Origin of the sequence: Pseudoselenomonas ruminis (genome assembly GCF_008271295.1) — a bacterium.
GTDB classification, from domain to species: Bacteria; Bacillota; Negativicutes; order Selenomonadales; family Selenomonadaceae; genus Selenomonas_A; species Selenomonas_A ruminis.
This window is the reverse complement of the sequence record NZ_VTOY01000004.1, coordinates 57,672-115,342: the sequence shown is the minus strand read 5'-3', so window position 1 is coordinate 115,342 and position 57,671 is coordinate 57,672. Positions and strand designations below refer to the sequence as shown.

Here is a 57,671-nt window from a genome sequence, read left to right as displayed (position 1 = left end):
TGGGAGATACCGCGCAATGTACACTACGCGGCAATCGATTTTGAACGGGATGATTTGGGGAAGATCCTGCTTCGCAGCGGCTTCCACCCGTATGAATCTTCGTTCTTTTCGCTGCTAGGGGTATCGTATTATCTGACGCCGACAGCTTTTCGCGAATTTGTGCGCAGTATTAGCATCCTGGCATCGCCGGGAAGCCAGTTTGTATTGGATTTTCCGGATGAGTCGACGTTCCAGCCGGATTCGGCATCGCGTGTGCGCCGGCTGGCAGAGCTTACCGAACGTCTTGGAGAGCCAATGCGTCACGGTTTTTCCCTCGATGAGATGCGGGAGATACTCACGGCCGAAGGCTTTGTCATCCGCATCCATGAAGCACCGGCGGACATACAGCGCCATTTCTTTGCCGGGCGAACAGACCAGCAGCAGGCGATGGAAAATATTCATTTCCTATTGGCGGAAAAGAAACGGAATTGAAATTAGAGCAGGAAAGGAACAGCGGGATTATGAGTTATCAATCGTTTAATACAGCTTTGATACATGGTGGTATCTATGGTGATTCCCAAACAGGTTCGGTCAATGTGCCGATATATCAGACTTCGACTTTTGAGCAGGATGGGCTCGGGGAGCTGCGCGAAGGCAAATGGGAGTATTCCCGTACCGGAAATCCCACGCGGGCAGCTTTGGAGGCCTTGATTGCAGAGCTGGAGGGCGGTGCGGCTGGCTTTGCTTTCGCTTCGGGGATGGCGGCTATTACCGCCGTGTTGAGCCTGTTGCAGAGTGATGCCAAGGTAATTCTTTCCCGCAATGTCTATGGGGGAACGTTCCGCGTGCTCGATAAGGTATTCAGCCGCTTCAATCTTCATTATGCCATCGAGGATACGACCAATTTGGTCGGTTTGGAAAAACAGTTTACCCCCGATGTAAAGGCGATAATCATTGAGAGTCCGGCGAATCCCTTATTGACGATAACAGATATCCGGGCGGTGGCGGCCAGGGCACATCGTCACGGCGTTTTGGTTATTGTGGATAATACGTTTATGACGCCGTATTTGCAGCGGCCCTTGGAGTTGGGCGCAGACATTGTCGTGCACAGCGCGACGAAGTATCTGGGCGGACACAGTGATTTGGTGGCAGGCTTAGCGGTGGTAAAGACAAAAGAATTGGCCGATAAGCTGGGCTTTATTCAAAATTCTACCGGTGCTGTACTGGGACCGCAGGATTCGTTCTTATTGGTGCGTGGCATCAAGACGCTGGGGGTCCGGCTGGATCGCCATGTGGAAAACGCCGAGTTTTTGGCTGATTGGCTGCAAGAGAGTGAGGCAGTAAAGACCGTGCATTATCCGGGGCTGCCCAGTCATCCAGGTTTTGAACTCAACCGGCAGCAGGCGAAAAACGGCGGTGCCATGATATCTTTTGAACTGACCGAGGCTTATGACATCCGGAAATTCTTTAAGTCCCTGAAGCTTATCGCCCTGGCAGAAAGCCTCGGTGGCGTGGAAAGCCTTGTTTGCCATCCGGCATCGATGACTCATGCGGCAATACCGAAAGAGATACGCGACCGCATTGGCATAACGGAGAATTTAATCCGGCTCTCGGTGGGAATTGAGGATAAAAATGATTTGCTGGCTGACCTCAGACAGGCGATAGAATCCAGCAGGATTGCGTGATAGAAAGGAGCATCTGTTTATGCATTATTACCATTCCATGCAGGAGCTCATCGGGCATACGCCGCTCGTTGAGCTGACACATTTTGATTTGCCGGCGGGCGTCCGGCTGTTTGCTAAACTAGAACTTTGGAATCCGGGAGGCAGTGCCAAGGACCGCATTGGAAAATCGATGATTGAAGATGCGGAACAGAAGGGGATTTTGCAGCCCGGCGGTACGATTATCGAAGGTACGGCTGGCAATACTGGGTTAGGCATTGCGTTTGCCGCACTCAACAAAGGGTATCGCGTTATCTTTGTGGTGCCGGAGAAGTTTTCCGCTGAGAAGCAGATATTGATGAAGGCTTTGGGAGCAGAGCTGGTGCATACGCCGCGTGAAGGCGGGATGCAGGCGGCAGCAGCCAAGGCGGAGCAGTTACGGGAAATGATACCAGGAGCTGTTACCATGAAGCAGTTTGAAAATCCGGCTAACCCGCGGGCACATTACGAGACTACGGGCCCCGAGATTTTTGCTGACCTTGATGGTGCGGTGGATTTCTTGATATCAGGCGCTGGCAGTGGCGGTACTTTTTCGGGAATCATGCGTTATTTGAAAGAACAAAATCCGGCAATACAGGGAGTCCTGGCGGACCCGTATGGCTCGATTATCGGAGGGGGTGAACATGGTGACTACGAGATTGAAGGCATTGGCAACGACTTTATTGCCAGTACGATGGAGACATCGTTTGTCGACAAGGTTTATAAGATTGCGGATGAAGAAGCATTTGCTGGGGTGCGTTATCTCGCTGCCCGGGAGGGTATATTTGCCGGCTCTTCGACGGGCGCGGCCCTGGCCGCAGCCTTGAAGCTTGCACATTCCGGCATTACCGGCAATATCGTGCTGGTTGCCGCGGACCGGGCAGAACGGTATTTCAGTAAACATATTTTGACGCAGCCGGAAGATGTTTCGGAAGAGCTGAGTGAAAATAATTCCATAAAGAGATTATACGCATAAAACAGTTGATGATAGAAAATCAAGGCTGGGCGGCAGGGAAAATTCTGCTGCCTGGCTTTTTTTATAGAAAGCGGGGTGATTATATGTCGTATCGTATTGCGTTGGCCTCTAGTGATGGGCGCCATATCGACCGTCATTTCGGTCACAGTGATGGCTTTGTCATCGTGGAGGTAGAGCCCGGAGGGAAATTCGTGGAGCAGGAACGTCGTCAGGCGCAGGCGCCATGCCAGCATGGTTTTCATGAGGAAGGAGCAATGCAGGCGGCGGTAAGAGCCTTGCGCGATTGCCGCTATGTAGTGGCTGAGGCCATTGGACCAGGGGCGCAGAAAGCCTTGGAACAGCAGGATATCCTGCCTTTGGAGATTGAAGGCACAACCGTGGCTGATGCGGTCCAAAAAATCTACGTTTATGAGAAAAATAAGCAGCGGGCAAGTGTCCGCGCTTGAGGAAGGAAAGGGCGTATCGCTATGGATGCAAAACGAGTAAAAGAAATTCACCCATGCTTTGGCGCAAAACAGAATCGAGGACGTATCCATCTGCCGGTATGTCCCGGTTGTAATCTTGCCTGCCGGTTCTGTGACCGGAAGCTGAATGATGTCGAAAACCGGCCGGGGGTGACAGCGAAAGTCATTGAACCGGAAGAAGCGGCTGGCTATGTAGAAAAAGCTTTGCAGTTTTGTCCGGAGCTCAGTGTGGTGGGGATTGCGGGACCCGGTGACACGCTGGCCTCGGATCAGGCGCTGGAGACGTTCCGGTTGATTGGCGACAGGTTCCCGCAGCTGTTGAAGTGCATGAGCACCAATGGCTTGTTGTTAGCGGAGCGGGCTGAGGAGGTAATCGATGTCGGCATTGATACGCTGACGGTTACGGTCAATGGCGTTGACCCGTCAATTGTGGCCAAAATCATAAATGGGCTGATCTACCATGGACGGCGTTATGAAGGGGAGGAGGCAGGCAAGATCCTTATCCACAACCAGCTGGAAGGTATCCGCAAGGTGGCTGCTGCTGGCGTGGTGGTTAAGGTAAACACGGTGCTGGTGAATGAAATCAATCGGTTCCACATTGGCGAAATTGCTAAAACGGTCAAGGCGGCCGGGGCGTCTATTTATAATATCATTCCCCTGATTCCGCAGCATGACCTCAAAGACTGCGAAGCGCCAAGTTGTGTGGATTTGGCAGTGGCGCGGAAAGAGGCCGGAGAATACATTGATGTATTCCGGCATTGCCAGCATTGCCGGGCGGATGCTGTCGGAGTCCCGGGGAAAAGCAATTTCAGCCGGCAGGTCTATCAGGGGATACCGATGGTCAAGGAAACCTTTTCTCACGGCTGAGAAAGATGCAGAAGCAGTTATCGAAAAAAGGAGAGATAGTTTATGGCAAATGAAAGCTTACGTCAGATTGCAATCTACGGCAAAGGGGGAATTGGTAAATCCACGACCACGCAGAATCTCACGGCAGGTCTTACGGAACTTGGCAAACATGTCATGGTGGTGGGCTGTGACCCCAAGGCGGATTCGACCCGCCTGCTGTTAGGTGGCCTGGCCCAGAAGACTGTTCTGGATACCTTGCGCGATGAAGGCGAAGATGTAGAGCTTGACAGCATTTTGAAAGAGGGCTTTGGTGGAACGCGCTGTGTGGAGTCAGGTGGTCCGGAGCCGGGCGTTGGCTGTGCGGGCCGTGGCATCATCACTTCGATTGGGCTGTTAGAGCGGCTCGGCGCCTATACCGATGATTTGGATTATGTATTTTATGATGTCCTGGGCGATGTTGTCTGCGGTGGTTTTGCTATGCCGATTCGCGAAGGTAAGGCCAAGGAAATCTACATTGTTGCCAGCGGTGAGATGATGTCACTGTATGCGGCCAATAACATCTCAAAGGGAATTGCGCGTTATGCGAAAAAGGGCGGCGTGCGCTTAGGCGGTATCATCTGCAATAGCCGTAATGTCGACCGCGAGATAGAACTTTTGCGTGCCTTCGCCAAAGAGCTGGGGACGCAGCTCATTCACTTCGTGCCGCGGGACAACATCGTCCAGCATGCGGAAATCAATAAAAAGACGGTGATTGAGTATAAGCCGGATGCCCATCAGGCAGATGAATACCGCCAGCTGGCCCAAAGCATTGAGGATAATGAAAACTTCGTGATTCCGACACCGATGACGCAGGAGCGCTTGGAAGAAATCCTGCTCGAATACGGCTTGATGGATAATGTGGAAGACGATTATCGCATTTGAAGGGAGGACGTCCTATGCCAAAGAAAATAAATCTGGATATGGCCTCCGTAGAACCGCGGGAACAGCGCCTGGGCACGATTATTGCCTGGGATGGCAATTCGGAGGAATTACATGAGCAGTCGGCGTATGAACTGCGCGGCCAAAAGGAGCGGGGCAAGAAAGGCTGCGGCGGCAACTGCCGTCTTTGCGAATTGAGCGGACCGTTTACTCAAGGTGCTGTTTGCAGTGAGCAGATGGTAGAATGCCAGGCTGGCAACGTGCGCGATGCGGTGCTGATTCAGCATTCGCCTATAGGCTGCGGTGGCGGCCAGGTAGAATATAATGCCATTTATCGCAATGGCCTGGCTATGCGCGGGTATAAGGTGGAAAACATCCGCATCATCAACACCAATTTGAAGGAAAGTGATATGGTGTTCGGTGCTGCCGATAAACTGCGCCGGTCTATTGATGATGCCTGGGAACGGTATAAACCGCAGGCAATCTTTGTGGCATCTTCCTGTGCTACGGGAATTATCGGTGAGGATATCGAAAGCATAACCGATGAAAAAGAAGCGGAACTGGGGATTCCAGTAGTGCCCTTGGCTTGTGAAGGCTTCCGTTCCAAGCATTGGAGTACGGGATTTGATGCTACCCAGCATGGGATTTTGCGGCAGATTGTCCGCCGCAATCCCCAGAAAAAACAGGAAGACCTGGTCAATGTCATCAACTTGTGGGGCTCGGATGTATTTACTCCGCTGCTCAAGAATTTAAATCTGCGGGTAAATTATGTGGTGGATCTGGCTTCGGTGGAAGAGTTGGCACAGATGTCAGAAGCCGCGGCGACGGTGGGGTTCTGCTATACGCTGTCGTCGTATTTGGCCACGGCACTTGAACAGCATTTTGGCGTGCCAGAGGTCAAGGCGCCGATGCCGTATGGTTTTGCTGGTACCGATGCCTGGCTGCGGGAATTGGCGCGGGTCACGCATCGGGAAGCGTTGGTCGAACCCTTTATTCAGGCGGAACACGAACGGGTTAAGCCGCGGGTGGAGGAGCTGAAGAAAAAACTGCAGGGCGTCAAAGGCTTTGTGGCTACAGGTTCGGCGTATGCGCATGGGTTGATTCAAGTCATGCGGGAGCTGGGGATTGAAGTGGATGGTTCGCTGACATTCCATCATGATCCGGTCTACGACAGCGGCGATACGAAGGAAGATTCGTTGGGGTATCTGAACCAGCACTATGGGAAGGTCAGCAACTTCCATGTTTCGAACCGCCAGCAGTATCAGCTCTACGCATTTTTGCAGCAGGTCAAACCGGATTTTCTGCTTATCCGCCACAATGGGCTGGCACCGCTGGCGTCGCGGTTGGGAATTCCGGCTGCGCCGCTGGGGGATGAGCATATTGCTGTTGGCTATGATGGCATGATAAATCTTGGCGAAACGATTTTGGAGATTTTGGCCCACAAAAAGTTCCACGATGATATCCGGAAGCATGTAAAACTGCCCTATAAACAGTGGTGGCTGAAACAGAAGGATGCCTATATCCTGGCTAAACATCCGGAATTGATTGATGATGATGCGGCCGAAGAATATAGTACGGAGGAAAGAGTGGAGGTTGGTGCTCATGCCTAAGACAAAGAAGGATAAATGCAAACAGACAAATTCCATCAATCAGGTGCGTTATGGCTGCGCGTTGGGGGCACTCCATTCGGTTACCGCAATTCCGGGAGCTATGCCGATTACCCATTGCGGACCTGGCTGTGTGGATAAACAATATATGAGCCTGGCCTTTTATAATGGCTATCAAGGAGGCGGTTATGCCGGTGGCGCCGTAACGCCGAGCTCGAATTTGCAGGAAAAAGATGTCGTGTTTGGCGGGGCCAAGCATCTTGACCAGCTCATAGCGGCCTCGTTGAAGATCATGGAAGCAGATTTGTTCGTGGTGCTCAATGGCTGTATCCCGGAAATCGTCGGTGATGATATTGGTGCCGTGGTAGCCCGTTACCAGAAAAAGGGGGTTCCGATTGTTTCGGCAGAGACAGGCGGCTTCAAAGGGAATAATTTTACTGGCCATGAAATTGTTACCGAAGCCATCATCGAACAGTATGTGGATAAATTTGCGCCGGATAAGACGACCAAGAAAAAAGGCTTGATCAATGTCTGGGCAGAGCTTCCTTTCCAGAATACGTTTTGGCGTGGAGACCTGGCTGAACTGAAACGCATCCTCGAAGGTGCAGGCTGGCAGGTGAATATCCTGTTTGGTTATGGCTCGGCTGGGGTGAAAGAATGGCTTACCATACCTAATGCGGAATTTAACCTGGTGGTTGGTCCGTGGCTGGGATTGAAAACGGCAAAATTATTGGAGAAGAAATACAATCAGCCGTACCTTCATTTGCCGATTTTGCCAATAGGTGCCAAGCAGGTGGGGGACTTCCTGCGCTCCATTGCGGCCTTTGCCAAAGAAAATGAGGTAAAGACGGAGGCATTTATTAAACGGGAGGAAAAAGAGTACTATTATTACCTGGAATATTTCACCGATTTTTATGCGGAATATTGGTGGGGCCTGCCAGCTTCCTATGCCGTTGCCAGTGATGCGACCTATAATCTTGCCCTCAATAAATTTTTGGTCAATCAGCTGGGGCTTATTCCTGCGAAACAGATTATCACCGATAATACACCGGAAAAATATCGGGAGGCAATCCGCGAAGAATACAAGCATTTGGCCGATGATGTAGCGGCAGAGGTGGAATTTATCGAAGATGGGTATCTCGTTACCCAGACAATTAAGCAGGGAGAATATGGCCATAAGCCGCCGATTATTTTTGGGACAACCTGGGAACGTGATATCACGAAAGAACTCAACGGACATATCGTTGAAGTCAGTTATCCGGTTTCCTATGATGTGGTTATCAACAAGACTTATATTGGTTATCGTGGAGCGCTTACGCTATTGGAGAAAATATTTACGACAGCCATCAGCAAATCGGCGTAAGCGCAGTGGGATAACACAAAAAAGCCAGCAACTGAAGTTGCTGGCTTAAATTTCAATGGTCGGGATGACAGGATTCGAACCTGCGGCCTCTTCGTCCCGAACGAAGCGCGCTACCAAACTGTGCCACATCCCGTGAGTACATGAAATATTATACGCATAAAACACGCACCTGTCAACACTAATTTGAATTTTTTTTAGAAAAAAGTTTATGGTTGCATAAAACGAGTGTATTTGTTAAACTATTATCGTTAATTGTATAAGATGATTCACTAGGGGCGCAGGCTTGTCCTGCTGAGAGACTTATGTCGACCCTTGGAACCTGTTGGGTTAAGACCTGCGTAGGGAAGTGAGAGGTAAAAATGCCGCTTAGCTATGCTGGGCGGCTTTTATATTTAGGAGGTAACGATATGGCAACACAGATGCAGATGGCTCGTGAAGGCAAGATTACTGACGCAATGAAACAGGTGGCATTGGATGAGCACCTCTCGCCAGAGGTGATACGTGCCGGGGTAGCAAAGGGCGTTATCGCGATTCCGTGCAATATCAATCACAAGGGCTTAAAGCCGCGAGGGGTGGGCGAGGGCCTGCGGGTAAAAGTAAATGCCAATATCGGCACTTCGAGCACGTATCCGGAGGTGGCTCCTGAGCTAGACAAACTTGCTGAGGCGGTCAAATGCGGCGCGGATGCTGTCATGGACCTTTCGACGGGCAATAATATTGACAAGTCAAGAAAGGAAATCATCGAACATTCTCCGGTTATGGTAGGGACAGTTCCGCTTTATCAGGCTACGGTCCGCGCTATCAAAGAGCATGGGGCAGTAGTAGAAATGACCGAAGAAGATATTCTGGAGACGATTGAAAAACAGGCCAAAGATGGTGCCGATTTTATGACGCTTCACTGTGGCGTGACGCTGGCCGCCGTAGAGCGCATGCGCAAACAGGGACGCATAATGGATATCGTCAGCCGTGGCGGTTCCTTCATCGCTGGTTGGATGCTGCACAATGAGCGAGAAAATCCTTTGTACGAGCATTTTGATAAAATACTGGATATTTGCGAAACGTATGATGTGACACTGAGCCTCGGCGACGGTATGCGCCCCGGCTGTACGGCCGATGCTACCGATCGGGGGCAGCTGACGGAACTCATCACGCTGGGTGAGCTCGTCGACCGTGCTTGGCGGCGCGGCGTACAGGTCATGGTCGAAGGACCGGGGCATGTGCCGTATGACCAGATAGCCGCCAATATGAAATTGGAAAAACGCCTGTGCCGCAACGCTCCCTTCTATGTATTGGGACCGCTCGTAACCGATGTGGCACCGGGGTATGACCACATAACTGCAGCAATTGGTGGCACGCTGGCTGCCGTCAGCGGTGCCGACTTCCTCTGCTATGTGACGCCGGCTGAGCATTTGGCATTGCCGACTATTGAGGATGTCCATACCGGCGTGATTACCTCACGGATTGCGGCGCATGCCGCAGACATGGTGCGCGGTGTACCGGGGGCAGTGGAATGGGACCGGAAGATGGCTGAGGCCCGCAAGATTCTTGACTGGGATGCACAGCTGGAGTTGGCTATCGACCCGGAATTGGCCCGCAAGAAGCGCGGGGAACGGAACAAGGCCGGTGAGGAAGCCTGCTCGATGTGCGGCGATTATTGTGCCGTGAAGATTATCAGTAAGTATTTTGACAAACCGCAGTGCCCGTGCAACGATTAAAAGACTAGGATTATTTGCGAAAAAACAATTGAAAAAATTCTGTCTAAAAGCAGGAATCATCAGGAAAAATACCGAATACTAAGGTATAAACAATAAAACAAACTCGCAGGGAGGTTTTATTATGGGGAAAATCAAAAAAATCCTGGTTCCGGTTGATGGTTCCGTAAATGGATGCAAGGCAGTAGATGAGGCAATTTTCTTTGCCGAGAAATGCCAGGCGGATCTGGACTTTGTCTATGTAGCCAGCAATATTAATAAGGATATTCCCAGCCATATCGTATTTGACCGCATCTGGGAAAAGATTCCGGATGATCTCCGTGCTGCGAAACATGTAGAAACCGGCAATATCCCGAAGGCTATCATCCGCGTGGCCGGACAGGAACACAGCGATATGATTATCATGGGCAGCCGCGGTCTCGGACTCTTCAAGGGCGCGTTGATTGGCAGTGTCAGTCAGAAGGTTATTGAGGAGTCGCCGATTCCCGTTATGGTCATCAAATAAGTATTTCGGCAGCTGCCAGTGGTTTTCCGCTGGCAGTTTTTGCTAGGACAAAGCGAGGTGCTTATCATGCTGGTAAAAGAAATCATGACCAAAGAGGTCATTACCGTTCATCCGGAGGCATCCATCCGGGAACTGGCAGAGCTTTTGATAACCAACCGGATATCGGGCGTTCCGGTAGTTGATGCGGCAGGAGAGCTGCGCGGTATTGTCAGCGAAGGCGATTTGCTGCGCAAAGAAGCTGCGCCCGATGCCCCTGATGAACTTTGCATATTAGGTGCGGTAATCTATTATAATGGCCTTGCGGAATATCGGGATGCGTTCCGGAAATTTGCCGCCCTTACGGCCGAGCAGATTATGACGGAAAAGGTTATGACCGTCAAGGGGGACGATGAAGTCGGGACGGTGGCCAAGCTCATGCTGAATAAGCATATCAAACGACTTCCTGTTGTAGATGATACAGGACATTTGGTTGGCATTGTCAGCCGGGCGGATATTGTGAAAATGTTTTTGTAAGCAAAGGGGGCTGTACCGGATATGGGACAGCCCCCTTTGCTTATGTCTCGGGATGTTTTTGCGCAAGCCAGCGCGAGTTCTTTTTGTTTTCCAGTTGGCGCAGGCGGTGTTCGTAAATGTCTTCGATGACCAATTTACAGATGACGATGAAGGGAACGGCCAGGAACATGCCAGGCGCACCGAGCAGTTCGCCCCCGAGAATAATGCCGAGAATGATGGCGATGGGATGGAGGTTCAAAGATTTTCCGATCATTGTCGGATAAATAAAATTGTGATTGACTTGCGTGAGCAGCAAGTAAAAGCCAGCCGTCTGTAACGCAATGAATGGGTCGACTGTTGCTGTGAGCAGGATTCCAAAGGCAGAAGCAACGGTTGGGCCGAGTACCGGAATGAACTCGCAGATGCCCGATACCATAGCAAAGACGGAGGCATAGGGGAGATTGCGCAGGGAGAAGTAGAGGAAAACGATAACGGCGGTAATGCAGCAAATGACAAGCTGACTGCAGATATAGATGCGCAACGCGCTCAGGATGCGGTTGAACAGGTTGAGGACGCGGCCGGTATCCTTTTGCGGGAACCGGGTGGCAAGGTACTGCTTGATTTCCTCGCCGTCTTTCAGCAGATAGAAGGTCACAAACAGGATGATGACCATATCGATGAATTTGTTAAACAGCGAAAGCAAAACGGTCAGTGAGGATTTTAAGGCATCGACACTGGTGGATTTCAGCTCTGCCCAAACGTTGTCGAGTTCGGCATTGAGAAATTCCGATTCCTGAAGCAGCGGGATGTTCTGGACTTTTTCCGTCAGCTGCGGGAAGTCGGTAATAAAACGGGAAAACGTCGGAACGAAGCTGCTCGATACCAATGCCAGCAGCAGAAACGTGAGACTGACAAAAGCTACGAGTACAATTCCAGCGGCCAGGGAGCGGGGCAGTTTTTTGTTCAGATAATTTACCGGCGGCAGCAGTAAAAGCTGCAGCAACAGGGAAATAAAGATGATAAAGGCAAGCTGCGGCATATACCAGAATGTAGATAACAGAATGGTAAAGGTAATCCCCAGCAGGATGGACGTGCGGTAATCGCGTAGTTGCATAATGGCATCCTTTCGTGCAGTTCTTATTTCTTTTTCCATTATAACAGGCTTATAAAAAAAGAAAACCCTCCGGCAAGGAGGGTTATGAGAACTGGATTATTTGATTTGGTTGAGGCGGGCGGCAAGTGTCGCTGCTGGTTCATCCCCGTCGACACAGGTCATGATGGGCTGGTCACCGAGCATAACCGTGTTGCCGTTTGCATAAGCAGTGCTGCGGTTGTGGCCATTGTGATAAGCGGCGCAGAGATTTCCCATGACAAAATAGGAGCGCTCATGCGAACTCATGCCGCCAGCGGCTGCCGGCGTGGTAAATACCTTGGTGTTGACTTTTACGGTGCCGTCTTTGTTGGTGACATGTCCGCCACTGTAAGTAGTCAGCTTTTTCGCATAGACATCGCGGCGGTCATCGTTGGCCGGATGGTCGGAGAGAAAGGCCTGAAGACCGGATGGATTACTCTGGGAAAGATCCATTACGCGCTGCCAGACAGCGGCCGTAGCTCCTGGATTGTAATTGGTGTGGGTGATGTAGTCAAAGGCCAGTGCATCGGCTTCGCGTTCCATTGGTTTCGTGATGTGACGATTGTTGATGACGGTGGCCATGATTGCCCCGGCGTTCGTTCCGGTGGCTGAGCCAAGAATTGCCATGTTAAGGGAACGGCGGGCACCTTTGGCCGGATGGTCTTTTTGACCATGGCCGAGCTCGTGCCCTAAGACGACAGCGATTTCATCTTCATTGGTGAGCACATTATAGAGCCCGGTGTTGACGCTGAGATTATGTCCGAGCGTGCAGAAGGCATTAAAGGTGTTTTCGTTGTTGATGAAGTAATTGTATGGCTTTTGATAAATGGATGGATCGACCGCACCGATGGCTGCCGTGAGATTGGTCATGATGCGGTCAAGCTGCTGGTTAAGAGCCCAATCATTGTTGACGCCGTACTGTTTTTTCATGGCTTGGAAATATTCCTGACGGCCTTCTTCGGTATCGTTGTATTTGTGCAGGGTTTTATTGAGTTCGCTGCGAGCTTGTATTCCGCCAATTGCCGCACCTAAAATGCTGGCGGTACTGGCTTCGGCCGGAGTCGGCATAAAGACTCCCGCAGCAGTCGTTGAGGCAATAATGCCGGCAGCTAGCAGGCTGGTTATTTTTTTACGGGATTGGAACCGGGTAATCATACTATCAACCTCCGTTATATATATCAATTGCTATCTTCAATTATAACAAAAATAGGTTAGAAAAAAGTATGAAAATTCTAATGAACTTCTTAAAACTAAGGGAAGTTTTGCCTATGGCAAAACTAGAACATTGGCGGTATAATGCAAGAAGAGTTTGCTTTTACCAAAGGAATGATAGGAGGAGAAAATATGGGGGGGAAAGTGTGGCGAACCTGCCGCCTTACAATAAATGGCCTGGGGCATAAGGTACAATACAATCAGGCGACAATTGATAATCTGTTTGTTCCATTCCTGCGTCGAATGACCAAAATGCAACAAGGGGTAGGAAAACGTTTGGTGATTTTTTTGGTAGCGCCTCCGGGAACTGGCAAATCCACGTTGGCACTGCTGTTAGAGCAGCTGTCCTTGACGGATTCATCTCTTGAGCCCGTGCAATCCATTGGCCTCGATGGCTTCCATTATCATAGCGATTATATCCGCAATCATTATGTGGAACGCAATGGCGAAAAGATACCGATGGCAGCGGTAAAGGGCTGTCCCGAGACCTTTGACGTGGAACACCTTGTCGAGAAGCTCGAAACGGTCCGCATGGCGGATATCCGGTGGCCAATTTATGACCGCTCCATTCACGATGTGGTGGAGGAAGTGGTAAAGATTCGCCGCAAGATTGTTTTGCTGGAGGGAAACTGGCTGCTGCTCGGGGAAGAACCGTGGCAAAAAATACGCGGCTATGCCGATTACTCCTTATTTATCAGCGCGGAACCGCGGGATTTGAAAGAGCGGCTCATTGCCCGGAAAATGGCCGGCGGCAAATCGCGGGAGGATGCAGAACGATTTTACCGCGAAAGCGACCGCGTAAATGTAGAGCGGGTGCTCAAAAAGTCCTGGCCGGCCGATGAGACCTGGCAAATGCTGGGCGATGGCGATTACCAGTTGAAGGGAAAGATTATTCCAACTAATATGGTGGATCGGGAGGCTTTGTGGAAGAAGCCAAATGTCTCGATGGAAAGCAGCCTGCTCGGCGGAATCAATCGCCGCATGGGCGTGGAGAATGGAGGCGACGGTGCCTTATTTAAAAACGGTTATGCCGAAGGCCTGTCTGCTGCCCGGAAAACCATCCTGCGCAAGTTGTATATGGATGGTACCATGAGCAGCAAGGCTATCATGGAGACCTTTGAACTGACACCCGAAGAATTGACGGAAATATTGAAATAACTAAGGTCTGCTTATTGATTAGTGACATATCTCTCTTGACAGGACTGCTCTCTTTGGTAACAATAAGAGGGCAGTTCTTTTTACGTGTAAACACGATTGAAAACATTTTCAAAACGTGAAAACACGAATGAATACGTTTTCGTTATACTATAATCATAGCAAGGGGAAAAACAATTAGGGGTCTTTACGCAAAGAGAAAGAAAGGGAAGTATTATGGAAAAACTCATTAAGATGGTAGAGAAAATGAAGCCTTTTTTTGAAAAGGTTTCCAACAATATTTACCTGCGGGCAATCCGGGATGGATTTGTCAGCTGCATACCAGTTATTCTGTTTTCATCGCTATTTATTTTGGTGGCATGCGTACCAGAGATTTTCGACTACAAATGGCCGAAAGCCATCAGTACGGTCTTATGGCAGGCTTATAACTACAGTATGGGCATGCTGGGCATCCTCATGGTGGCTACGATTGCGAAAAGCCTGACGGACAGCATCAACACCAAAATGCCGAAACTGCGTCAGATCAATGACGTATCGGTCATGATTGTTTCGATTATCTGCTTGCTGCTTTTGGCAGTTGCTCCCGTGGAAGGGGGAATTTCCACAGAGTTCATGGGGACGAAAGGTCTGCTTTCCGCTTTTGTCGTAGCCTTCACCGTTCCGAATATCTACAAGTTCTTTGTAAAGCGTAACATTACCATCAAGTTGCCGGATGAAGTTCCGCACTATATTGCGCAGACTTTCGCGGATCTTATCCCGTTGTCGGTAGCAGTTATGATTTACTGGGTTTTTGGCATCGTGTTCAAGGAAGCTACGGGCATGATGTTCGGTGCCTGGATCCTGGAAGTATTCAAGCCGCTCTTTGTGGCAGCGGATGGCTACATCGGTCTGGCTATCATCTATGGTGCCATGGCTATGTTCTGGTTCGTGGGAATCCATGGCCCGTCGATTGTTGAACCAGCGGTTACGGCTATCTACATTGCCAATATCGAGGCAAACCTGCAGATTGTCAATGCGGGGGGACATGCCACGAACATTCTCACGCATCCGACGTCTTACTTTGTCGCTACCCTGGGCGGTACGGGCGCAACGCTGATGTTTTGCGCTATGTGTGCCTTTATCGCAAAATCCAAACAGCTTCGTGCTGTGGGACGCGCTTCTATCGTGCCGGTTACGTTTGCCGTCAACGAACCGATTATCTTCGGTGCTCCGATTGTGCTTAATCCGGTATTGTTCTTCCCATTTGTCCTTACCCCGATTCTCAATGTCTGGGTGTTCAAATTCTTCGTTGATAATCTGGGCATGAATGCCTTTACGTATATCCTGCCATGGACTACGCCGGCGCCTATCGGTCTCATCATCGGTACGGGCTTTGCCCAGCTGGCCTTTGTACTGGCTCCGTTGCTTTTGGTTATGGATGCGGCACTGTACTATCCGTTCTTCCGTGTTTACGATGCGCAGCTGGTAGAAAAGGAGAAGGCTGGTGCAGCTGAAGAAGTTGTGGAAGAAGTTCCAGCTGAGGAAGCCGCTCCGGTAGTGGCTGCTGAGGAACTGCCTCGTGAGGAAAAACGAGTCCTGGTACTCTGTGCTTCTGGTGCTACCAGCTCTATGCTGGCTAAGGCGATTACCAAAGGGGCTGAACACCGCCACGCACCGGTAGAATCCATTGCTATGGCATATGGACAGCACAAGGATATCATTACGGATTTCGATCTCGTTGTCCTGGCTCCGCAGATGGCTTCGATGTACGATGAATTGAAGTCTGACTGTGATGCCAAAGGCGTCAAGAGTGCTACGACCAGCGGCCGCGAATATGTGGGACTCACGCGTGACCCGGACAAAGCTTTGGACTTTGCCCTGGCCTTGATGGCACACTAAATTTTATGTAGGAAAATAACTCCTGCTGCCAGTTGTAGGATGGCAACAGTGGCAGCAGGAGTATTTTTATGGGAAATTTTACAGAATATTGGGGAAATTAGGAGGAAAAAACATGAAAAAATCAGCTCTTATGGCAGCAGTCTTAGCAGCAACGACGATGAGTACGACGGCTTTTGCCGCACAGAATCCCTTCAATGATTTACCAGAAGGACATTGGGCTTATGACGCAGTCACCATGCTTGCCGAGGATGGCGTACTGGAAGGCTATAGCGATGGCACATTCAGGGGAACCAAGACCATGAACCGCTATGAGATGGCGCAGATCGTGGCCAAGGCTATGGAGAAATACGACAATGTCCAGCCGAAGGATAAAGGGGCCATCAATAAACTCAAAAAGGAATTTGCCAATGAACTGAAAGACATGGATGTACGCCTCAAGAATGTGGAAAATGACGTGCAGGAAATCAAGAAAGGTATGTCCAGCTTCAAATGGTGGGGCGATGCCAGAGTACGTCACTTCCAGAATAAGAAAAGTATTGGGGTAAAGGGCAGTAGCGAGTCTGCGCACAAACTGGGCACCAAACATCAAAATGAGATGCGCATCCGTTTGGGATTATATGGTGAACCGGCAAAGAATCTTTCCGTTACCGGACAGTTAAAGGCAGAAAACGAGAATATTGCTCGCAGTGATTATAATCATGAGCATTACGCCGGCAAGAACGAGGAAAAAATGAGTTTCAACCGACTGCAATTAGATTGGCATGCTAAAAACGGTTTTACCGTGTCTGCTGGTCGTAATGAACTAAATTTAGGACAGGGCTTGATCTATTGGGAGAACCCGATCGATGGTTTCCTGGTACGCAAGGACTTCAAGAAAGCCAGCTTGCTTCTCGGTGCCGGTGATGCCAGCTGTGCAACCTGGGCAGATAAAGCTGAATATGCAACGCTGGCTGATTTGAGCGTTAAGGTAAGCCCCGCAGTAAAACTTACGGCTACGTATTACAATTCCCACTCCGATGCCAATAGCAATGTTGCGGTGGTGGAGACTTGGGATAATGGACGGACTTGGTATAACAACTGGCACAATAACACCATAAGCCGTAATTTCCAACAGTTTGCTTACGGTATTGATGCACAGTTAAGCAATAAATGGAATCTGGTAGCAGAGGGGATTCATAATGGAGCCAAGGTGACGAGGACGTCTACGGCTACAGGTACTCCTGATACAAAAGCAAGCAATGATCGCAATGGTTTCTGGACACGTCTGACATATGGCAAGCTGGTTTGGAATAAGGCGAACACTTGGAATATCTATGGTGAATACTTTGCTTTAGGCGGATTGGCAGTTGATTCGAGCTGCTGGGCACATCATCTGAATATCGCTGGTGGTAATGGTTACGGCGGTGCAGGTGTACGTGGCTATGGTCTGGCTGTGAATTACATGCTGGCAGCCAATACCAATCTGGAGCTTTCCTACTACAAATTGAAACCTTATGACAAGGCTGCTACCGGTTTTAGTAAATATGATGATACTGCCTTTGCCGCTCTGACCTATAGCTTCTAATCTGTTTGAGGTGACGATAATGCGTAAATCAATGTTAAAATCTCTGGTACTCTCTGCCATTGCCGCAGGTTCCCTGCTGATGGCTTCGCCTGCTGATGCGGCCGTACAGGTCAATCCGATAAAGAATCTCTCCGCGGATTTCATCAAAGGTGCGGATGTGTCTATGCTGCCGGAGCTGGAATCCCTGGGCGGCAAGTTCTACGATATGGATGGCACGGAGATGGATGAGCTGGCCATCATGAAAAAATACGGCATCAACTGGATCCGCCTGCGCATCTGGAATAATCCGGATCATGCCAATGGCGGCGGCTATACCACGGCAGAACGTGCTTTGGCGATGACAAAGCGTGCGCATGAACTCGGCATGAAGGTGCTTATTGATTTCCATTACAGCGATTTCTGGGCGGATCCTGGCAAGCAGTGGGCACCGAAAGCCTGGGAAAAGGATGATGCCAAAAAAGTGGCCAAGGATGTCTACCAGTATACGAAAAAAGTGCTGGGGGATTTCAAGAAAGCCGGTCAGCTGCCGGAAATGGTGCAGGTGGGCAATGAAATCACCAACGGCATGATCTGGCCTCTGGGCAAACTGCCAGCCAAGGATAATGGCAAGACGCTGGCTTCCTTTGTGGCAAGCGGCCTGAAGGCTGTACATGAGACGGATCCGAATATCAGGACCATGATTCACATCGACAAAGGTGGCGACAATGCCGCTTCGCAGACATTTTATAATCAGTTGATCAAGGATAACGGGGTCAATGATTTTGATGTCATTGGTTTGTCCTATTATCCGTTCTGGCATGGCAATATGGATGCTATGCGTGCAAATATCAAGGATTTGTCGGCCCGTTACAACAAAGATGTGATTATTGTCGAGACGGCATTCGGTTATACCAACGAGAACTTTGACGATACGAAAAACCCCTATGATGCACAGGCGGAATATGTGGGCGGTTTCCGTTCGACCGTACAGGGGCAGGCTACGGGGCTGCGTACCGTTATGCAGAGTCTCGCGGATGTGCCGAATGGCAGAGGTATCGGCATGTTCTATTGGGAGCCGGACTGGTATGCTGTGCCGGGGGCTGGTGCCTTTAAGGATCAGGGAAATGAATGGGATAACCTGGTCATGTTCGATAACAAGGGCAAGGCACTGGAGTCCTGGAAGGTATTCAATGACGTCAGCAATCAGAGCTTGCCGACCATCAAGCCGGTCTTCAAGGAGGTGGATGATGTAACGGGCGAAGCAGGCAAGGGCGCGGCGGCTAAACTGCCGGTGAAAACCCGCGTGACCTTCTCCGATGATCATGCTGAAAATATGGAGATAACCTGGGATAATCCTGCGCCGATATTCGAGCAGGCTGGTGATTATACGGTCAAAGGGACCGTTACCGTTGAGGGAAAAAAATATCCGGTTACTGGCTTGATTACGGTGGTGGACAAGGTAAACCTGTTCAAGAATGGTAACTTTGAGAACGCGCAGAATCTCGACGGCTGGACGATTACTGGCGATAAGGTATTGGATGTGGTAACCAAAGGCGGCGATGCTCTGGATACCAGTGCGATGCACTATTGGAGTGACAAGGCATTCAAGTTCACGGCCAGCCAGGAATTCACCGGATTGGCGGATGGCAAGTACACCGTAGCAGTGTCGACCCAGGGCGGTGGCGGACAGAGCAAGTATCAGCTCACCGCTGCCACCAGCAAGGGGACGAAGTCGGTGGATATCAAGGACACGGCTTGGAACGAGTGGCATACCTTTACCATCAAGGATGTTGAGGTAAAAGGCGGCAAGTGCACGGTGGCAGTGACTATGGAAGCTGCTCCGGGAACCTGGGGATCGCTCGATAACTTCGAATTCTACAAACAATAACACGTACAAAATCCAATCACCCCTGCAAGCAGCTGCCTGCAGGGGTGATTTTTTGTGCAGGTTCCGCGATGTTATGAAAACTCTTCCAAAAGGCGAAAACAAAGGCGCGGTTCCGCTACCTATAATAAAGCCATAAGGAGAAAAATGATGCCTACGTAAAGGGAGAGATTATGATGAAACTGCACAATACCAATGAAATGTTAAAAGATGCTCAGAAGAAGCATTATGCGGTGCCAGCGTTTAATATTCACAATCTGGAAACATTCCAGGTGGTAGTGGATACGGCCAGTGAAATGCGTTCCCCGGTAATCATCGCCGCTACACCGTCAACGGTGCGGTATGCAGATAAGGATTATCTGGTGGCACTTACGGGAACTGCTATGGAAAAATACGACATTCCCATGTCGTTCCATCTCGATCATCATGAGGATGTGGCAGAAATCGAGAGTACGGTGGCTGCCGGCTGCCGCAGCGTAATGATTGATGCTTCCCGCCTGCCGTATGATGAGAATGTGAACAAGGTAAAAGAAGTAGTAGCTTTTGCACATATCTGTGGTGCTTCGGTAGAGGCAGAGCTTGGGAAACTGGTCGGACAGGAAGATGATCTTGTGGTGGATGATGCGGATAGTGCCTATACCAATCCGGAGGATGCCCTGCGCTATGTAGAAGATACGGGAATTGACAGTCTGGCTGTGGCAATCGGTACGGCTCATGGACTTTACAAAGGAACGCCAAAACTGGACTTTGACCGTCTGACGGAAATCCGCCAGCGCGTAGAAGTCCCGCTGGTACTCCATGGTGCTTCGGATGTACCGGACGAATTGGTCCAGAAAGCCATTTCGCTGGGTATCTGCAAGGTCAATGTAGCCACGGACTTGAAGATTCCCTTTTCCAATGCCGTGAAGGAATTCTTCAAGGAAAATCCGGGGGCCAATGATCCGCGCAAGTATATGACTCCGGGCAAGGAAGCAATGAAGGCTATCGTAAAACATAAGATTGAGGTATGCGGCAGCCAGAATCGGTATTGATTTCTGCTGACAAAGGGAAGGAACGCTTATGATACTGGTAATAAATTTAAATGCCTCGCTTGATAAGCGCTATGAACTCGTGGATTTTGCCAAGGGAAAAATCGTCCGGGCCAAATCGGTGGATAATACCCCCGGCGGCAAGGGCATCCATGTCGCGAATGTGGATACCATTCTGGGTGAGGAAACGGTGGTAACAGGATTCCTGGGCGGCAAGACCGGTGAATTCGTAGCAGGCAGGCTTTATGACTATGGCATAGCTGGTGACTTTGTTGAGGTGGCAGGAGAGACACGTTCCTGTCTGGCTATACTCACTGAGGATGGTGCCCAGACGGAAATCCTCGAGCCCGGACCCGATATAAGTCTTGCAGAATTAAAAAAGTTCCGTGATAAGTACACGGAACTTTTAGGAAAAGCGGATATTGTCGTAGCCTCCGGCAGTGTGCCGCGAGGTGTGCCGGTTGACTTTTATGCTGAGCTGATTGAAGAGGCTCACCAGGCTGGAAAGAAATTCCTGCTCGACACCAGCGGGGATTTACTGGCCCGCGGCATTGCAGCCCGTCCGGATTTCATCAAGCCAAACCGGGATGAGATGGAAGCCCTGCGCGGATATCGTCTCCACAGCGAAGAAGATGTCGTGCGGGAAATCCGTCACTTCCTCGAGGAAGGAATTGAGATGGCGGCGATATCCTTGGGCAGTGAAGGCTCCCTGGTGGGTTTTCAGAATCAGGTATATCGTGTCACTGTGCCAAAGATTGATTGCCAGAATCCTGTCGGTTCTGGGGATTCCTATGTGGCAGGGATTGCTGCCGGTTTTGCCCGCAAGCTGCCGATTGAAGACATCCTGCGGCTGGGGGCTGCTTGTGGTACCGCAAATGCTTTGGAAGCCGAAAGTGGTTTCGTGCAGAAAAAGGTAGTGGCACAACTTTTGCCGCGGATTTCCGTAGAGAAAATTGCCGGCTGATGAGCCTGCCCAATCAAAAATAATGTTCCCGACGATAAGCCGCCTCTTTGCGGGCGGCTTTTTCGCGTTCCTCATCCTGACGTTTGGCCAGATAGTCTGAGATGATACGGCTGATGACATAGATGGGAAGACGGGAGGTGGCATCGACGTTTTTGATGGCTACATGGCTGTGCTTGAAGCCGTAGGCTGTAAGGTGTGCAATACGTGCCAGCGGTGTGTCCGGAGAGCCGCAGGTGATGGTGACGATGCGGGCACCTAGAGAGGCCGCATTCTCGGCGGCTGTGAGAAGCTCCGGGGTCTTGCCAGACAGGCTGAAGATGATGACGAGTTCCTGATTCTTTACACGGCGGGTCATGTCCTGCATGATAGACGGATCGGAGTTGGCAAAGACATGGAATCCCTGCAGCTGGAGTTTCAGGGCAAATTCCTCGGCTACGTGCTCCGTGAGCCCGCGTGACAGGAGATAGATACGCTTGGCCTGGCAGATTTCCCGCACGACCGCCAGGATGGTTTCAATGCTCAGCTGTTCGATGGTCTGTGTTACTTCCATCAGGCTTTTATTGAAAATCTCATTGACGTTGATGCTGTCTTTGTGGACGTCTGTTTCCTGGGTGATGAGATAACGCAGTTCGGCAAAGCCGGAAAAGCCGCATTTTTTTATGGTGCGGGATACGGTGGCGGGAGAGGAATAAGTCGCCTCGGCTACGTCACTGATGGACATAGAGGAAATCTTTTCGGTGTTGCTGTTGATGAAGGCGATGACTTTCTTCTCCGTTTCGGTTAGGTGTTCGTGAAAATCATGGTCGATCTTAATTAACATGCTTTATCAGCTCCTTGTAATTCATTCAGTATTATTATATCACGTATATCACGGCGAAAATGCTTTCAAAACCTGAAAACAACGAAAAAGCAAGAATGATTATAATAAAATCATCAAGAAGACAGAAAGGAAGTCAGAATATGAAAGTTGCATTGGCTGCGAATGGTGCTGGCGCAAAACTGAAAGACAGCATCAAGGATTATTTGCTTGGCAAAGGTTATGAGATAGAGGATTTGTCCCATGAGGATATTTTTATCGCCACAGAAAATGTGGTGGATGCGATTTTAACCAAGGGGATTACCCGGGGCATTGTCGTGGACGACTATGGAGTGGCTCCGTTTATGATTGCTGCGAAACATCATGGCATTGTCTGTGCTCCGACTTATGAGGATTACACGTCATCCATGACCCGCCGTCACAACAGCACGCAGATCATTACGCTGGGGGCAAATGTTACGGCAGAGAAGCTTTCCTGTGAATTAGCGGAAAACTTTGTGAAGACGGAGTATGATGGCGGACGTCATCAGATTCGCATTGATATGCTGAACCGGGAAGTTTAAAGGAGGCTAATACCATGAAGATTGCAATTGGTTGTGACCATATTGTTACCGATATAAAAATCAAAGCAGCAGAGTTTTTGAAAAAACAGGGACATGAAGTCATCGATGTGGGTACCTATGATTTTATCCGTACGCACTATCCGATTTATGGACGCAAAGTAGGAAAGCTGGTAGCAACCGGTGAGGCAGATTTGGGCGTGTGTATTTGCGGTACTGGTATCGGTATTAATAATGCCGCACAGAAAGTAAAAGGTGTTCGTGCAGCCTGCGTGGCCGATGTGCAAACAGCAGTAGCGGCAAAAGAGAATCTTAATGCAAATGTAATTGGGTGTGGAGGTCGTGTTATTGGTATTGGATCGATTGAATATATTCTGGAGGCCTTTCTAAAGGCTGAGTATAAACCGACTCCGGAAAAGGATGCACTGATTGCGAAAATTGATGGGCTGATTGATGACAATGATTGCATAGAGAATGATGCACTCTTTGATGAGTATCTGAAAAAATGGGAGGAAGGTTACTATCACGACTGATGTCGTGCTATAATGGTGTCGGTTAGCTAGCTTACTTTTTTTAGGGGTAAAGAAAGTAAGTGGGGCACTAGGGAAAAATATTTATGAAAAGGGGATTCTTATGGCAATGACAAAAGATGAAATGGCAATGATTGCTATGGAAATTGTGGCTTATTCCGGCGATGCTCGGACAAAATTCCTAGCCGCGATGGATGCTATTGGTGAAAAGGACTTTGCAAAAGCAGAATCGCTCATCAAAGAAGGGGATGACTTGATCCTCAATGCCCACAATCAGCAGACGGAACTCATTACGAAGGAAGCAGCCGGCGAGGAAATCGAAATTGGTTTTCTTACCGTGCATGCACAGGATCATCTGATGACAGCTATGCTGCTTTCGGATATGGATAAACGTTTCCTCAAGATGTTCCGGGAGAAATGAGGGTTGATTATGGCAAAGAAATTTCCAGCTGGTTTTATCTTTGGCGGGGCTACTGCTGCCTATCAAGTGGAAGGTGCAACCCGCGAAGATGGGCGCGGTCCCTGTGTCTGGGACGAGTATATGAATCGTCCTGGCGCAAGGTTCAATGCGGATCCTGCCAGCGATTTTTATCATCAATACAAAACGGATTTGCAGCTGGCACATGATTATAACATCAATGGCATCCGCATCTCCCTGTCTTGGACGCGGATCCTTCCCGAAGGGGAAGGCAGGGTGAATCCGGCTGGTATTGCGTATTACAATGAGCTGATCGACGAGTGCATCAAACAGGGCGTAGAACCCTTTGTGACGCTGCACCATTTTGATACTCCCCTAAAATTTTTTCAAAATGGCCATTGGCTGAATCGCGATTTGATTGACAAATTTGTGGAATACGCCAAAATCTGTTTTGAGGCCTTTGGCGATCGGGTGACGAAATGGGCTACCTTTAACGAACCTTGGTCCATTGCTCAGAATGGCTATCTGGCAGGGAATTTTCCCCCGAATGAAACCTTCCAGATTGAGAAGGCCATCCAGATTGAGCACAATCTCATGGTAGCGCATGCCCGGGCTCTGAATCTGTACAAGAGCATGAACTTGCCGGGAAAAATTGGTATTGTCCATACGTTGGAGGGCAAGGTGGCTATATCGGCTTCCCCCGCTGATTGCCATGCCCGCGACCTGGATGATGCGATTTCCAACCGTTTTATGCTGGATGCCTGCTATTTGGGAAAATACAGCGATACGACCATGTCGCTGATAAATGAAATCCTGCAGAAGAATGGCGGCAAGCTCATCACGGAGCCGTCCGATTTTGATGATTTTGCGCGCGCTGCCAAGCAGATTGACTTTTTAGGCATGAATTACTATTCCAGTCACTTTTTGCAGGCTTGGGATGGTGACAGCCAGGTGGTGAATAACAGCACCGGCGAAAAGGGTACCAGCGTGTTCTGCCTCAAGGGCATCGGTGCACGTGTCAGCAATCCGGAAGTCCCCACTACGGATTGGGATTGGCCGATTTACCCGGAGGGCATGTATAGGCAGTTAAAGCGTATCGCCAGGGATTATCCGAACTACAAAGAGATTTTTATATCCGAGAATGGCATGGGGTATAAGGATGACTTTGAAGACGGAAAAATCGATGACACGCCGCGCATCGAATATGTCACCAAGCATCTGGAAGCAATCCTGAAGGCCATCGAGGAAGGCGTCAAGGTAAAAGGCTATTATATTTGGAGCCTGATGGACGTACTGTCCTGGAGCAATGGTTATAACAAACGCTATGGCTTGTTTTATGTGGATTATGCCAATCAAAAACGATATCCCAAAAAAAGTGCTTATTGGTATAAAGCAATAAGTCAGCGGAGAGAATTAGTTCCGATGGAAAAATTTCTTATTGATTTTTGAAGGAAAAAGCTATAACACAATAGCTAAATGAAAAGACGGTTCGAAGACTTGAATGAGTCAGCGAACCGTCTTTTCTCATAAAGACAATAATTACATGTTGAACAAGGTGGTAGGTGTTGAAGGGATTCAGTTTTTAGCGTGCTTTGCTGGAAAACAGATAAACAAGCGTGGTGAGAATAATGCCGCCAACGCCCCACATCCAGCCTTTATCGTACCAGGCATAAGCCGTGCAGGCGAGGCAGAAGAGGACTGCGATAAACGTTTGCTTGGCGTTTTCTTTGCGCAGGGCAAAGGTCTGGTAATCGACGCCAGTAAGTTCTTTGAAGCACTCTTGACAGATGACTTTTTTCTCTCCGTCTTCGGTGGTATGGACAAGCGCATCCTTTTCCTCAAGGGTGCGTCCGCATTCGGAGCAGTTCAGCATGATTGGGTTCCTCCCGTCGAATTTCATCAAATTATCACGTATTTTCTAATTTTACCGCATTTTGTGCGATTTGACTAGGTTTTCTTGACACTCTAGGGGAAAAACTATAGAATATAAAGGTATAGTTATGGATAAAACTATTCAGGAAAAACAAATAATGCATGAAAGCAAATAAAAAAAGAGGGGGTGAGTATTATCGTTATCGAAGTAGTAGCGGTAATAGTTGCAGTTATCATCGGTGCCGGTGCAGGCTATGCTGCCCGTAAGCGTACGGCAGAAGCCCAGATTGGTTCCGCTGAGGAAGAAGCAAAACGAATTGTAGCAGAGGCTGAAGAAAAGGGCGAGACCAAAAAGAAAGAAGCTTTGCTGGAGGCGAAGGAGGATATCCATCGTCTGCGTCAGGAGCTTGACCGCGATACAAAAGAGCGCCGCAGCGAGATTCAGCGCCAGGAGCGCCGCATTGTGCAGAAGGAAGAGAATCTCGACCGCAAGCTGGATTCTATCGAAAAGAAAGAGGAAGCGCTTTCCCGTAAGGAATCGCGTCTCGACAAAAGCCAGCAGGCGATTGATGAGATGCACGAAAAGCAGAAAGAAGAGCTGGAGCGCATTTCCGGATTGACGTCGGAAGATGCCCGCACGATGCTCATGGCTGAGGCTGAGGATGAACTCAAGCACGAGAAAGCCATGAAGATCAAGGAGTATGAGCAGCAGATAAAGGATGAATGTGACAAGAAGGCACAGGATATTCTGAGTCAGGCAATCCAGCGTTGCGCCGCTGACCATGTAGCTGAGACGACGGTTTCGGTTGTCGCACTGCCGAATGACGAGATGAAGGGTCGTATCATTGGCCGTGAGGGCCGTAACATTCGCACGCTGGAGACGATGACTGGCGTTGACCTCATCATCGATGACACGCCGGAAGCTGTCATCCTGTCCGGCTTTGACCCGGTACGCCGTGAAGTGGCACGCATTGCCCTGGAGAAGCTGATCCAGGACGGCCGCATCCATCCGGCCCGCATCGAGGAAATGGTCGAGAAGGCAAAACGCGAAGTCGACCAGCGTATCAAAGAAGCCGGCGAGCAGGCCACCTTTGATACCGGTGTTCATGGCATTCATCCGGAACTGGTCAAAATGCTGGGCCGGTTGCGTTATCGTACGAGTTATGGCCAGAATGTACTCAATCATTCGATTGAGGTCGCGCACCTGGCTGGCGTCATGGCATCGGAGCTTGGCTGCGATGTAACGCTGGCAAAACGCGGCGGTTTGCTCCATGATATTGGTAAGGCCATTGACCGTGAGGTCGAAGGTTCCCATACCACGATTGGTGCAGATTTGGCCCATAAGTTCCGCGAGTCCAAAGATGTAATCAACTGCATTGCATCCCATCATGGCGATGTGGAGGCAGCAAGCGTTGAGGCTGTGCTGGTTGCTGCAGCTGATGCTGTTTCGGCCGCCAGACCTGGTGCACGTCGTGAGAGTCTTGAGTCTTATCTCAAGCGCCTCAAACGGCTGGAGGAAATCGCAGAGTCCTATGAGGGCGTTGAGCGTTGCTTCGCAATTCAGGCAGGCCGTGAGATTCGCGTGATGGTTAAACCGGATAAAGTTGATGATGCTGAGTCGGTGGCACTGGCTCATGATATTGTCAAGAAAATCGAGGATGAGCTGGAATATCCGGGGCAGATTAAAGCCACGGTTATCCGCGAGACGCGCGTCGTCGATTATGCGAAATAATCAATCAGAAAATGTTTGGGGGTGCGGGGCCTGGCTCTGCATCCCCAATTCTACCTATATAAGGGGAACAATCATGCTTGGATTCAAGGATTGGCTAACAAAGGCAGCGGGCAGAAAAGCTGCCACGGATAAAACGGGAATACAGCTCATAGCTTCCATTCTGGCCTGTTATCCGGAGATAGAATCGGTAAGTTATGTGCCTGAAGCCACCGAAATGACCCTGGATTTTGTCCTGGAGGGGAAGGTGGCGAAAGAAGAACTGGAGCCGTTTGCCAAATTGCTCGATGACAGCCTGCAGGCTTATCATGAGCTGGACTCCGGTGCTCCGGTCTGGATGGCTGTTGAGGCAGAAAGTCATGGCCGGGCAACGATGGTTCATATCCATCGCCAGCTGATTACCATGACGCGTGGGGAGTTGACATTGATTACCACGTTGTTTCGGGAGACCTTTACCAATCGTCTCAAATGCGATAAGCATACCCCCGATCAGTTGGAGCCAGAATTTGCTGATGCCCAGAGTGCGGTCTTAGATACTCTCTTAGACCAGAATCAGGAATACCGCATCAAGGAAAAGATGATTGGCATCCGTGATAAAGACCGGGTAGTTGTCTATAACCGTTGATCCTTTGTTGCCAAGGGAATCAACGGAAGGAGGAATACATGCGAGTAATGTTGACAGGAGATGTCGTCGGCCGTCCGGGGCGTAAGGCATTTCAGGAATATACGCCAAAACTCCGAAAGGAGAAGGGCATTGATGTGGTAATTGTGAACGGTGAGAACTCGGCGGGAGGCAAGGGCTTTACCCGCAAATCGCTGGATGCTCTTTATCATGCAGGCGCTGATGTTATCACTTCAGGCAATCACGTCTGGGACAAGAAAGACGTGTTGGAGTTCATTGACCAGGAGCCGTTTTTGATTCGTCCGGCGAACTATCCGGAAGGAACACCGGGCAAGGGCTATTGTATCTTTCCGTTCAAGGCCAAAAACATCGGTGTCATAAATCTTTCCGGCCGGGCGTTTATGCCGGCTTTGGATTGCCCGTTCCAAAAGATTGAAGAGATACTTCGTGAAATAAAGAATGAATGCGATGTTGTTTTCCTGGACTTTCATGCAGAAACGACTTCGGAGAAGATGGCGATGGGCTGGTACCTTGACGGCCGAGTGAACGGGGTCGTTGGTACGCATACGCATATCCAGACGGCGGATGACCGCATCCTGCCAAAAGGAACTGCGTATATTACGGACCTCGGCATGACGGGCCCGTGGAATTCCATTTTGGGCGTCAAGTCTGAGATCATTTTGCGGAAGTTTACGACGGCCATGCCGTGCCGGTTTGATTTGGAGGAAGAGGGGCCGATGGTTTATTCGGCCGTCATTATCGATATTGATGACAATACCAATCAAACGACGGCAATCGAGCGGGTTATGATTACCGAATAATCATAAATCGCGACAGATTGTTTTTAGAAAAGAAGGACTTTGCAGGTTTTTGAAGAATACTCTAGCTAGTGACAGTAAGTTTAACCAATAGGATACATGCATTGTATGAAGTAATCTTTATGTTGAGAGGACGTGCTGAACATGGAAATTCTGAAAGTATCTGCAAAGTCAAACCCAAACTCGGTGGCAGGCGCATTAGCAGGCGTGCTGCGGGAATCTGGAAGTGCTGAGATGCAGGCAATTGGTGCTGGAGCACTGAATCAGGCGGTCAAAGCGGTAGCTATTGCTCGTGGATTTGTTGCGCCGCATGGGATTGACCTCATTTGCGTTCCGGCGTTCACGGATATCAAGATTGATGGGGAAGAACGTACTGCAATCAAGCTGATTGTTGAGCCGCGCTGAGTAGATTATAGGAGTGAATCCGAATGCCAAGTGATTTGCATATGCATACGACCTTTTCCGATGGCAAATTGACACCGGAAGAGCTTGTGGCAGCCGCAAAGAATGCGGGCCTTCATTATATGGCAATAACTGACCATGATACGGTGGAAGGCATCGTGGAATTGTATGAGAATGGGCATTATCCAAGCCGGGGAATCCATATCATTCCCGGTATTGAGTTTAGCGCGCATCATCCGACCAGAGAGATTCATATTTTAGGTTTTAATCTGGATATCTATTATCGGGCTTTAGCAGATAAGCTGAACGAGGTTACCGAGGCGAGATGGACGCGTTTTTCGGAAATGATTGAAAAGCTGCAGGCTTTGGGATATAACATATCGGAAGCCGATGTTCTCACGATTGCTGGTGCCAGCAAGTCTATCAGCCGTTCGCATATTGGACGGGTCCTGGTAAAAAAAGGCTATTTTACCTCGGTTCGGGAGGCTTTTGATGCTGTCTTGAAAAAGGGAACGCCAGCCTATGTCCCGCACTATCATCTGGAGGCGACGGAAATTATTGCGCTTATCAAAGCAGCAGGCGGAACGCCGGTGCTGGCGCATCCTAAACTCATAGGCGATGATGAGCTGGTTCGTGAGCTTTGCCAGATTGGAATTGAAGGAATTGAGGCATTTTATCCTCAGCATGATGAAGCGGATACCGCCCGTTATTTGGCGATGGCCGAAGAGTTCGGACTCCTGGTATCGGGAGGTTCGGATTTTCATGGCTATCCGACGCGTTATCCGTCGGAGCTGGGGGTTTTTACCATTGAAGACAAATGGGCGGAGAAGTTCTATCGCCCGCAGCAGCAACTGGGTTAAACAGGAGAAGTAATATGGATGTCATTGCACTGGTGGGACCCAGTGGAACTGGCAAGAGCCATCGGGCGCTGGTTGTCGCTCACGACAATCGGGCAGATGCCATCATTGATGATGGTATCCTGATCAAGGATGGCAAAATACTTGCCGGTCATTCTGCGAAAAAAGAACAAAGTAAAATTATGGCTGTGCGCCGGGCAATTTTTGTTTTGCCTGGCCACGCCGAAGAGGTGCGGGCGGCAATCGATGAGGCAAAGCCGCACCGCATTTTGATTCTCGGCACATCGGAGAACATGGTTCATAAAATCGCGAAGGCATTGAAGCTGCCATCGATTGCCAAGATTATCAATATTGCGGATGTGGCGTCGAAGCAGGAGATGGAAAAAGCGCAGTATTATCGCCTCAAACAGGGAAAACACATTATCCCGGTTCCGACGATTGAACTTAAACCGCATTTTTCCGGCTATCTGGTCGACCCGTTGCAAACTTTTTTCAAGCGGTCGTCCACAAAGCGCCGCCGGCTTGGAGAAAAGTCAATTGTCCGGCCGGTATTCAGTTATTTTGGCAAGCTTTCCATTGATGATTCGGCCATCAAGGCGATTATCCGTCATGTGGTCATGAAACAGGAGGCTTTTACCAAAATCAGCGGTTTACAGGTGGAACATCTCATGCGGGATGGCGAAGACATGGGGCTTCGGATTTCCTGCGATGTGGTCCTTACCTATGGCAATCATATCCCGACGCTGATCAAGCAGGCCCAAAAGGAAATCTGTGAGGCAGTGGAGTCCATGACGGGCATGGTAGTTCACGAAGTGAATATCCGGGTTAAGGCGCTTTATGTGCAGTCATAAGATAATTGGTTTTGGTATATTGTTCCCTAAAGGATGTTGCTTTGGCAGCATCCTTTTTTGTGCACTTAAGGGATAGAGGTTGAGATTATATTTTAGAAAACGTTTACAAAATATATTGACAAGTAGTGACTTCAAATGTAAACTAAGAAGTATAAAAAGTATTATAATTTTAGTTACTGTTACTTTTCTTTTTTTGAGAGAAAAAGAAAACGTTTACATCAGAGAGGAGAGAAGATATGGACCAGGAAATCTTAGAAAAAATGCAGGCGGAGTTTTCTAAAATATTTGGTTCGAAAGAGACGCGGCTTTATTTTTCGCCAGGGCGGGTGAATTTGATTGGCGAGCATACAGATTATAACGGCGGGCATGTTTTCCCTTGTGCAATTTCCCTGGGAACTTATGCGTTAGTGGCAGATCGTCAGGATGATAAGACCAGAATGTTTTCGCTGAATTTAGCCGATAAAGGCGTGGTGGAGTTTCCGATGTCCGGTCTTGTTTATGATAAAAGCAAGGATTGGGCGAATTATCCCATGGGTGTAGTGAAGGTCTTTGAAGACGCTGGCTATAAAGCTGGTCATGGCTTTGATGTCCTCATTTATGGCACTTTGCCCAATGGAGCAGGCTTATCGTCTTCGGCATCGCTAGAAGTGCTGACCGCTCTTATCTTAAATGATGCGTTTTCCTTTGGCTTGGACATGGTCGAGATGGTCAAGCTTTCACAGAAGGCAGAAAATACTTTTGTCGGTGTTAATTGCGGCATCATGGATCAGTTTGCTGTTGGCATGGGGCGGAAGGATTGTGCAATCTTGCTCGATTGCAATACGTTGGAGTATCGGTATAGCAAAATCGCATTGACTGGTGCCAGCATCGTCATTGCCAATACCAACAAGCCGCACAGTTTAGCATCAAGTGCTTATAATGTGCGGCGTGCACAGTGTGAACATGCTTTGAATGAATTGAGGGAAGTAAGACCGGATTTACATGCTTTGGGAGAACTTAGCGACGAAGCGTTCAATCAGTTGGCTGGGGCGATTTCTGAACCTCTTGAGCGTCAAAGGGCCCGTCATGCGGTAATGGAGAATAACCGTACCTTGGCAGCGGTGGAGGCATTGGAAGCAAAGGATGTCGCAAGGTTTGGCAAGCTGATGAATGAATCGCATTATTCGCTGCGTGATGATTATGATGTTACAGGCCGTGAACTTGATACTCTGGCAGAACTGGCATGGCAGGTGGATGGCGTTATCGGTTCGCGGATGACTGGTGCTGGTTTTGGCGGGTGTACCGTAAGTTTGGTAAAAGATGAAGCCATTGAAGCGTTCAAGGAGAAAGTCGGAAAAGCGTATACGGAGAAGATTGGCTATGCGCCAAGCTTCTATGTGGCAAATATTGCAGATGGTACGCATCGGGTGAAATGATAGAAACAAATATAGTAAACGCATAGAAAAGATGGTAAAATAGAAAGCGATTTCTGTTTGATAAAAAAGGAGCGCATGAATATGTCAATTCTTGTATGTGGCGGTGCTGGATATATTGGTTCTCACGCCGTACATCAGTTGGTGGCAAAAGGAGAAGATGTTGTCATCGTCGATAATCTGCAAACGGGCCATCGTGATGCCTTGAATCCGAAGGCAAAGTTTTATGAAGGAGATATTCGTGAGGCAGAGGTTCTGGATAAGATTTTTACCGAGAACCAAATCGATGCGGTTATCCATTTTGCTGCTAATTCGCTGGTAGGCGAAAGCATGGAAAAACCCCTGAAGTATTTCAACAACAATGTATATGGTATGCAGGTGCTGCTGGAAGCGATGGTCCGCCATAAGGTGGATAAGATAGTATTTTCTTCTACCGCTGCAGTTTATGGCGAACCGAAGCGCATTCCCATTCTCGAAGAGGACGAAACCTGCCCGACCAATACCTATGGGGAAAGCAAGCTTACCATGGAGAAAATGATGAAATGGGTTAGCCGTGCGAATGGCATCCGTTATGTTTCGCTGCGTTATTTCAATGCAGCTGGCGCGTTGGATGATGGTTCTATCGGGGAAGATCACAGCCCGGAAACGCATTTGATTCCGCTGATTTTGCAGGTCCCCTTAGGGAAGCGCGATCACATTACGATTTTTGGTGATGACTACGCTACGCCGGATGGAACTTGCCTGCGAGATTATATTCATGTTATTGATTTGGCTGATGCGCATGTACTGGCGTTGGAATACCTGCGTCAGGGCGGTGAAAGCAATATTTTCAATCTGGGCAATGGCCAGGGCTTTTCGGTCAAAGAAATGATTGAAGCAGCCAAAGAGGCTACAGGCAAAGATATCAAGGTGGAAATGGGCAGCCGCCGTGCTGGCGACCCGGCCCAGTTGATTGCTTCCAGTGAAAAGGCACGTAAGATTTTGGGCTGGAACCCTCGTTATACCGATGTGCGCCAGGTTATTGGCACGGCTTGGACCTGGCACCAGAAGCATCCAAATGGCTATGAAAAATAAAACGGTTTATCCGTTAGCCTGATGGCTGCCACCTTTCTTGGGAAAGGGCGAAAGGAAGATAATAGTGACTATCAATACAGAAATCAATCGCCTGCTGAACTTCGCTAAGCAGCGCGGTCTTATCAGCGAAGAGGATTATTATTACAGTGCAAATTTACTGCTGGACGTTTTGCATGTCAGTGAATTTGTGCCGGAAGAGATAAACGAAACTTTAGAAACGGCTGCACCGATACTGGCGTCTATGCTGGATTTTGCGGTGCAGGAAGGACTTATCGAAGATACGGTTTGTCAGCGGGATCTGTTCGATACCCGCCTGATGAATTGTGTGATGCCGCGGCCTTCCGAGGTGGTACGCAAATTCCAGGAGGATTATGCGCGGGCACCGAAGGCGGCAACGGACAATTTTTATAAGATGAGTATTGCCGCCAATTATATCCGCAAGGATAGGATTGATAAGAATTTGAAATGGCAGGTGTCCACCGAATACGGTCCGCTAGATATAACCATTAACTTATCCAAGCCGGAAAAAGATCCCCGGGATATTGCCAAGGCGAAATTGGTGGCGGCAAGTACGTATCCCCAGTGTCTATTGTGCCGGGAAAATGAAGGCTTTGCTGGGCATGCTGGTCATCCTGCCAGACAGACCCACCGGCTAATTCCATTGCGGCTGGCATCCCATCGTTGGTTTTTGCAGTATTCTCCGTATACCTATTACAACGAGCATTGTATCGTGTTGAATCGTAAGCATACGCCCATGAAGGTGAATCGCAAGACCTTTGAAAATCTGTTGGATTTTGTAACGATTTTTCCCCATTATTTCCTAGGGTCCAATGCGGATTTGCCCATAGTCGGCGGTTCGATTCTTTCCCATGACCATTACCAGGGGGGGCGCTATGATTTTGCTATGGCCAAGGCCCCGGTGGAAAAGGAGTATGCAGCAGCTGGTTTTCCTTCGGTAAAAATCGGCCGGGTCAAATGGCCCATGTCGACCATTCGGCTGACTGGAGAGAACCGGGAAGAGCTTGTAAGCCTTGCGGATAAAATCCTTACCAAGTGGCGTTCTTATCGTGATGAAAGTGTAGGGATATTGCCATTTTCCGATGGACAGCCCCATAACACCATTACGCCAATTGCTCGCCGCCGTGGATCTGGGTATGAGTTGGATTTGGTTTTGCGCAACAACCGGACCAGTGCAGAACATCCTTTGGGGATTTTTCATCCGCATGCCGAGGTGCATCATATCAAGAAGGAAAATATCGGTCTCATTGAGGTGATGGGGCTGGCGGTATTGCCGGCACGGTTGAAACAGGAGATGCAGCAGCTCGGGCAGGAATTGGTCAAGGGAACCGGTGATGTTTCGGGAATTGCTGAGCTGGCAAAACATGCGGAGTGGTATCAAATGCTACGCGAAAAATATCCGGAAGTCACGCAGGAGCAGGTAACAGAAATCCTGCAAGCAGAAATCGGCAGGGTTTTTGCTACGGTGCTTACGCATGCGGGGGTCTTCAAGCGTGATGCGCAGGGGATGGCAGCTTTCGATAGGTTTATGCAAACCGTTTCTGAGGATTGAGGTGCCGAAGAAAGCAGGTCGTTATGGAAGAGAAGAAACAGGCCACGATTGTGGATGTAGCTAAGGCTGCTGGGGTGTCGGTGGCGACAGTATCACGAGTGGTGAATGGCAACTATCCGGTAAAGCGCGAGACTCAGGAAAAAGTCAAAGCAGCAATCAACAGCCTTAATTATGTGCCGAATGTGCAGGCACGCGAACTGAATACCCGGAAATCGACCACGATTGGGGTCGTGGTTCCAGGTCTTCACAATATGTTTTTTGCTGAGGTAATCGATGGCATTGAGGAGGCCGTTCGACAGATAGGGTTCTCATTTTTGTTGAATTGTGCCAAGAATGACCCCAAGCAGGAAAGCCAAGCAATCAATGCTTTGGTGGCCCGCAACGTGTCTGGGATTATTGTCATCAGTCCGAATACCAAAAATATCAAGGAAAGCTTCTACGAAAAATTAGTAGAACGAGTACCTTTGGTATTTATCAATGGATACCATCGGATCAATGGCGTGTCCTATGTAGGAAATGATGAGCAGCTCGGCTGCAAAACGGCCTTGGACTATCTGCAGGGATTAGGGCATAAACGCATCCTATTCGTGCGGGGCGATAATTCCGATTCGTATGACATCAAAGAGGAAACATATCGGCAAGTCATGACGGAAGACAGCAATACCGCTGAGGCGTATATTGTGAATATTGGAGAAGGTAATGGCGTTGACACCGTGGATGCCACGATGGCAGTGCTGGTGAAAAAACTGCCCCAATTAAAGCCGACGGCCATTTTCTGTTGCAACGATTTGATGGCGGTAGGTGCTTTGAACGCTTGCAAGCGATTGAGATTGTCCGTGCCTCAGGATATCTCCATTATGGGCTATGACAATATCGCCTTGTCGCGGTTAGTGGAACCAAAGCTTACCACCATGGACCAAAATATGTTCCAGCTGGGAGAAAGTGCAGCCAAACTACTGATTGAAACGATTCGTGGGGGGAAAAGCAAACGCATTCTGCTCGATAACGTTCTGGTGGTACGGGATACCACTGGTGAAGTTTCCCGATAAAAATGACCAGCTCTTGTGGTTATCGCCGCAAGAGCTGGTCTATTTTTATCGTTATTTTGTGGTTCGTTCGGTGGGATTCGTTGCAGTGGGAATTTTGGTTATCATGATTTTATCAATTCGCGCGCGGTCCATATCGACGACTTCAAAGGTGAAGCCATTCCAGTCCTTTTTCTCGCCCGCTTTGGGAATATAGCCAAAGTAGGAGGTGAGGAAACCACCCATCGTCTGATAATGGTCGTGGTCTTCGTCGGGAAGTTCATCGATGGCGAAGCGCTCCTTGAAATCATCGATGGAGTAAAGCCCGTCGACCAGCCAGGAGTTTTCATCCCGTACGGTAAGCTGGACCGGGTCCGGTTCGCCCGTGACATGGGTGTCGCTGATGATTTCCTGCAGGATGTCATCCATGGTCAAAAAGCCGATAACACCGCCGTACTCATCGAGTACCATCGCTTCGTGGGTGCCGCTTTCCCGGAACTGCTCCAGCACGCGGAAGGTTTCCATCGAGCGTGGCACGAATAGCGGTTTGCGGATGTATTGGGAAAGGTCAAGCGGTTTGCGTTCGAGGGCGGCGTTGAGTAAATCCTTGGCATAGAGAATGCCGCAGAAATCGTCGAGGCTGTCGCGTCCGACGGGGAAGACATCCTGATGATTTTCCCGGATCAGCCGCAGATTGTGTTTCAGGGAGTCGGAAAGGTCAAGCCATAACATCTGTGTGCGCGGCGTCATCAAGGCGTAGGCCGTCTGGTCACTCATGTGGAAGATGCGGTCGACCATCGCCTGCTCGGTTTTCTCAAAAGTGCCATCCTCGGTGCCCTGCTCGATGAGGTCCTTGACTTCATCCTCGGTGACGGTATCGTCAAACTTTGGATTGATGCCGAAAATCAGCAGGATGAGATTGGCGGAACCAGAGAGCAGGGAGATAAACGGCCGGGTCAGGCTGGTGATGATTTCCAGCGTGTGATGGTATTTGAGCAGCACAGCTTCCGGTTTTTGCATCGCGGCCTTTTTCGGCAGAAATTCGCTGAACAGAAGCGTGATATACGTCATGGCGACAATGGAAATAATCAGAGCGGCCAGCCAGCCCTGTGGCAAAAACGTCAAGTACCCGGCTAAAAATGGCGCCAGAAAAACACCGGTGCATAAACCAGTCAAAATACTGGTAAGCGTAATGCCAACCTGGCATAACGAAAGCATCGGCTCGGGATTTTCGAGAATCAGCAGGGAAGCCTTGGCATCCGCACTGCCCTCTTCCTGAAGCTTTTCGAGACGACCGCGATGACTTTCGGTGATGGCGGTTTCAATCAGGGAAAAGAAGCCATTGGCTATCAATAAAATAATCAGCAATACGAACAGTAAACCTGCTTGGGAACTATCCAATGAATCATACACATCCTTTGTTTATATTATCCCTAGTATAGCATAGAATCTTCGCTCAGTCATCATAAGCCCAGCGGCCATTGCCAAGGATGATGCCTCCATGAATGACGGCCGAACTGGAGCTTCCGGCTGTGCGGGCAGGCAGATTGGTGGAAAGAACGTAAGGCGTATCAGCGAGCCAGGCCGTGACGAGAACGGCATCGTCTTTTAGCTTGCGATAGGCTTTGCGGTCAAGTTCTGCCTGATAGACTTCGCTTTTGTGGGCATCAATCGTAGTCGTGGTCAGTGCCTGGGTGAAGGCCATGCCGTCCGACCAGCGGTAGAGCGTTTTGCCGTTCTTGTCCAGAATGGCAAAGTCGTAGACCTGGCCGTTGCGGTGCGAAACGGTGTAGGGAGTATCGCCCACGTTGGTGACCTTAAACTCCATCAGCAGGCGGCCGTGGCGGTCTTCTACCGTGAGTTCCTCGGCAATATTTTTTGCCCGGAAAGCAGCGTAGGTTTTGCTGGAGGCGGAAGCTTTGCTGCCGCCCCCCGTGGGGATGGATATGCCGATGCCCGTGCCCATTCCAGCCGATGCCGGGCTGGATAGCGCCCCCATAAGTCCCAGGCAGACTGCCGAAACTGCGAAAAATTTTGACCAATGCTTGCGCATAACAATCACTCCTTAGTATTATTATCGTTGCAAGTGTCCGAAAGATTAAATGGAATTTGGTGTCCGCAAAGAAAAGCCGACACTGCTTGCAAGGATATTGTATAATAGAACCATTAAAACTTGAAAACGAATTCGGAGGATATAGTATGATGGATAACGATACGCGGAAGGATATCCCGACGCTGCAGTGGTTCCCAGGCCACATGAAGAAAGCTCAGCGCCTCATCGAGGAGAACCTGAAGCTCGTAGATGTGGTCATTGAACTTTTGGATGCGCGCATTCCGGCAAGTTCGGCCAATCCGATGCTGGCGGAAATCATCAAGGATAAACCGCGGATGATAGCCCTCAATAAAGCAGATCTCGCGGACAGCCGCAGTACGAAAGAATGGCTGGATTATTTCCGCGGACAGGGAATTATGGCTGTGGCCATCGATTCGGTCAAGGGCAAGGGCATGAAACAGCTCGTAAGGGCGGCCGAGGAGTTGGCCCGTCCCAAAACGGAGAAATTCGTTTCTAAAGGGGCCAAAGCGCGCGCTGCCCGCTGCATGATTCTGGGCATTCCAAACGTTGGCAAGTCGTCGCTTATCAATCGCCTGGCAGGGGCGGTGAAGGCCAAGGCCGCCAATCAGCCCGGTGTTACGCGGGCCAAGCAGTGGATTAAGATTGGCAGCAACCTCGACCTTTTGGATACGCCGGGGATTCTCTGGCCGAAGTTTGAAGACCAGACCGTGGGATTGAAACTTGCCTTTACGGGAGCAATTAACGACGATATTTACGACCGCGAGCAAGTGACGGCCTTGCTGCTCGCCTCGCTTCGCCAGAATTATCCGGAGCGATTGGTTGAGCGGTTTAAATTCAAGGGTGAAATGCCTACGGACGGATTGGAACTTTTGGAAGCTGTCGGACGCAAGCGCGGTTGTCTGGTAAAAGGCGGCATCGTGGACTTGGAAAAGGCGCAGAACATCGTCTTAAATGAATTCCGCGCGGGCAAACTCGGGCTCGTAACGCTGGATGGTGTACCGGTAGACATGGCAGAGCAGCAGGAGGAAGAAAAAAACATTGAATGATTTGTCAAATTATACGATAAAAGATATAGAGGGAATTTTTGCTGCGGGCAATGTGGAGGAAGATTTCCTGGCGGCCTGTGCCGTGGATAAACGCAAAGCGGTGGGGCGCCTGGTCAAGCGTTATGAACGCGAGCAGCAGGACCGCGCCCGCGTGTCGGAAATGTATGCCTATGAACATATTGCTATGGATGAAGGCTTTGAACTGGTGGCAGGCGTAGACGAAGCCGGCCGCGGTCCGTTGGCCGGCCCGGTGTCGGTTGCGGCAGTTATCCTGCCCCATGACCTCTATCTGCCGAAAATCAATGACTCCAAAAAGATTTCGGCCAAGGTTCGCGAAGAACTCTTCGATGAGATACAGGATAAGGCACTGGCAATTGGTACGGCACTAATCGATGCGCAGACCATTGACCGGGTCAATATCTATCAGGCGACCATCAACGGCATGTACGAGTCGATTTTCATGCTGAAGCCGGAGCCGCAAAAAGTGCTCATCGATGCCGTGAAACTCGACAACCTGCCGATGGCCTCCGAGTCTATCATCAAAGGTGATGCGAAATCGGCATCGATTGCGGCGGCCTCTATCATTGCCAAAGTTACCCGAGACCGTTTGATGGATGCCTACGATAAGCAGTATCCGGAGTATGGGTTTGCGCAGCACAAAGGCTATGGTACCGCGCAGCATCTTGAAGCGTTGAAGAAATACGGACCGTGTCCGATTCATCGTGTCTCGTTTGAACCAATCCGCTCCCTCGTAAACGGCAGGTATTAATCAAGTATCAATAAGGGTGTGTGAAAGTGATGCCAATGGAAACGTCTATGAATATAGGAATCCGTCCCGTCGACCGCCCCCAGTCTACCGGCAGTACCGAAGGCGTTTCTCGCCGTGACGATGGGGGCGGTTCGTCTGCCGCGTTTAGTCCGAAGACAAATGTATCGATAAAAAATGCGGTCGATGATATGGCAGGGCTCCTGTCGAAAATCGCCAGCAATCAGACCGAAGCCGTCGATAAGATGCCCGAGGATTTGCAGAAGGTCATCCAAAATGTTTTGAAGCAGGCCTTTTCGCTCGAAGAAACCATGGGGCAGGGGTTGGGGAGTACCCTTGAAAGCCAGCGGTTTTCGATGGACCAATTGTCCGCGCTTTCCCGGATGCTTTCGCAGCTCGGCAATATGGCCGAGAAGGGAATGCCGGTTGAAGTCAGCGATGAGCTGCGGGCGCTGCTGACGAATCTGAAGGCGATGGTGTCAGCGGAAAATGGCTCGTCGTTAGAGCCAGTTCTGCTGACGAAAGCGGCCTTTGAACTGCTCGATAACAAAAGCTTTGCGGAACTGCCGAAGGAAGTGCAGGAACTTTTGCTGGCGCTGCAGCCGCAAGGGCAGGCGATGGCGATGAATACCGGCGGCGGGAACTCGCTGGAGTTCTTAAAGCAGCTGGTCCAGTATTTCATGCCGCGCCCGGCGGCTGAGGGCGGACAGGCGCAGCCGGCACAACAAGGCCAGCCTCAGCCTTCGCAGACGCAGCAGGGCCAGAGCGGGACGCCCGGCCAGAATGGAACCGTTCAAGGGCAGCAGGCTGGACAGGAAAACGATGCGGGCAGCACGGCACCGAAAAATGGGGCAGCCCAGACGCAAAATGCGGCGCTGACCGGTCAAAATTTGACAAGTCAAACGGCAAAACAGCCGGGTAATACCCCCGCAGCACCACAAAACCAGCAGGCCCAGCCGGGGCAGAACACCCCCAATGCTCCGCAGGGACAGCAACCGGCTCAGCCCGGACAGACTGCGGCACAAGGACAGACGGCATCCCAAGGGCAGAATACGGCTCAGGGGCAGGCTGCTCAGCCAAATGCCCAGCAGGCCGGCACTCCGCAGGGCCAGCAGGCACCTGCGGGACAGCCCTCTGGGCAGCCAGCTGGCAATATGGCTCAGGGGCAGAATGCCAGCGGCAATTTGACAAGTCAAACAGGGCAAAATCAGAATCCCGGGGCAGCTGCGGAGCAGAATCCGGCTTTTGCCAATCGAAACGCGGAGAATCAGCCGGGAAGCAGAATGCCCGGCCAGCAGCAGAATCCAGCTGGGGCGCAGAAGCCAGCTGGAAATTTCCAGCAAGCGGCCATGCAGCAGGCCAAGTCGCAGCTCATGAGCCAGACGATGGAAAACACCCCGCAGGCCATGAATACGATGAAGAATCTGGCGCAGCTCTTGATGAAAAATACGGAGATGAGCCAGCGGGATATGCTGCTGCTGCAGAACTTTGTCAATGGCAAAAATGGCACACTAAGTGAGCAGGATGCCAAACAATTGCAGCAGCTTATCCGGCTTTGCCAGCAGAATGTGCCGGCAACGGTTCAGCAGGCCGCTTATCAGCAGGACATCCCGGATTTACCGCGCCTGTGGGCATTTATGCAGCTTTGCGATATGACGATTGCCAAGCGCATGACGGCGCGGCAGCTAAAAAAGGCTGGCAAGGATGTGGCGACGTTCGTTCTTTCGATGCGCAATTCCATGGAAGGCGGCAATTCGACGGTGCAGGGGCAGCGGTCACTTAACTTTATGCTGCCGATGTATATGGGCGATGACAGTACCTACCCGTCTTATATTCATGTCTACGATGAAAAACAGCCTGACCCTGAGACCGGTGAAATGAAGAAGGAAACCTGGCTGCGGCTTTGTGTCCTTACCGATAATATTGGGGCCGTGGAGCTTACCTGCCGGGTCTATCAGGAAAATCAGCTCGACCTGCGGGTGTTTTTCTCGAATCATGAATCGGCCGAGCTCTTCCGCCAGCAGGCCCCAATGCTGCGGGACTCTTTAAAGGAATCGGCCTTGAAGCTCAACGATTTCAAGATTGGAGCTGCGGGCGAACGACGGTTTATGTAAATAATAGCAAACAATGTCCTTGACGAAAGAACAATAGCAACTTATAATGATACCGTGAAGGACCACTCAGGCAGGTGATAAGGATATGAAGGAGCGCCATAAGTTACAGGAAGAACCGGAGACAGACCCTAATGTACCTCAGCAGGCGGTAGCTCTGAAGTATGATTTGGAGCGGGATACTGCTCCGCGGGTAGTAGCCAAGGGACGGGGGCATGTGGCCGAAAATATCCTGGCAGCAGCACAGGCAAATACAATTCCCGTCTATCAAAATAAGACCTTGGTCAGCATGCTGATGGCGCTGGATATCGACCGGGAAATTCCGCCGGAGCTGTATCGCACGATTGCCGAGGTGATGGCCTATGTTTATCGTATCGATAAGCAGGCAAAGCCAAAGGAGAAGCCTAAGGTCCGGCTGTAAGCAAAGCGGATGAGAAGGTGCGGCATGAATAACAAGATTCTGGGCAGTCAGGGAGAGCAGGCCGCTGCGGACTATTTGTCCCGGCATGGCTATGAGATTTGTGTGCGGAATTTCCGGGTGCCGGTCGGTGAGATTGATATCGTTGCTTCCTGTGGGGAGGTGCTGGCCTTTGTCGAGGTCAAGACCCGCAGTGGGCTGCGCTTTGGCACGCCGGCGCAGGCGGTCACCTATGCCAAACAAAAGAAAATTATTCAAACGGCGCGTTGGTTTTTGCGGCAGAGACATTTAGAGGATAAGTGTCTCTGCCGTTTTGATGTTATTGAGGTCTATGTACGGCCCAATGGACAGTATGAAATATGTCATATACCCGGGGCCTTTGAGACCTGAGCGGATGGAATCGGTCGGGGGGATAGTATGTTTGCGAGGACTTATGGAGCGACGACGCTTGGCGTGGATGGATTAATCATTGATGTGGAAGTCGATTCGGCCGCAGGACTTCCGGGGTTCAACATTGTCGGCCTGCCCGATACCTCGGTGAAGGAGTCGCGGGAACGCGTGCGGACGGCGATCCGCAACAGCGGCATCCGCCTGCGGCAGGAAAATGTGACCATCAACCTTGCACCGGCAGCCATCCGGAAAGATGGCTCGGGGCTTGATTTGCCGATTGCCGTGGGGCTTTTGGCGGCCTATGGAGCCGTGCCGCCATCGCTGCTGGATAAAAGCCTGTTTGTGGCCGAGCTCTCACTCGAGGGTGAGTGCCGCGGCGTGCATGGCATCCTGCCGATGGTCATGCAGGCAAGGCAGCGCGGTTTGAGCGATATCTTTGTGGCGAAGGAAAATGCCAACGAAGCACTATTGGTCGATGGCATTCATGTCTACGCGCTGGATAATCTTTTGCAGCTCGTGCAGTTCCTAAATGGCGGGGAGGCCATGGAGCCGGCCAGGGAAGAACCGATTGCGGCGGAGCCGGAGACGATTGTGGACGATTTTGCCGATGTGCAGGGGCAGTACCAGGCCAAACGGGCGCTGGAAATTGCTGCCGCTGGCGGGCACAATGTTTTGATGGTCGGCGTGCCGGGCGCAGGCAAGACGATGCTGGCAAGGCGCGTCAGCACGATACTGCCCAAGCTATCAAAGGACGAGGCGCTCGAAGTAACGAAAATTTACAGCATCGCCGGACTTTTGCCAAGAAACAGCGGTCTTATGACGAAGCGGCCGTTTCGCAGCCCGCATCATACGGCGTCGATGACGGCAATGGTAGGCGGGGGCAGTGTCCCGCGTCCCGGCGAGGTCACGCTCGCGCATCATGGCGTGTTGTTTCTCGACGAACTTCCGGAGTTTAGCAAAAAAACGCTGGAGGTCTTGCGCGAGCCGATTGAAGATCAGCAGATTACCGTGGCGCGAATTCATGCGACGATTACCTATCCCGCGTCATTCATCCTCATTACGAGTTTAAATCCATGTCCCTGCGGATTTTTAGGGGACCCGGACCATGACTGCTCCTGCACGCCGGCGGAAATCAAGCGCTATATGCGGCGGATTTCCGGGCCATTGCTCGACCGCATCGATATTCACATCCGGGTGGCCCGCGTAAAGTATGAGGAATTGTCATCGAAACAGAAGGCCGAATCCTCGGCGGTAATCCGCCAGCGGGTCGAAAAGGCCCGCGAGCTCCAACGAAAGCGGTTAAAGCCCTATGGGCTGTTCTGCAACGCTCAGATGTCCCATGCGATAATCCGCAAGGAGTGCCCACTGCCGCCGGAGGCACAAAAACTTTTGGAGCAGGCTTTTTCGCGGCTTATGCTGTCCGCCCGTTCGTACGACCGGATTATCAAGGTCGCCCGGACGATTGCCGATCTGGCCGGGGCGCAGGAAATTTCGGCCGTCCATATTGCCGAGGCAATTCAACTGCGCAATGATATCGGTTTAGCGGTGGATTGATGGAATGGCGCATGGTTATGGGCGGTGTGTGAATATCTCTAACCTCGTTGCGATGCGATGCTAGTCCCTTTAGGGAAAACGCTAATTGGAGGATTTTGCCTTTGGCAAAATCCTCCAATTAGCGTTATAATAAAAGTCTATCGTTAAAAGGACGAAAACTGCTTATTGGATGGTGCGGAAAATGCTGACGGCAAGTGTATTTGTGAATATTCCGGTAAAAAGCATAGCAAAGGCATATACTTACAGCGTGCCAGCTGAACTCTCTTTTTTGGAGACCGGCTGGCGCGTTTTTGTGCCGTTTGGCGGGCGCAAAGTCGAGGGCTTTGTCTTAGCCGTAGGAGAAAAAAGTGAGGCAGAACTTGACGGGATTAAGCTAAAATCCATCCAGGCCGCAGTCGATGAGGAAAGCTGGTTTACGCCGGCGATGATAAAGGCAGCCCGCTGGCTCGCGGATTTCTATCTTTGCTCGCTGGCGGAGATGATGCGCCTGTTTATGCCGGGCAAGAGCGGGCTGAAAATCTCGGTATTATATGAAGCTGTGGCAGAAGAAAGGGAACACCTTTTGCTGCAGATGCCGATGTATCGCGCTGTCTATCAGTATCTGCAGGCCGAGGGGCCGCAGGGAAGAAGTGCGATAGCCAGGGCACTGCCGGAGCTGAAAGAAGAATTGCCAGCGATTTTGGACAAGCTCACGCAGTATAAGGTACTGCGCAAGGATTATGCGGCGCAAAAACGCGACAATGCCCGCTACGAAAAGCTCGTCGTTTTGACTTGTCAATTGACCGGTCAAATCCGGGACGACTACAAGCGAAAAAAGGCGCAGCTGCATCTGTTGGAATTATTGGCGAAGGCGCCTGCGCAGACCATGACGATGGCAGCTCTCAAGGCAGCCAAGGTAACGCCGGCAACAGTCAAGAATCTGACCGAAGCGGGACTTGCCGAAATCCGCCAGCGCCGCGTGCTGCGCGACAGCTATGGCGATGTGCAGGCAGAAAGGCGGCAAGTTGAACTCACCGACGAGCAGTCGGCGGCAGTCCGGGCGATGGAACCGGCGCTTGCTGGGCATAACTACCAGGGATTTCTGCTCAAGGGTGTAACGGGCAGTGGCAAGACGCAGGTCTACATCGAAATGGCCGAGCGCGTGCGCAAGCTCGGGCGGCAGGTTATCGTGCTTGTGCCGGAAATCGCGTTGACCGGTCAGGTCGTCATGGCGTTTAAAGCGTATTTCCCTGCTGACATTGTCGTCATGCACAGCCGCTTGTCACTCTCCGAGCGCAACGATGCCATCCTGCGCGTGCGCCGCGGCGGTGCGGGCATCATCATCGGCGCGCGCTCGGCGCTCTTTACGCCGGCTGAGGACATCGGCCTCATCATCATGGATGAGGAACAGGATATGTCGTATAAGCAGGACGAGTCGCCGCGGTATCATGCGCGCGTAGTAGCCGAGGAACTTGCGCATATCCATCAGGCCGTGCTGCTGCTCGGCAGTGCGACGCCGTCGCTTGAATCTTATTATCGGGCGCGCAAGGGCGAGTTTACCCTGCTGACGATGACGAAACGCATTGGCGATTTGCCACTGCCGCTCGTAAAATGCGTTGACATGCGGCAGGAACTCCGGCTGGGCAACCGCCACATCATGTCGCGTCCCTTGCAGCAGCTCATTGAGCAGACCATTGCGAAAAAGCAGCAGCTCATCATCATGCTCAATCGCCGCGGTTTTTCGACCTTTGTCATGTGCCGTTCGTGTGGCGAGGTAATAAAATGCAAGCTCTGCGGTTTGCCGCTCGTCTATCATCAAGGACAAGGCGGCAGGCCGGGAAAGCTTGCCTGCCATCACTGCGATGTGGCCGAGCCGATTCCCGATACCTGCCCGAAATGCGGCAGCCGTTATATCAAATACTTTGGTTCGGGAACGGAAAAGCTCGAGCAGGAACTCCATCAGATTGTGCCCTCGGCACGCGTCATCCGCATGGACCGCGATACGACCAACACGAAGTTTGCGCATCAGGAAATCCTTGCGAAATTCCGGCGGCGGGAGTACGACATCCTGCTTGGCACGCAGATGGTCGCCAAAGGGCATGACATCCCCAATGTCACGGCCGTCGGCATCATCAGCGCTGATTCGAGCCTTAACCTGCCGGACTTCCGCGCAGCCGAGCGCTGCTTTATGCTGATTACCCAGACGGCGGGCCGCGCCGGCCGGCACACGGAACAGGGCCGCGTCGTAATCCAGACCTATAATCCCAGCCATTATGCCGTTACCTGCGGTATTGACCAGGATTACGAGGGCTTTGCCGAACAGGAACTCATGATGCGGCGTCAGCTCTTTTATCCGCCGTACAGCCGGCTTGTCAAGCTGTTATACCAGAATGAGGACGAGCAGGCTGCCCGTGATGGGGCGGCACAGCTTATCGCCGCTTTCGCGCAGCATTTCCGCGGCGATAAACGGCAGCAGGTCATCGGTCCATCACCAGCAGTCATTGCGCGCCTGCGCGGCGTCTACCGCTTTGTGGTGCTCATAAAGACCGCAGACCTTTCAAGCGTGCAATCGTTCCTGCGGGAGCAGGGGCTGCATCTGCGCACCGATGTCGCCATCGACATTGATCCGATTACCATGCTTTAACCAGGAGACGGTGGGGAGTATTCTGCTCTTTTTCCGTCTCTTTTTTTGTGCTATAATGAAACGGTATGTTTTTATTTAGCAATAACATCTATGGATGGTGAGAAAATGAAAGTTACCAAAGAAGATTTGCAGAACGTGGCTGTACTTTCCCGCCTCGCGATTGCCGAGGACCAGGAGGAAAAGTATTTAGGCCAGCTCGATAAGATCCTGACGTATATGGACAATCTGTCGGCACTTGATACGACTGACGTCAAGCCGACGACCTACGCCCTGCCGATGCAGAACGTATTCCGTGAGGACGTGGTAAAAGAGTCTTTGGGCCGCGAGGCTGCTCTTGCCAATGCGCCGCTCAAGGAAGACGGCTATTTCAAAGTACCGAAGGTACTCGAGGACTAAGCAGGGGGAGGAACAAACGTGAGATTATATGAGAAACCGGCGCATGTCCTCCATGACATGCTCGTCAATAAAGAGGTTACGGCCGTAGCACTGACCGAAGATGTGTTGAAGCGCATCGATGAAGTCGAGGGCGATGTCAAGGCATACCTGACCATTACGCGCGATGAGGCGCTGGCACAGGCTAAAGCTGTCGACGAAAAGATTGCCAAGGGCGAAACGATTTCCTTCCTCGAAGGTATCCCAGGCGCCATCAAGGACAACATCTGCACCAAGGGCATCAAGACGACTTGTGCGTCGAAAATCCTCGAGAACTTCGTGCCGCCTTATGATGCCACGGCAATGACGAAAATCAAGGCGCAGAATCCGGTCATCCTCGGCAAGGTCAACATGGATGAGTTCGCTATGGGCGGCTCGACTGAAAACTCCGCTTATCATCCGACCTGCAATCCGTGGAACACGGACTGCGTACCGGGAGGTTCCTCGGGCGGCAGTGCGGCATCCGTTGCCGCTGGTACGTCCATCTGGGCCCTGGGCTCCGATACGGGCGGGTCAATCCGCCAGCCGGCATCGTTCTGCGGTGTCGTCGGCCTCAAACCGACCTATGGCCGCGTTTCCCGCTATGGCCTTGTCGCCTATGCATCGTCGCTTGACCAGATTGGACCTGTGACGCGCGACGTAACGGACTGCGCAAATATCCTCAACATCATCTGCGGCCACGATGAGATGGACTCGACCTCGAGCGAGGCCGAGGTTCCCGATTTTACCAAGGCCCTCGTGGAGGACGTCAAAGGCCTGAAAATCGGTCTGCCGAAAGAGTATTTTGTCGATGGCATGGACCCGGAAGTCGAAAAGACGGTCCGCGCCGCTATTGAGAAGTACAAAGAGCTCGGTGCTGAAATCGTCGACATCTCCCTGCCGCATACGAAATATGCGATTTCGGCTTACTATCTGATTGCTCCGGCTGAGGCAGCTACGAACCTCCAGCGCTATGATGGCGTAAGCTATGGTGAGCGTGTTGAAAGTGACGACCTCGTCGGCATGATGACGAAGACCCGTACGGAAAAATTCGGCGAAGAGGTTAAACGCCGTATCGTCATCGGCAACTATGCACTGTCGGCTGGTTATTACGATGCTTACTACCTCAAGGCTATGAAGGTCCGCACGCTCGTCCAGCAGGACTACACGGAAGCTTTCAAGAAAGTCGATGTCATCATGGCACCGACGGCACCGACGCCGGCCTTCAAGATTGGCGAGATGATTTCTGACCCGCTGCAGATGTACCTGCAGGATGCCTGCACGGTTCCTTTGAACCTCGCTGGCCTGCCGGGGATGTCGATTCCGTGCGGCTACAGTGCATCCGGCATGCCAATCGGCCTGCAGATCATCGGCAAGGCACTCGATGAGGAAACCATCATCCGTGCTGCCTATACGTATGAGCAGAGCCAGAACTACCACAACGAGATGGCAAAGCTGGGAGGTAACAACTGATGAAATACGAAGCCGTAATCGGTCTTGAAATACACTGCGAACTGAAAACCAAAACGAAAATCTTCTGCGGCTGTGCCACGACGTTTGGCGCTGACCAGAATACGCATGTCTGCCCGGTCTGCCTTGGCATGCCAGGCGTACTGCCGACGATCAACAAGCGCGTCGTCGAGTTCGGCATCAAAGCCGGCCTGGCTACGAACTGCGAAATCAACAAATACAGCAAGTTCGACCGCAAGAACTACTACTATCCGGACCTGCCGAAAAACTGGCAGACGTCCCAGTACGACTTGCCGATTGCTGAGCACGGCTGGGTTGACATTGATGTCGAGGGCAAGAAAAAACGCATCCGCCTCACGCGTATCCACATGGAGGAGGATGCCGGCAAGCTCGTTCACTCGGGCACGACCATCAAGGACTCTGCTTCCTCGAATGTCGACTACAACCGCACGGGCGTGCCGCTTCTCGAAATCGTATCCGAACCGGATATGAGCTCGGCTGAAGAAGCCCGCGCTTACATGGAAAAAATCAAATCCATCATGGAGTACATCGATGTTTCCAACTGCCGCATGGAGGAAGGCAACCTGCGTGCCGATATCAACGTTTCCCTGCGTCCGGTCGGTTCCAAAGAGCTTGGCACCCGCACGGAGATGAAGAACATCAACTCCTTCAAGAACCTCGAAGACGCCATCAACTACGAGATTGAGCGTCAGGAAGAGGTCCTCGAGGATGGCGGCCATATCGTACAGGAAACCCGTACGTTTGACCCAGCTCGCGGCATCACGCTTTCCATGCGCAGCAAGGAAAATGCCCATGACTACCGCTACATGCCGGAGCCGGATTTGCCGCCAATCGTCACGAGCGAGGAGACCATCGAGAAATACCGCAGCGAACTGCCGGAGCTTCCGGATGCCCGCCGCGCGCGTCTCGAGCAGGAATATGGCCTGTCCGAATACGACGCTGGCATCATCACGAGCTCCCGCGCCATGGCTGAGTACTTCGATGCCGTCATCGCTGACGGTGCTGACCCGAAACTGGCTGCCAACTGGATTATGGGCGACCTGTCCAAGGAACTCAATGCCGAGGGCATTGACATCAGCAAGTCTCCGGTTGACGCCAAACGCCTGGGCGAGATGATTCAGCTCATCATGAAGGATACGATTTCCGGTAAGATTGCGAAAAAAGTCTTTAAGGAAATGCTGACGAACCCGGACAGCCCGGAAAAAATCGTCAAGGACAAGGGCCTCGTACAGATTACCGATACGAAGGCTATCGAGGGCATTGTCGATGAAGTCATCGCCAATAACCAGAAAGCTGTTGACGACTACAAGGGCGGCAACAAGAAAGCCATCGGCGCGCTCGTCGGTCAGGTCATGAAGGCCTCGAAGGGTAAAGCCAACCCGCAGATGGTCAACAAACTGCTGGCCGAAAAGCTCAACGGATAATTTGTTAAGAATAACAGCCTTCCCTGCGGGGAAGGCGTATTCTATTTTAGAAAGGATAAACCATGCCTAGTTCAAAAGAAAAATTACCAGGGGAATCCTATTGCTTTGCCTGCGGCCCGGAAAATCCCATCGGACTGCATCTGGACTTCCGTTTTGATGCGGAAAAGTACGTGGCCGAAAAGACTCTGCCCCACGAATACCAGAGCTATGAAGGTGTCGTACATGGCGGCATCATCACGACGATGCTCGATGAGGCCATGGGCGGCTATCTTTATTCGAGTGGTGAACGGGCCGTGACGGCGCGCCTTGATGTGCGCTACCGCAAGACGACGCCGGTCGGGGAAAAGCTCATCATCACGGGCTGGGAAGAAGGCCGGCGCGGCCACTTCGTCAATATGAAGGCAACGATTGCGCTGGCCGATGGCACCGTCACGGCCGAAGGTTCGGCCAAGATGGCATTGGTTGATTGATAGCAAAACGAGGCGATAATATGCAGTATAAAGCAGCAATATTTGATTTGGATGGCACGCTGATTGATTCACTGGCGGATTTGGCCGACAGCGCCAACGAAATGCTCGCCGGCTACGGGTTCCCACTCCATACCATCGACGAATACCGTTATTTTGTCGGCAATGGTTCCCGCAAGCTCATCGAGCGCTGCCTGCCTGAGGACAAGGCCAAGGATAAAGCCTTTGTTGATGAGGCACTGGCAAGGTATAAGGCCTGCTATGACAAGAACCTTGTCCATAAGACGAAATGCTATGCGGGCATCGATGAAATGCTTACGGCTTTGCAGGAAAAAAACATTCCGCTCGGAATCTGTACCAATAAGCATCAGTCGGCGGCCGATGAAGTCTGCCAGAAACTTTTGGCCAAGCATTCCTTCGTGGAAATCATCGGCGACCGTCCGGGCCTGCCGCGCAAGCCGGATCCGAAAAAGGTGCTCGCGATTGCGGCGAAGATGGGCGTAAAACCGGAGGAAGTGGCTTACTTTGGCGATACGAGCGTCGATATGGAAACGGCCCGCAACGCAGGCTTTTTGCCTGTCGGCGTAACCTGGGGGTTCCGCCCCGAGGAAGAGCTTGTTGCCACTGGAGCTAAAGTATTACTTCACAGTCCAATGGATTTGTTTCGTGAGTTAGAATTTTAACTGGGGGATATTTTCATGACAATGCCAAAACATTGGGAATTGCATCGACCGATTCTAGAGCATATCCAAGATGATGGGGAATATACAACTAAGGATATTAGAGTGTTTGTCATAAATCATTTTTCATTAACGGAGTCTGAAGCAACAGAAATGCTCCCCAGTGGTAGACAAGCTCGTTTAGTGAATCGTATACTTTGGGCTAAACAGTATTTGAAAAAAGCTGGTTTAATCGAAAAGAGTAGAAACTATTTTAAGATAACAGCTTTGGGCAAAGAGGCCATAAAAGACGGTCCCCAAATACTGGACAATGATTATCTTATGAAATACGATTCATTTAAAGCATTTGTAAATGGAAGCAATGATAAAGATAAGCACAGGGAAAAAACGGATAATGAATTTAGTAGTACAGACAATCCAGATGACACATTTGAGCAGGCATTTCAGGAAATAAATGATAGTTTAGCTGAGACAATTCTAGAAGAGGTAATGAAAATTTCCCCTGTAAAGTTTGAGCAAATGGTTATAGATTTATTGTCCAAAATGGGATATGGTGCTTTTGAAAATGCTGGAAAAGTAACAAATGTTAGTAATGATGAGGGCATTGATGGAATAATCCGAGAAGATAAATTAGGCTTTAGTCTTATTTATGTACAGGCAAAGCGATGGGAAGTAAACAAGGTAGTAGGAAGGCCAGAAATCCAAGCTTTTGTTGGAGCTATTTCGGGTAAGGATGGTCGTGGGCTATTTGTGACTACGGCTAGATTTTCAAAACAGGCTATTGACTTTGCCAACCAGAGACACATTATATTGATTGATGGTATGCGTTTAGCAAAACTGATGATTGAACATAATTTTGGTGTAACCACAAAACAAGTCTTTGAAATAAAGGCTTTGGATACCGATTTGTTTAATGAATATCAAGACGAGTAAGGAGTCGTAATGAGAAAACAAGTTCCCGTCGAAAAAGGAAAATCATACGAGATTGAAATCAAGACACTGGGTACAAGTGGTGAGGGCGTTGGCCGTTATCAGGACTTTACGGTCTTTGTACCCTACGCCTTACCTGGGGAGAAGGTCATGGCGGTTATCGACGAAGTCAAAAAGACTTATGCCAAGGGCCATGTGAAGGAAATCCTCACCAAGAGTGCCGACCGCGTGGAGCCCGTCTGCGGAATCTACGACAAATGCGGCGGCTGCCAGCTGCAGCATCTTGACTATATGGCGCAGCTCAAGGCCAAACGCCAGCAGGTCATCGACGCTGTTACGCGCATCGGCAAACAGCCGGACCTTTTCGTCGAGCCGACCATTGGCGCCGCAACGCCGTGGAACTACCGCAACAAGATGCAGTTCCCGATTGGCCGCGAGAAGGGCAAGACCATCATCGGCTGCTTTGCACAGGGCAGCCATGAAATCATCGACACCCGCGACTGCCATATCCAGAAGGAAGGCAATAACGACGTCGTCAATGCCGTGCGTGAAATCGTCGCCAAACTCAACATTCCTGTTTATAACGAAGATAAGCATACGGGCGTCCTGCGCCATGTCGTTGGCCGTGTTGGCAAAAATGGCGACATCATGGTCGTCATCGTAACGGCTGTGAAGAATATGCCGCGCGAAAAAGAATTCGTCAAGATGCTGCGCGCCAAACTGCCGAAGGTCGTAAGTGTCCATCAGAACATCCAGACCTATCATAACAACGTCATCATGGGGCGCGACACGAAACTCCTCTGGGGCCGTCCCACCATCCAGGATGGCATCGGCCGCCTGAACTTCCATATCTCGCCGCGTTCCTTCTTCCAGGTCAACACCGCCCAGGCGGAAGTGCTCTACAACAAGGCCTTGGAATTTGCCAACTTGACCGGTCAGGAGACGGTCATTGACGCCTACTGCGGCACGGGAACGATAACCTTGTTCCTCGCCCAGAAGGCCAGAAGCGTCATCGGTATCGAAATCGTCAAACCGGCCATCCTCGATGCGCAGAAAAATGCCCGGGACAACAACGTGCGCAATGCCGAATTCATCGTCGGCGATGCGACGCAGGTCATGCCAAGACTTTACAAACAGGGCGTACGGGCTGACGTTGTAGTCGTAGACCCGCCGCGCGCCGGCTGCACGCCAACCGTGCTGGAGACCTTTGCCAACATGAAACCAGACCGCATCGTCTACGTCTCCTGCAACCCCGCCAGCCTCGCCCGCGACATCGCCCTCCTCGACGAACTCGGCTACAAAGCCATAAAAGTCCAGCCCGTAGACATGTTCCCCTGCACTTCGCATGTTGAAAGTGTTTGCCTGCTGACGCGGAAAGAGAAGACGGCGGAATGAGAAACATTGGAATGCGTCTACTATATGAGTGAGTAACTATAATAGTTACTTTTATTATTACATGCAGATGTTAAGTAAAGATAATGTTGATTGTTATACCTCCCCATTGTATAATATAGATAGAAAAGAGTAATCCTTATAAAAGGGAGGTAATAACAATGGTTGATATGAATGCAATGATTGCAAGTAACATACTCGCACTCCTAAAAAGTCAAAATAAAAAACAGACCAATCTTGCCGATGCACTGAAAACAAATAAGCAGACGGTAAACAAGATGCTTAATGGTACACGTATGATTAGCGCCGTTGAGCTGAAGGCCATTGCAGATTATCTTGGTGTAAGGATGGAGGAGCTTACCAAAATATCAAAAGCACATTCTGAAACAAATGCTGTTCATGTATTTATGGGAAAGGTTCAATCTGAACAAGCGAAGCAGGCGTTGCGAATTGCTGATGAGCTTTCAGATATGATTCTGTTCCATAAGAGAGTCCGTGAAAATGGCAATGACATGATGGTCGCCTGGGAGGACGATTGATGGGAAATGTTTTTGAGGAAAGCTTATTCAGCAAGCAATACAAAAAGTTTGAGGAAATAAATTTTTTGGCTAAAGCTTTTTCTGCAAGTTATTGTGGAAGTTCTATTGTTCGTGATTCTATATTCGGAATTGTATCGAATTATGCAAGAAAAAGGGAATTATCCTTGGAAATACTTAGGTATCCGTTTAAAGATGATGAGCTTTGGGCGTTTACGTTTGTAAAAAAAGGCACAGTATTTCTATGCGTTAATTCTGGACTTGCTATATGCAAACAAATTTTTGCAGTAGCTCATGAGTTATATCATATACACTGTTATGCAGAAGATATCGATCCTAATACGATTACATGTGGCTCATTATTAGACTCAAAAATTACCGATGACTTAGCTGTATCAAGGGAAGATCTTGAAGCCAATGCATTTGCAGGGTTAATACTGATGCCGGACAGTATGCTGGATGAGCAGCTTAAAATTTTTGGCATAGTGGGAGAGCGGATTTCTGTAGATGATGTTCTAACTTTGATGGATTTGTTTGCACTGCCATATAAAGCGGTAGTATTACGATTGGCAGAAAATCGAAATATCGCACTTGAGAAAATAAAGGATTTGCTCATGGTAGATGCTGATTTTGTGTCTGAACGGATCATGCTTACCGGAAAGGCACTTAGATGGCAGCAGGACAGCAGGGCACTTTCATATTTTGGTAGTTTGCTTGATGATATGGAGCACAACAGTGAAAATGATTTGCTGACTGATAGCCGAGAGAAGTCAGATAGACAGTATTTGGAGAGAATCAGAAAGTACTGTCGTAGGGACAGTTAAGGTGAGCGTATGACAAAAGAAAAATATGCTCTTTTGGATACTGATTTCATTTCCAAGACACATCGGATTCGAAAAGATAATCAGAATAAAATGATTGATCGGATAATGGAGATGCCTGGATATCGTTTTTATTGCCATGAACAGATAAGGATTGAACTGCTCAGACATAATAGTGGCAATTCTCCTGAGTGGTTAGAAGCTAAGATTTCCGATGGATATGTTCGTTGTATGTCTGATGAGGAAATCATAGCGGAACTACATAAAATTTATTCAGATTCTGCTGAAGCAATGTATGCAAGTATGCTAAAAAATGGATGTGAAGCATATAAGAGTGGTTATTTTGAAGAGAATTTTATACGTTTGAAAGCATTGGATTATCTGTCGATATCCCAAGAATCATTTCTTCAGGAACTAAAAGCGGATTGCGATGGAATTGGTGAAGGGAAGAATCTTGGAGAGCTTAAGAGCTATGTACTTCTTCAAGTATTGAGTATACGATTGGGCAAACAAATTTATGTTTTTTGTTCTGATGATAAAAACGCTAGAGCCGGGATAGTTAGTCTCGGTAGTGCCAGATGTATTAGTGTACTATCTGCATTTATGCGACTATACCAAGATGGTGTTCTCTTGAGAGCGGATGCGGAGCCTTATATTCAGGCATATCTAAGTGAATGCAAGAAACATAATCAGCTTACTTTTAGAGTCCATGATGCATCTAAACAGATGCAAATGTGCAAGGTTCCATGTGAACAGGTAATTGAGGAAATGTATGCTGGTAAGTTGGAATTGTTGCAGAATGGAAATCTGAGATATAAACAGTAAATAATATAGATGATTAAAGGATCATGTGAAGAGCATGATCCTTTTCGTATGCATAACAATACGGAGAAATGAGGGAGTATGGAATCAAAGTATAGAAATTGATGCTTTTAGTGTAGAGGAAAATGTAAAATAGACGTATAATGAATGAGAGAAGCAATGTTAAGAATAATGTAAATATACTTCAAAGATAATAGTCTTCCTAAAGCAATTAGGAAGGATTACAATCAAAAGGGGAGTTAACGATGGAAGGTTTGACACCTACAGAGTTGAAGGCGATATTATTTTCAAAACGAGCAAATGTTTTTTATCTGGAAAAGTGCCGCGTTATGCAGAAGGATGGGCGGGTTCTGTATTTAAAAGAAGGGAAGAAAGCTAATCAATATTGGAATATTCCTATTGCCAATACGACCGTAATTCTATTGGGGACAGGAACATCGATAACTCAGGCGGCAGTGAGAATGTTGTCCAGCGCAGGTGTTTTAATTGGCTTCTGTGGTGGAGGTGCTACTCCGTTGCTGGCAGGGACGGAAATAGAATGGATGAATCCGCAGAGTGAATATCGACCTACCCAATATGTGCAGGGATGGTTATCGTTTTGGTTTGACGAGAATAAGAGATTGTTGGCAGCAAAAAAATTTCAAAAAAGGCGCTGTGATTTTTTTGAACGAGTATGGACTAAAGATCATGATTTGCACGATGAAGGTTTTTATGTTGATGATAGAGAGATAGAAGGAGCTTTGCAAGGTTTTCGCCAATCTATTGATAATGTGGTGAGTGTAAATGAATTGTTGTCTGCAGAGGCAAGTTTTGCTAAGCGACTATATAAATATTCAGCTCAGCATGCGGATTACGGTGAATTTACACGAGATGTAAATGCTTTAGATACGGCTAATATTTTCCTGAATCACGGAAATTATTTAGCCTATGGTATGGCTGCGTCAGCGTTATGGGTCCTGGGGATTCCACACGGCTTTGCAGTGATGCATGGTAAAACACGGCGAGGGGCTTTAGTTTTTGATGTGGCTGATTTGATAAAGGATGCTATCATTTTGCCAGGGGCCTTCATTTGTGCTCGGAATAATATGGAGAATCAAGAGTTTCGTGATTATTGTTTGCAGAAATTTACAGAACACAAGGCGTTGGAAGTTATGTATGATACAGTAAAGCAGCAAAGTCAGCAATGGCAAAAGGGAGATGGTCTGGATGATGGTTATATTTACCAGCCAGAGTGACAAAAAAGCATTGAAGACAACACGATGGATTTTAGATGCTTTCGCCAATCGCATCGGCAATGATACTTGGCAAACTGTTATCACCGAGGATGGCCTTCGTATGGTGTACAATCTTCTTAGGCGACATGCGACGAAGAGCTTGTCTGTATCCTGCCGCTGGATTCGTTCTCGTACACGCAGTCAGCTGTTATGGATTGTGGGGGATAAAACGCGTTTTAATGAGGAAGGTTATGTCCCTGTAAATAGTACGAAAAAAGATGAAATGCACAATGCATGGGAAAATAATTGGCAGTACTTGCCGGCGATAAAGGCTTTGACAGCAGTGGCAGCGTTGTTGCATGATTGGGGGAAGGCAAATGATGCCTTTCAGAAGTTATTGCAGGGGAAGAAAGGACAAGAGCTATATCGGCATGAATGGTTGAGCTGCAAATTACTGGAAGGACTGGTATGTCTATCGGATAATCCATTGGATGATGATTGGCTGCAATGGATGCAAATGGAAAACATCACCGAGAAGAAGCTGATAAAATGGGTAATTGAAAATGCGGACAAGAAGTTTTCAAC

Annotated in this window: 56 protein-coding genes, 1 tRNA gene and 1 riboswitch (2 of these 58 cut by a window edge); of the genes, 50 read left to right on the top strand and 7 right to left on the bottom strand. The window is 49.9% G+C overall.

What is annotated here, in order from left to right; all coding sequences use genetic code 11:
• From FZ040_RS07245 to FZ040_RS07210, 8 genes are all read left to right on the top strand, one after another.
• A protein-coding gene (locus tag FZ040_RS07245; protein WP_149171392.1) for a class I SAM-dependent methyltransferase crosses the window boundary here: on the top strand, positions 1–471 show its 3' portion. It extends 438 nt beyond the left edge of the window; only the last 471 of its 909 coding nucleotides appear in the window; the start codon falls outside the window, past its left edge; it ends in the stop codon at positions 469–471.
• Between the two features lie 29 nt (positions 472–500).
• Entirely contained in the window at positions 501–1,664 is a 1,164-nt protein-coding gene (locus FZ040_RS07240; protein ID WP_149171391.1) for a trans-sulfuration enzyme family protein, read from the top strand.
• Between the two features lie 19 nt (positions 1,665–1,683).
• Entirely contained in the window at positions 1,684–2,655 is a 972-nt protein-coding gene (locus tag FZ040_RS07235; RefSeq protein ID WP_149171390.1) for a PLP-dependent cysteine synthase family protein, read from the top strand.
• 83 nt (positions 2,656–2,738) lie between these two features.
• Positions 2,739–3,101 carry a NifB/NifX family molybdenum-iron cluster-binding protein gene (locus tag FZ040_RS07230; protein ID WP_187620276.1) on the top strand — a complete coding sequence of 121 codons (363 nt, stop codon included), beginning with the start codon at positions 2,739–2,741 and terminating at the stop codon, positions 3,099–3,101.
• Positions 3,102–3,122: 21 nt separating this feature from the next.
• Positions 3,123–3,986 carry a radical SAM protein gene (locus tag FZ040_RS07225; RefSeq protein WP_187620275.1) on the top strand — a complete coding sequence of 288 codons (864 nt, stop codon included), beginning with the start codon at positions 3,123–3,125 and terminating at the stop codon, positions 3,984–3,986.
• 42 nt (positions 3,987–4,028) lie between these two features.
• Complete coding sequence (gene nifH / locus FZ040_RS07220) at positions 4,029–4,886, top strand: nitrogenase iron protein (RefSeq protein ID WP_149171387.1); 858 nt, start codon at positions 4,029–4,031, stop codon at positions 4,884–4,886.
• A gap of 14 nt (positions 4,887–4,900) precedes the next feature.
• Positions 4,901–6,493 (top strand): nitrogenase component 1, encoded by a 1,593-nt coding sequence (locus FZ040_RS07215; RefSeq protein ID WP_149171386.1) that lies wholly within the window; start codon positions 4,901–4,903, stop codon positions 6,491–6,493.
• The gene (locus FZ040_RS07210) at positions 6,486–7,853 is read left to right on the top strand and encodes a nitrogenase component 1 (protein ID WP_149171385.1); all 1,368 of its coding nucleotides are present in this window, start codon (positions 6,486–6,488) and stop codon (positions 7,851–7,853) included. The genes FZ040_RS07215 and FZ040_RS07210 overlap by 8 nt, the downstream gene beginning before the upstream one ends.
• A gap of 56 nt (positions 7,854–7,909) precedes the next feature.
• On the opposite strand, the gene FZ040_RS07205 is transcribed toward FZ040_RS07210, so the two are convergent.
• Positions 7,910–7,986, bottom strand: a tRNA-Pro gene (locus FZ040_RS07205).
• Positions 7,987–8,114: 128 nt separating this feature from the next.
• Positions 8,115–8,215, top strand: a riboswitch (TPP riboswitch).
• 45 nt (positions 8,216–8,260) lie between these two features.
• Here FZ040_RS07205 and thiC point away from each other — a divergent pair.
• The 3 genes from thiC (at position 8,261) to FZ040_RS07190 (ending at position 10,583) form a co-directional block, all read left to right on the top strand.
• Complete coding sequence (thiC, locus tag FZ040_RS07200) at positions 8,261–9,568, top strand: phosphomethylpyrimidine synthase ThiC (protein WP_149171384.1); 1,308 nt, start codon at positions 8,261–8,263, stop codon at positions 9,566–9,568.
• A 121-nt stretch (positions 9,569–9,689) separates the two neighbouring features.
• On the top strand, positions 9,690–10,070 hold the full coding sequence (locus FZ040_RS07195; protein WP_033169624.1) for a universal stress protein: 381 nt from the start codon (positions 9,690–9,692) through the stop codon (positions 10,068–10,070).
• Between the two features lie 66 nt (positions 10,071–10,136).
• On the top strand, positions 10,137–10,583 hold the full coding sequence (locus FZ040_RS07190; RefSeq protein WP_149171383.1) for a CBS domain-containing protein: 447 nt from the start codon (positions 10,137–10,139) through the stop codon (positions 10,581–10,583).
• Between the two features lie 40 nt (positions 10,584–10,623).
• Here FZ040_RS07190 and FZ040_RS07185 read toward each other — a convergent pair whose 3' ends face one another.
• Entirely contained in the window at positions 10,624–11,676 is a 1,053-nt protein-coding gene (locus FZ040_RS07185; protein WP_149171382.1) for an AI-2E family transporter, read from the bottom strand.
• A gap of 96 nt (positions 11,677–11,772) precedes the next feature.
• The gene (locus FZ040_RS07180) at positions 11,773–12,849 is read right to left on the bottom strand and encodes a M48 family metallopeptidase (RefSeq protein ID WP_149171381.1); all 1,077 of its coding nucleotides are present in this window, start codon (positions 12,847–12,849) and stop codon (positions 11,773–11,775) included.
• A gap of 189 nt (positions 12,850–13,038) precedes the next feature.
• Between FZ040_RS07180 and FZ040_RS07175 the strand changes: the two genes are divergently transcribed.
• The 6 genes from FZ040_RS07175 to FZ040_RS07150 all read left to right on the top strand — a co-directional run bounded on the left by FZ040_RS07175 (position 13,039) and on the right by FZ040_RS07150 (position 21,359).
• Entirely contained in the window at positions 13,039–14,064 is a 1,026-nt protein-coding gene (locus FZ040_RS07175; protein ID WP_187620274.1) for a nucleoside/nucleotide kinase family protein, read from the top strand.
• A 213-nt stretch (positions 14,065–14,277) separates the two neighbouring features.
• Positions 14,278–15,939, top strand: coding sequence for a PTS lactose transporter subunit IIBC (locus FZ040_RS07170; RefSeq protein ID WP_149171379.1), 1,662 nt, complete (start codon positions 14,278–14,280; stop codon positions 15,937–15,939).
• A gap of 112 nt (positions 15,940–16,051) precedes the next feature.
• The gene (locus tag FZ040_RS07165; protein WP_149171378.1) at positions 16,052–17,503 is read left to right on the top strand and encodes an S-layer homology domain-containing protein; all 1,452 of its coding nucleotides are present in this window, start codon (positions 16,052–16,054) and stop codon (positions 17,501–17,503) included.
• A gap of 19 nt (positions 17,504–17,522) precedes the next feature.
• Positions 17,523–19,370: a glycosyl hydrolase 53 family protein gene (locus FZ040_RS07160; RefSeq protein ID WP_149171377.1), complete on the top strand. Its 1,848-nt coding sequence runs from the start codon at positions 17,523–17,525 to the stop codon at positions 19,368–19,370.
• 170 nt (positions 19,371–19,540) lie between these two features.
• Positions 19,541–20,398, top strand: a complete 858-nt coding sequence (locus FZ040_RS07155; RefSeq protein ID WP_149171376.1) for a tagatose bisphosphate family class II aldolase — start codon at positions 19,541–19,543, stop codon at positions 20,396–20,398.
• Positions 20,399–20,426: 28 nt separating this feature from the next.
• Complete coding sequence (locus FZ040_RS07150; RefSeq protein ID WP_149171375.1) at positions 20,427–21,359, top strand: 1-phosphofructokinase family hexose kinase; 933 nt, start codon at positions 20,427–20,429, stop codon at positions 21,357–21,359.
• Positions 21,360–21,372: 13 nt separating this feature from the next.
• Here FZ040_RS07150 and FZ040_RS07145 read toward each other — a convergent pair whose 3' ends face one another.
• Positions 21,373–22,179, bottom strand: a complete 807-nt coding sequence (locus FZ040_RS07145; protein WP_074513497.1) for a MurR/RpiR family transcriptional regulator — start codon at positions 22,177–22,179, stop codon at positions 21,373–21,375.
• A gap of 140 nt (positions 22,180–22,319) precedes the next feature.
• Here FZ040_RS07145 and FZ040_RS07140 point away from each other — a divergent pair, with 140 nt between their 5' ends.
• The 4 genes from FZ040_RS07140 (at position 22,320) to lacG (ending at position 25,133) form a co-directional block, all read left to right on the top strand.
• On the top strand, positions 22,320–22,739 hold the full coding sequence (locus tag FZ040_RS07140; RefSeq protein WP_074513496.1) for an RpiB/LacA/LacB family sugar-phosphate isomerase: 420 nt from the start codon (positions 22,320–22,322) through the stop codon (positions 22,737–22,739).
• A 14-nt stretch (positions 22,740–22,753) separates the two neighbouring features.
• Positions 22,754–23,269, top strand: a complete 516-nt coding sequence (gene lacB / locus FZ040_RS07135) for a galactose-6-phosphate isomerase subunit LacB (RefSeq protein WP_033169614.1) — start codon at positions 22,754–22,756, stop codon at positions 23,267–23,269.
• Positions 23,270–23,369: 100 nt separating this feature from the next.
• Entirely contained in the window at positions 23,370–23,687 is a 318-nt protein-coding gene (locus FZ040_RS07130) for a PTS lactose/cellobiose transporter subunit IIA (RefSeq protein WP_149171374.1), read from the top strand.
• A gap of 9 nt (positions 23,688–23,696) precedes the next feature.
• Positions 23,697–25,133, top strand: coding sequence for a 6-phospho-beta-galactosidase (gene lacG, locus FZ040_RS07125; protein ID WP_074513495.1), 1,437 nt, complete (start codon positions 23,697–23,699; stop codon positions 25,131–25,133).
• A 133-nt stretch (positions 25,134–25,266) separates the two neighbouring features.
• On the opposite strand, the gene FZ040_RS07120 is transcribed toward lacG, so the two are convergent.
• On the bottom strand, positions 25,267–25,557 hold the full coding sequence (locus FZ040_RS07120; protein WP_074513494.1) for a hypothetical protein: 291 nt from the start codon (positions 25,555–25,557) through the stop codon (positions 25,267–25,269).
• 186 nt (positions 25,558–25,743) lie between these two features.
• Between FZ040_RS07120 and rny the strand changes: the two genes are divergently transcribed.
• From rny to FZ040_RS07070, 10 genes are all read left to right on the top strand, one after another.
• A complete protein-coding gene (gene rny, locus FZ040_RS07115) occupies positions 25,744–27,288 on the top strand; it encodes a ribonuclease Y (RefSeq protein WP_149171373.1) in 1,545 nt (514 codons plus the stop codon).
• A gap of 73 nt (positions 27,289–27,361) precedes the next feature.
• Positions 27,362–27,910, top strand: a complete 549-nt coding sequence (locus tag FZ040_RS07110; RefSeq protein WP_149171372.1) for a hypothetical protein — start codon at positions 27,362–27,364, stop codon at positions 27,908–27,910.
• Positions 27,911–27,948: 38 nt separating this feature from the next.
• Positions 27,949–28,728, top strand: coding sequence for a TIGR00282 family metallophosphoesterase (locus tag FZ040_RS07105; RefSeq protein WP_187620273.1), 780 nt, complete (start codon positions 27,949–27,951; stop codon positions 28,726–28,728).
• A gap of 141 nt (positions 28,729–28,869) precedes the next feature.
• Positions 28,870–29,130, top strand: coding sequence for a stage V sporulation protein S (locus FZ040_RS07100; protein ID WP_033169608.1), 261 nt, complete (start codon positions 28,870–28,872; stop codon positions 29,128–29,130).
• A 23-nt stretch (positions 29,131–29,153) separates the two neighbouring features.
• Positions 29,154–29,987: a PHP domain-containing protein gene (locus tag FZ040_RS07095; RefSeq protein ID WP_149171371.1), complete on the top strand. Its 834-nt coding sequence runs from the start codon at positions 29,154–29,156 to the stop codon at positions 29,985–29,987.
• Between the two features lie 14 nt (positions 29,988–30,001).
• The gene (locus FZ040_RS07090; protein WP_149171370.1) at positions 30,002–30,835 is read left to right on the top strand and encodes an Asp23/Gls24 family envelope stress response protein; all 834 of its coding nucleotides are present in this window, start codon (positions 30,002–30,004) and stop codon (positions 30,833–30,835) included.
• Between the two features lie 236 nt (positions 30,836–31,071).
• The gene (locus FZ040_RS07085; RefSeq protein WP_149171369.1) at positions 31,072–32,250 is read left to right on the top strand and encodes a galactokinase; all 1,179 of its coding nucleotides are present in this window, start codon (positions 31,072–31,074) and stop codon (positions 32,248–32,250) included.
• Positions 32,251–32,331: 81 nt separating this feature from the next.
• Positions 32,332–33,321, top strand: a complete 990-nt coding sequence (gene galE / locus FZ040_RS07080) for a UDP-glucose 4-epimerase GalE (RefSeq protein ID WP_149171368.1) — start codon at positions 32,332–32,334, stop codon at positions 33,319–33,321.
• 61 nt (positions 33,322–33,382) lie between these two features.
• A complete protein-coding gene (gene galT / locus FZ040_RS07075; protein ID WP_439653911.1) occupies positions 33,383–34,891 on the top strand; it encodes a UDP-glucose--hexose-1-phosphate uridylyltransferase in 1,509 nt (502 codons plus the stop codon).
• A gap of 23 nt (positions 34,892–34,914) precedes the next feature.
• Positions 34,915–35,940, top strand: a complete 1,026-nt coding sequence (locus FZ040_RS07070; protein WP_149171366.1) for a LacI family DNA-binding transcriptional regulator — start codon at positions 34,915–34,917, stop codon at positions 35,938–35,940.
• A 51-nt stretch (positions 35,941–35,991) separates the two neighbouring features.
• Here the strand turns inward: FZ040_RS07070 and FZ040_RS07065 are convergent, their stop codons facing one another.
• Positions 35,992–37,317, bottom strand: a complete 1,326-nt coding sequence (locus tag FZ040_RS07065; RefSeq protein ID WP_149171365.1) for a hemolysin family protein — start codon at positions 37,315–37,317, stop codon at positions 35,992–35,994.
• Between the two features lie 55 nt (positions 37,318–37,372).
• Complete coding sequence (locus FZ040_RS07060; protein ID WP_149171364.1) at positions 37,373–37,969, bottom strand: BsuPI-related putative proteinase inhibitor; 597 nt, start codon at positions 37,967–37,969, stop codon at positions 37,373–37,375.
• 146 nt (positions 37,970–38,115) lie between these two features.
• Between FZ040_RS07060 and ylqF the strand changes: the two genes are divergently transcribed.
• The 19 genes from ylqF to cas3f all read left to right on the top strand — a co-directional run.
• Positions 38,116–39,036, top strand: coding sequence for a ribosome biogenesis GTPase YlqF (gene ylqF, locus FZ040_RS07055; RefSeq protein WP_149171363.1), 921 nt, complete (start codon positions 38,116–38,118; stop codon positions 39,034–39,036).
• Positions 39,029–39,805 carry a ribonuclease HII gene (gene rnhB / locus FZ040_RS07050; RefSeq protein ID WP_149171362.1) on the top strand — a complete coding sequence of 259 codons (777 nt, stop codon included), beginning with the start codon at positions 39,029–39,031 and terminating at the stop codon, positions 39,803–39,805. Before ylqF ends, rnhB begins: the two co-directional genes overlap by 8 nt.
• 26 nt (positions 39,806–39,831) lie before the next feature.
• Entirely contained in the window at positions 39,832–41,916 is a 2,085-nt protein-coding gene (locus FZ040_RS07045) for a flagellar hook-length control protein FliK (RefSeq protein WP_149171361.1), read from the top strand.
• Positions 41,917–42,001: 85 nt separating this feature from the next.
• Complete coding sequence (locus FZ040_RS07040; RefSeq protein WP_149171360.1) at positions 42,002–42,334, top strand: EscU/YscU/HrcU family type III secretion system export apparatus switch protein; 333 nt, start codon at positions 42,002–42,004, stop codon at positions 42,332–42,334.
• 24 nt (positions 42,335–42,358) lie between these two features.
• Positions 42,359–42,721: a YraN family protein gene (locus FZ040_RS07035; RefSeq protein ID WP_149171359.1), complete on the top strand. Its 363-nt coding sequence runs from the start codon at positions 42,359–42,361 to the stop codon at positions 42,719–42,721.
• A gap of 27 nt (positions 42,722–42,748) precedes the next feature.
• Positions 42,749–44,275, top strand: a complete 1,527-nt coding sequence (locus FZ040_RS07030; protein ID WP_149171358.1) for a YifB family Mg chelatase-like AAA ATPase — start codon at positions 42,749–42,751, stop codon at positions 44,273–44,275.
• Positions 44,276–44,456: 181 nt separating this feature from the next.
• Entirely contained in the window at positions 44,457–46,898 is a 2,442-nt protein-coding gene (gene priA / locus FZ040_RS07025; RefSeq protein ID WP_149171357.1) for a primosomal protein N', read from the top strand.
• Between the two features lie 105 nt (positions 46,899–47,003).
• Entirely contained in the window at positions 47,004–47,294 is a 291-nt protein-coding gene (gatC, locus tag FZ040_RS07020; RefSeq protein ID WP_149171356.1) for an Asp-tRNA(Asn)/Glu-tRNA(Gln) amidotransferase subunit GatC, read from the top strand.
• 18 nt (positions 47,295–47,312) lie between these two features.
• Positions 47,313–48,782, top strand: a complete 1,470-nt coding sequence (gene gatA / locus FZ040_RS07015) for an Asp-tRNA(Asn)/Glu-tRNA(Gln) amidotransferase subunit GatA (RefSeq protein WP_149171355.1) — start codon at positions 47,313–47,315, stop codon at positions 48,780–48,782.
• A complete protein-coding gene (gene gatB, locus FZ040_RS07010) occupies positions 48,782–50,224 on the top strand; it encodes an Asp-tRNA(Asn)/Glu-tRNA(Gln) amidotransferase subunit GatB (RefSeq protein WP_149171354.1) in 1,443 nt (480 codons plus the stop codon). Before gatA ends, gatB begins: the two co-directional genes overlap by 1 nt.
• Positions 50,225–50,286: 62 nt before the next feature.
• Positions 50,287–50,694 (top strand): PaaI family thioesterase, encoded by a 408-nt coding sequence (locus FZ040_RS07005; RefSeq protein WP_149171353.1) that lies wholly within the window; start codon positions 50,287–50,289, stop codon positions 50,692–50,694.
• A 20-nt stretch (positions 50,695–50,714) separates the two neighbouring features.
• Positions 50,715–51,374 carry an HAD family hydrolase gene (locus tag FZ040_RS07000; RefSeq protein WP_149171352.1) on the top strand — a complete coding sequence of 220 codons (660 nt, stop codon included), beginning with the start codon at positions 50,715–50,717 and terminating at the stop codon, positions 51,372–51,374.
• Positions 51,375–51,389: 15 nt separating this feature from the next.
• Positions 51,390–52,304, top strand: a complete 915-nt coding sequence (locus FZ040_RS06995) for a restriction endonuclease (RefSeq protein ID WP_149171351.1) — start codon at positions 51,390–51,392, stop codon at positions 52,302–52,304.
• Positions 52,305–52,313: 9 nt separating this feature from the next.
• A complete protein-coding gene (gene rlmD, locus FZ040_RS06990) occupies positions 52,314–53,696 on the top strand; it encodes a 23S rRNA (uracil(1939)-C(5))-methyltransferase RlmD (protein WP_149171350.1) in 1,383 nt (460 codons plus the stop codon).
• A gap of 158 nt (positions 53,697–53,854) precedes the next feature.
• Positions 53,855–54,232 carry a helix-turn-helix domain-containing protein gene (locus tag FZ040_RS06985; protein WP_149171349.1) on the top strand — a complete coding sequence of 126 codons (378 nt, stop codon included), beginning with the start codon at positions 53,855–53,857 and terminating at the stop codon, positions 54,230–54,232.
• Positions 54,232–55,053, top strand: a complete 822-nt coding sequence (locus tag FZ040_RS06980; RefSeq protein ID WP_149171348.1) for an ImmA/IrrE family metallo-endopeptidase — start codon at positions 54,232–54,234, stop codon at positions 55,051–55,053. Before FZ040_RS06985 ends, FZ040_RS06980 begins: the two co-directional genes overlap by 1 nt.
• A 9-nt stretch (positions 55,054–55,062) precedes the next feature.
• The gene (locus FZ040_RS06975) at positions 55,063–55,875 is read left to right on the top strand and encodes a hypothetical protein (protein WP_149171347.1); all 813 of its coding nucleotides are present in this window, start codon (positions 55,063–55,065) and stop codon (positions 55,873–55,875) included.
• 242 nt (positions 55,876–56,117) lie between these two features.
• A complete protein-coding gene (gene cas1f, locus FZ040_RS06970) occupies positions 56,118–57,107 on the top strand; it encodes a type I-F CRISPR-associated endonuclease Cas1f (protein ID WP_149171346.1) in 990 nt (329 codons plus the stop codon).
• On the top strand, positions 57,079–57,671 hold the start of the coding sequence (gene cas3f, locus FZ040_RS06965) for a type I-F CRISPR-associated helicase Cas3f (RefSeq protein ID WP_187620272.1). It continues 2,668 nt past the right edge of the window; 593 of the gene's 3,261 nt are visible here — the first part of the coding sequence; the start codon lies at positions 57,079–57,081; the stop codon falls past the right edge of the window. The genes cas1f and cas3f overlap by 29 nt, the downstream gene beginning before the upstream one ends.

What these genes read in the sequence shown, in the direction of transcription:
- lacB (WP_033169614.1), top strand. Translation starts at nt 22,754, where the DNA reads ATGAAGATTGCAATTGGTTGTGACCATATTGTTACCGATATAAAAATC.
- FZ040_RS07150 (WP_149171375.1), top strand. Translation starts at nt 20,427, where the DNA reads ATGATACTGGTAATAAATTTAAATGCCTCGCTTGATAAGCGCTATGAA.
- FZ040_RS06975 (WP_149171347.1), top strand. Translation starts at nt 55,063, where the DNA reads ATGACAAAAGAAAAATATGCTCTTTTGGATACTGATTTCATTTCCAAG.
- gatC (WP_149171356.1), top strand. Translation starts at nt 47,004, where the DNA reads ATGAAAGTTACCAAAGAAGATTTGCAGAACGTGGCTGTACTTTCCCGC.
- thiC (WP_149171384.1), top strand. Translation starts at nt 8,261, where the DNA reads ATGGCAACACAGATGCAGATGGCTCGTGAAGGCAAGATTACTGACGCA.
- FZ040_RS07215 (WP_149171386.1), top strand. Translation starts at nt 4,901, where the DNA reads ATGCCAAAGAAAATAAATCTGGATATGGCCTCCGTAGAACCGCGGGAA.
- FZ040_RS07000 (WP_149171352.1), top strand. Translation starts at nt 50,715, where the DNA reads ATGCAGTATAAAGCAGCAATATTTGATTTGGATGGCACGCTGATTGAT.
- FZ040_RS06985 (WP_149171349.1), top strand. Translation starts at nt 53,855, where the DNA reads ATGGTTGATATGAATGCAATGATTGCAAGTAACATACTCGCACTCCTA.
- lacG (WP_074513495.1), top strand. Translation starts at nt 23,697, where the DNA reads ATGGCAAAGAAATTTCCAGCTGGTTTTATCTTTGGCGGGGCTACTGCT.
- FZ040_RS07145 (WP_074513497.1), bottom strand. Translation starts at nt 22,179, where the DNA reads ATGTTAATTAAGATCGACCATGATTTTCACGAACACCTAACCGAAACG.
- rlmD (WP_149171350.1), top strand. Translation starts at nt 52,314, where the DNA reads ATGAGAAAACAAGTTCCCGTCGAAAAAGGAAAATCATACGAGATTGAA.
- FZ040_RS07190 (WP_149171383.1), top strand. Translation starts at nt 10,137, where the DNA reads ATGCTGGTAAAAGAAATCATGACCAAAGAGGTCATTACCGTTCATCCG.
- FZ040_RS07180 (WP_149171381.1), bottom strand. Translation starts at nt 12,849, where the DNA reads ATGATTACCCGGTTCCAATCCCGTAAAAAAATAACCAGCCTGCTAGCT.
- cas1f (WP_149171346.1), top strand. Translation starts at nt 56,118, where the DNA reads ATGGAAGGTTTGACACCTACAGAGTTGAAGGCGATATTATTTTCAAAA.
- FZ040_RS07035 (WP_149171359.1), top strand. Translation starts at nt 42,359, where the DNA reads ATGAATAACAAGATTCTGGGCAGTCAGGGAGAGCAGGCCGCTGCGGAC.
- priA (WP_149171357.1), top strand. Translation starts at nt 44,457, where the DNA reads ATGCTGACGGCAAGTGTATTTGTGAATATTCCGGTAAAAAGCATAGCA.
- FZ040_RS07040 (WP_149171360.1), top strand. Translation starts at nt 42,002, where the DNA reads ATGAAGGAGCGCCATAAGTTACAGGAAGAACCGGAGACAGACCCTAAT.
- ylqF (WP_149171363.1), top strand. Translation starts at nt 38,116, where the DNA reads ATGATGGATAACGATACGCGGAAGGATATCCCGACGCTGCAGTGGTTC.
- FZ040_RS07030 (WP_149171358.1), top strand. Translation starts at nt 42,749, where the DNA reads ATGTTTGCGAGGACTTATGGAGCGACGACGCTTGGCGTGGATGGATTA.
- FZ040_RS07085 (WP_149171369.1), top strand. Translation starts at nt 31,072, where the DNA reads ATGGACCAGGAAATCTTAGAAAAAATGCAGGCGGAGTTTTCTAAAATA.
- FZ040_RS07170 (WP_149171379.1), top strand. Translation starts at nt 14,278, where the DNA reads ATGGAAAAACTCATTAAGATGGTAGAGAAAATGAAGCCTTTTTTTGAA.
- FZ040_RS07230 (WP_187620276.1), top strand. Translation starts at nt 2,739, where the DNA reads ATGTCGTATCGTATTGCGTTGGCCTCTAGTGATGGGCGCCATATCGAC.
- FZ040_RS07090 (WP_149171370.1), top strand. Translation starts at nt 30,002, where the DNA reads ATGGATGTCATTGCACTGGTGGGACCCAGTGGAACTGGCAAGAGCCAT.
- FZ040_RS06995 (WP_149171351.1), top strand. Translation starts at nt 51,390, where the DNA reads ATGACAATGCCAAAACATTGGGAATTGCATCGACCGATTCTAGAGCAT.
- FZ040_RS07120 (WP_074513494.1), bottom strand. Translation starts at nt 25,557, where the DNA reads ATGCTGAACTGCTCCGAATGCGGACGCACCCTTGAGGAAAAGGATGCG.
- FZ040_RS07195 (WP_033169624.1), top strand. Translation starts at nt 9,690, where the DNA reads ATGGGGAAAATCAAAAAAATCCTGGTTCCGGTTGATGGTTCCGTAAAT.
- FZ040_RS07095 (WP_149171371.1), top strand. Translation starts at nt 29,154, where the DNA reads ATGCCAAGTGATTTGCATATGCATACGACCTTTTCCGATGGCAAATTG.
- FZ040_RS07240 (WP_149171391.1), top strand. Translation starts at nt 501, where the DNA reads ATGAGTTATCAATCGTTTAATACAGCTTTGATACATGGTGGTATCTAT.
- FZ040_RS06980 (WP_149171348.1), top strand. Translation starts at nt 54,232, where the DNA reads ATGGGAAATGTTTTTGAGGAAAGCTTATTCAGCAAGCAATACAAAAAG.
- FZ040_RS07160 (WP_149171377.1), top strand. Translation starts at nt 17,523, where the DNA reads ATGCGTAAATCAATGTTAAAATCTCTGGTACTCTCTGCCATTGCCGCA.
- FZ040_RS07140 (WP_074513496.1), top strand. Translation starts at nt 22,320, where the DNA reads ATGAAAGTTGCATTGGCTGCGAATGGTGCTGGCGCAAAACTGAAAGAC.
- FZ040_RS07235 (WP_149171390.1), top strand. Translation starts at nt 1,684, where the DNA reads ATGCATTATTACCATTCCATGCAGGAGCTCATCGGGCATACGCCGCTC.
- galE (WP_149171368.1), top strand. Translation starts at nt 32,332, where the DNA reads ATGTCAATTCTTGTATGTGGCGGTGCTGGATATATTGGTTCTCACGCC.
- FZ040_RS07210 (WP_149171385.1), top strand. Translation starts at nt 6,486, where the DNA reads ATGCCTAAGACAAAGAAGGATAAATGCAAACAGACAAATTCCATCAAT.
- FZ040_RS07225 (WP_187620275.1), top strand. Translation starts at nt 3,123, where the DNA reads ATGGATGCAAAACGAGTAAAAGAAATTCACCCATGCTTTGGCGCAAAA.
- FZ040_RS07175 (WP_187620274.1), top strand. Translation starts at nt 13,039, where the DNA reads ATGGGGGGGAAAGTGTGGCGAACCTGCCGCCTTACAATAAATGGCCTG.
- FZ040_RS07110 (WP_149171372.1), top strand. Translation starts at nt 27,362, where the DNA reads ATGCTTGGATTCAAGGATTGGCTAACAAAGGCAGCGGGCAGAAAAGCT.
- FZ040_RS07060 (WP_149171364.1), bottom strand. Translation starts at nt 37,969, where the DNA reads ATGCGCAAGCATTGGTCAAAATTTTTCGCAGTTTCGGCAGTCTGCCTG.
- FZ040_RS07070 (WP_149171366.1), top strand. Translation starts at nt 34,915, where the DNA reads ATGGAAGAGAAGAAACAGGCCACGATTGTGGATGTAGCTAAGGCTGCT.
- FZ040_RS07130 (WP_149171374.1), top strand. Translation starts at nt 23,370, where the DNA reads ATGGCAATGACAAAAGATGAAATGGCAATGATTGCTATGGAAATTGTG.
- nifH (WP_149171387.1), top strand. Translation starts at nt 4,029, where the DNA reads ATGGCAAATGAAAGCTTACGTCAGATTGCAATCTACGGCAAAGGGGGA.
- FZ040_RS07105 (WP_187620273.1), top strand. Translation starts at nt 27,949, where the DNA reads ATGCGAGTAATGTTGACAGGAGATGTCGTCGGCCGTCCGGGGCGTAAG.
- gatB (WP_149171354.1), top strand. Translation starts at nt 48,782, where the DNA reads ATGAAATACGAAGCCGTAATCGGTCTTGAAATACACTGCGAACTGAAA.
- FZ040_RS07165 (WP_149171378.1), top strand. Translation starts at nt 16,052, where the DNA reads ATGAAAAAATCAGCTCTTATGGCAGCAGTCTTAGCAGCAACGACGATG.
- FZ040_RS07005 (WP_149171353.1), top strand. Translation starts at nt 50,287, where the DNA reads ATGCCTAGTTCAAAAGAAAAATTACCAGGGGAATCCTATTGCTTTGCC.
- FZ040_RS07155 (WP_149171376.1), top strand. Translation starts at nt 19,541, where the DNA reads ATGATGAAACTGCACAATACCAATGAAATGTTAAAAGATGCTCAGAAG.
- FZ040_RS07100 (WP_033169608.1), top strand. Translation starts at nt 28,870, where the DNA reads ATGGAAATTCTGAAAGTATCTGCAAAGTCAAACCCAAACTCGGTGGCA.
- FZ040_RS07185 (WP_149171382.1), bottom strand. Translation starts at nt 11,676, where the DNA reads ATGCAACTACGCGATTACCGCACGTCCATCCTGCTGGGGATTACCTTT.